This window comes from Streptomyces marokkonensis, assembly GCF_008312835.1.
Taxonomy (GTDB): Bacteria; Actinomycetota; Actinomycetes; order Streptomycetales; family Streptomycetaceae; genus Streptomyces; species Streptomyces marokkonensis_A.
Genome location: NZ_VSKS01000002.1, coordinates 57335 through 112735 on the forward strand (window position 1 = coordinate 57335; position 55401 = coordinate 112735).

Here is a 55401-nt window from a genome sequence, read left to right on the forward strand (position 1 = left end):
CCCTCCGGCCGGAGCGGCGGTCAACGATTCGGTGACCGCCGTCGAGCTCGCCGGGATCACCAAGCGCTTCCCCGGCGTCGTCGCCAACCACGACATCCACCTCACGGTCCGCAAGGGCACCGTCCACGCCCTCGTCGGGGAGAACGGTGCCGGCAAGTCGACCCTGATGAAGATCCTCTACGGCATGCAGAAGCCGGACGAGGGCACCATCGCGGTCGGCGGCGAGAAGGTGAGCTTCTCGTCCCCCGCCGACGCCATCGCGCGCGGCATCGGCATGGTGCACCAGCACTTCATGCTCGCCGACAACCTCACCGTCCTCGAGAACGTCGTCCTCGGCAGCGAGAAGCTCCACGGCATCGGCGCCGGGGCCCGCCGCAAGATCAAGGAGCTCTCCGAGCGCTACGGCCTCGGCGTCCGCCCCGACGTCCTGGTCGAGGACCTCGGCGTCGCCGCCCGCCAGCGCGTGGAGATCCTCAAGGTCCTCTACCGCGGCGCCACCACCCTGATCCTCGACGAGCCCACCGCGGTCCTCGTGCCGCAGGAGGTCGACGCGCTCTTCGACAACCTGCGCGAGCTCAAGGCCGAGGGCCTGTCGGTCATCTTCATCTCCCACAAGCTGGGCGAGGTCCTCTCGGTGGCCGACGACATCACCGTCATCCGTCGCGGCACGACCGTCGGCACCGCCGTCCCCGCCGAGACCACCGCGCGCCAGCTCGCCGAGATGATGGTCGGCAGCGAACTGCCCACCCCCGAGACGGCCGAGTCCACGGTCACCGACCGCCCCGTCATCACCGTCGACAAGCTGCGGCTGACGGCCGCCGGCGGCAAGGTCCTGCTCGACGACATCACCTTCACCATCCACGAGGGCGAGGTCCTCGGCATCGCGGGCGTCGAGGGCAACGGCCAGACCGAACTGGTCGACGCCCTCATCGGCCTGAAGTCCGCCGACTCCGGCGTCATCCGGCTGGCCGACGAGGAGATCACCGCCTGGCCCACCCGCAGGCGCCGCGAGCAGGGCATCGGCTACATCCCCGAGGACCGGCACCGCCACGGCCTGCTCCTGGAGTCCCCCCTCTGGGAGAACCGCATCCTCGGCCACGTCACCGAACGGCCCAACGCCAAGGGCGTCTGGCTGGACCCGAAGGCCGCCCAGGAGGACACCCGCCGGATCGTCGAGGAGTACGACGTCCGCACCCCCGGCATCGACGTCACCGCGGCCTCCCTCTCCGGCGGCAACCAGCAGAAGCTGATCGTCGGCCGCGAGATGACCCACAAGCCGCGCTTCCTGATCGCCGCCCACCCCACCCGCGGCGTGGACGTCGGCGCCCAGGCCGCCATCTGGGACCACATCCGCGAGGCCCGCCGCGAGGGCCTGGCCGTGCTGCTGATCTCCGCCGACCTGGACGAGCTGATCGGCCTGTCCGACACCCTCCGGGTGATCTACGACGGGAAGCTGGTCGCGGACGCCGACCCGGCCACCATCACCCCCGAGGCACTGGGCACCGCCATGACCGGCGCCGTCTCCGGACACCTCGAACAGGAAGAGACCCCCGAGACCTCGGCCGGCGCGTCCCGGTCCCCCGAGTCCGAGGAAGACGAGGCCCGCTGATGAAGAAGTTCGACAAGGAGCGCGTGCTCCTCGCGGTGGCCGGACCGGTCATCGCGCTCGCCGTGGCCTTCGTGCTGAGCGCCGTCGTGCTGCTCGCCTCCGGCAAGAACCCGGTCGAGCCGTTCGCCCTGATGTTCGAGCAGGCCGGTTTCGCCGACATCCAGGTGCTGATCATCAACCAGGCCTCGATGTACTACATCGCGGCCCTCGCGGTGGCCATCGGCTTCCGGATGAACCTGTTCAACATCGGCGTCGACGGCCAGTACCAGCTCGGCGCCATGATGGCCGCCAGCGTCGGCGCCCACATGAACCTGCCGGCCGTCCTGCAGATCCCGCTGCTGCTCCTCACCGCCGTGTTCACCGGCGCCTTCTGGGCCGGCGTCGCCGGTGTCCTCAAGGTCACCCGGGGGGTCAGCGAGGTCGTCGCGACGATCATGCTCAACGCGATCGCGACCTCCGTCATCGGCTACATGTGGCTGCCCACCGTCTTCGGCGTCAAGGTCGGCAACAACAACACCACCGGCGAGATGTACGAGTCCGGCTGGATCCCCGGCATCGACATGGGCGCGGCCGGCGAGATCTACGGCCTGGTGATCCTCGCCGTCCTGCTCGGCATCGGCTACTGGATCGTCCTCAACCGCACCCGCTTCGGCTTCGACCTGCGCGCCTCCGGCGCCTCGGAGTCCGCCGCCGCGGCCAGCGGCGTCGACCCCAAGCGCATGGTGCTCACCGCCATGCTGCTCTCCGGCGCCATCGCCGGTCTCGCGGGCCTGCCGATCCTGCTCGGCGACGCGCACACCTACAACCTCAGCTTCCCCACCGGCATCGGCTTCCTCGGCATCGGCATCGCCCTGCTCGGCCGCAACAGCCCGGTCGGCATCGCCTTCGCCGCCCTCCTGTGGGCCTGGCTCGACAAGGCCTCGCCCGAGCTGGACTTCCACGGCTACGACAAGGAGATCGCGGTCATCATGCAGGGCCTGATCGTCCTCTCCGTCGTGGTCTCCTACGAGGCCGTCCGCGAATGGGGCCTGCGCCGCCAGCAGCGCCGGGTCGGCGCGGAACTCGCCGCGGGCCATGTTCTCGGGGGCCCGGACGCCGACAACAACACCACGAAGGAGGTGGCCGGCCGATGACCGCACCGACCACAGCGACCGACGTCAACCAGCCGTCGCTGGAGCACGCACCGAAGGCCGGCCGCCGTCTGTCCTGGCCCGTCCTGCTCCTGGTCATCGCCGGAGCCCTGGCCCTGACCTCGATCGTGCGCCTGATCACGGGCGCCGACGGCATCACCAACGTCAGCCAGATGTCCACCGCGCTCCAGCTCGCCGTCCCGATCGGCCTCGCCGGTCTCGGCGGCCTGTGGGCCGAGCGCGCGGGCGTCGTCAACATCGGCCTCGAAGGCATGATGATCCTGGGCACCTGGTTCGGCGCCTGGGCCGGATTCCAGTGGGGCCCGTGGACCGGCGTCCTGGTCGGCCTCCTCGGCGGCGCGCTCGGCGGCCTGCTGCACGCGATCGTCACCGTCACCTTCAACGTCAACCACATCGTCTCCGGTGTGGCGATCAACATCCTCGCCCTCGGCGCCACCCGCTACCTCGCCCCGCTGGCCTTCGTGGGCCACCAGGGCGGCTCCGCCAAGCAGTCCCCGGCGGTCGAGTCCCTCGGCAACTTCACCGTGCCCGGACTGTCCGACGGACTGAGGGACCTCAACGACAAGGGCTGGTTCTTCGTCTCCGACATCGCGGGCCTGCTCGGCGGACTGGTCACCAACGTCTCCTGGCTGACCCTGATCGCCGTCGCGCTCGTCCCCGCCACCTGGTGGATCCTGTGGCGCACGCCGTTCGGCCTGCGGCTGCGCTCCTGCGGCGAGAACCCGATCGCCGCCGAGTCCCTCGGCGTGAACGTCTACAAGTACAAGTACCTCGCCGTGATCATCTCCGGCGGCCTGGCCGGCCTCGGCGGTGTCTTCCTCTCCATCGTGGCCAACCCCTTCTACCTGGAGGGCCAGGTCAGCGGACGCGGCTTCATCGGCCTCGCCGCGATGATCTTCGGCAACTGGATGCCGGGCGGTCTCGCCATCGGCGCCGGCCTCTTCGGCTACACCGACAGCCTCAACCTGCGCGGCGGCTCCGCCAACGTGCACGCCCTGCTGCTGCTCGGCGCGCTGCTGCTGCTCATCGGCGCGATCTACCTGGTCATCCGCAAGAAGTACGTCCACGCGGCGATCACCCTGGTCGTCGGCGCCCTCGTCTTCGCCTGGTACGCCGGCACCAACGAGGTCCCCAACCAGGTCGTCGCCGCCACGCCGTACGTCATCACCCTCGTCGTCCTCGCCCTCTCCGCCCAGCGGCTGCGCATGCCCAGGGCCAACGGCATGCCCTACCGGAAGGGGCAGGGCAAGTGACCGCGGCCGACGTCGACTGGGAGGCGCTGCGCGCCGTCGCCCGGGAGGCCATGACCCACGCCTACGTCCCCTACTCGGGGTACCCGGTCGGCGTCGCGGCCCTGGTCGACGACGGGCGCACGGTCTCCGGCTGCAACGTCGAGAACGCGTCGTACGGTCTCGGCCTGTGCGCCGAGTGCGGCATGGTCTCGGAGCTGCACCGCACCGGAGGCGGCCGCCTCACCCACTTCACCTGTGTGGACGGCCGGGGCGAGATCCTCGTCCCGTGCGGCCGCTGCCGCCAGCTGCTGTACGAGTTCGGCGGGTCCGGACTGCTCCTCGAGACCCCGGCGGGAATCCTGCCGCTGTCGGAGATGCTGCCCCAGGCCTTCGGCCCGCAGCACCTCACCAAGTAACTCCCGTGCGGCCCCTCCGGACGACCGACGGCACCGTCGGCGGTCGTCGACCGGAGGGGCCGCGCCCTTCGCACCCCGGAAGGAACCCCGGCCATGGCCATGGACGCCATCTCCGTCATCCGCACCAAGCGGGACCGCGGCGAACTCAGCGACGAGCAGATCGACTGGGTGATCGACGCGTACACCCGCGGGGAGGTGGCCGACGAGCAGATGTCGGCCCTCGCCATGGCGATCCTGCTCAACGGCATGAACCGGAGCGAGATCGCCCGCTGGACGGCCGCGATGATCGCCTCCGGTGAGCGCATGGACTTCTCGTCCCTGTCCCGCCCGACCGCCGACAAGCACTCCACCGGAGGCGTCGGCGACAAGATCACCCTCCCGCTGGCCCCCCTCGTCGCGGCCTGCGGCGCGGCTGTCCCGCAGCTGTCCGGCCGCGGCCTCGGCCACACCGGCGGCACGCTCGACAAGCTGGAGTCCATCCCCGGCTGGCGCGCCCTGCTCTCCAACGAGGAGATGCTGTCCGTGCTGGACGGCACCGGCGCGGTGATCTGCGCGGCCGGCGACGGGCTGGCCCCCGCCGACAAGAAGCTCTACGCGCTCCGCGACGTGACCGGCACGGTCGAGGCGATCCCGCTGATCGCCTCCTCGATCATGTCGAAGAAGATCGCGGAGGGCACCGGCTCCCTGGTGCTGGACGTGAAGGTCGGCACGGGCGCCTTCATGAAGACGCTCGACGACGCCCGCGAACTGGCCCGCACCATGGTCGGCCTGGGCACCGACTCGGGCGTGCGGACGGTCGCCCTCCTGACCGACATGTCCACCCCGCTCGGCCTGACCGCGGGCAACGCGCTCGAGGTCCGCGAGTCCGTCGAGGTCCTGGCCGGCGGCGGCCCGGCGGACGTCGTCGAGCTGACCCTCGCCCTCGCCCGCGAGATGCTCGACGCGGCCGGCCTGAAGGACGCCGACCCGGCCAAGGCCCTCGCCGACGGCTCCGCGATGGACGTCTGGCGCCGCATGATCGCGGCCCAGGGCGGCGACCCGGACGCGGAGCTGCCGGTGGCCCGTGAGCGGCACGTGGTGAACGCCCCGGCCTCGGGCGTCCTGACCCGCCTCGACGCCTACGGCATCGGCGTCGCCGCCTGGCGCCTCGGCGCGGGCCGCGCCCGCAAGGAGGACCCGGTGCAGGCGGGCGCGGGCGTCGAACTCCACGCCAGGCCCGGCGACCGGGTGACCGAGGGCCAGCCCCTCCTCACCCTCCACACGGACACCCCGGACCGCTTCGACTACGCCCTCCAGGCGGTCGAGGGCTCGTACGACGTCGCCCCGGAGGGCACGGAGTTCACGGCGACCCCCGTGGTACTGGAACGCATCGCCTGACAGGCCGTCCGGGTGGGACCGGCGGCCCGCCGCCGGTCCCACCCGCCGTCACCCCAGCAGGGCCGCCACGGCCACCAGCACCGGCACCGACAGCACCGTCGACACCAGGATCGCCTCCCGGGCCAGCCGCTCGCCCACGCGATAGCTGCTCGCATAGGTGAACAGGTTCTGCGCGGCCGGGAGGGCCGAGGTCACCACCACGTCCAGCAGATGCGCCCCGCGCAGCCCGAAGACACCCACCGCCAGCGCCCAGGCGACCAGCGGCTGGCCCACCGCCTTCAGCGCCACGGCGAGGAGGACGGCACCCCGGTCCCCGCCCCGCAGCGGCAGCGTGCTGCCGCGCAGCGAGATGCCGAACGCGAGCAGCACGGCCGGAACCGCCATGTTGCCTATCAGGACCACCGGGTCCAGGACCGGCCCGGGTATCTCCACACCGGCCGCCGACACCGCCACCCCCGCCAGCGACCCCAGCGCGATCGGGTTCCGCAGCGGCGTGAGCAGCCGCCGCCACAACGCCTGCTTCTCGCCCGCCGTCGACAGGTCCAGGATTGTCAGCGCCACCGGCGTGACCCCGACCAGCTGGAACAGCAGCACCGGCGCCACGAGCGAGGCGTCGCCCAGGACGTATACGGCGATCGGAATGCCGAGGTTGCCGGAGTTGACGTAGCTGGAGCACAGGGCGCCGATGGTGGTGCGGCCGACACCCCAGCCGCGTACGGCACCCACCGCGACGAAGACGCCCGCCACCGCCGCCGTGCTCAGCGCGGTGACCAGCAGCCGGTCCGAGAAGACCACCGACAGGTCGGCCCCGGCCAGGGTGGTGAACAGCAGGGCCGGCGACGCCACGTGGAACGCCAGCCTCGTCAGGACGTCGCGGCCCTGAGCGCCGAGGTGCCCCCGGCGGCCGATGACATAGCCGACGCCGATGACGACGGCGATCACCAGGAACCCGCTCAGCACCCCCTGCACGGCGGCTCCTCGCGGCGGTGGGCGGCACCGGACACCAGGGGCTGAGCGGATCTGCGGCACATGCGGCCAACCCTCCGGGGCAGGTCGCGCCCGGGTCAATGTGATCCTCGCGGCGCCCCGCGCGATGAATTACGCGACCCCGGCCGGTCTACCGGTTGTGGACGCCATGACACCGCCCGTACTCGTGATCAGCGGCCCTCTCACCCGGGACGAGGTGAGCGGGCCGTGCGACGCGCTGCGGGCACTCCTGGACGGCGGCGGGACGGGCGGGGTCGTCGTCTGCGACGTCGGCGGACTGGGGCCACCCGGGCTCGCCGCCGTGAACCTGCTCGCGCGGCTCCAGCTCACGGCCCGCCGCGCCGGGGGCCGGATACGGCTGCGCGACCCCTCCGCGGCGCTATGCGCCCTGCTCGACCTCGTCGGCCTCCGCTTCGAGATGGAGGGGCAGCCCGAACAGCGGGAACCACCGCTTGGTGTCCAGGAAGCAGTGGAACCCGGTGATCCGGCCGTCTGAGATCTCCAGCACCTGCACCGCCCACGGCGTGAACCCGCCGGCCTCCGGGTCGGGCTTGTACTGCGCGAACCCCGGCAGCCCGTTGACCTCCACCGGCACCAGCCGGGAGTTCGCGCAGGGGGAGCCGAGCGTCGTCATGAAACCCGTGATGTCGTCGGCGCCGGTCAGCCACAGGTCGAACGGCGGCATCGTCATGATGGCGTCCTCGTGGAGCAGCGCGGTCAGCGCCGACATGTCGTACCCCTCGAACGCCGCCACGTAGCGCTCGAGCAGTTTCCGCTGCTCCTCGTCGAGCGGGTCGGACACCGACGCCTCGGCGCCGGGCTGACGCCGCTCGGCGAGCGTCGCCCGGGCCCGCTGGAGCGCGCTGTTGACCGACGCGACCGACGTGCCCAGCAGCTCGGCGACCTCGCTCGCCTTCCAGGCCAGCACCTCGCGCAGGATGAGCACCGCACGCTGCTTGGCCGGCAGCTGCTGGAGCGCGGCCATGAAGGCGAGCCGCACCGACTCCTTGGCGACCGCGGCCTCCGCCGGGTCGGCGGGCGTGGGCAGCACCCGGGAGTCGGGCATCGGCTCCAGCCACGTGTTGTCCGGGCGGGGCGCCAGCGCGGCCCGCGCCAGCGGTGTGGACTCGGTGAGATCCATCGGCCGGGCCCGCTTGTTGCCCGCCGTCAGCATGTCCAGGCACACGTTGGTCGCGATGCGGTACAGCCAGGAGCGCAGGCTGGAGCGGCCCTCGAACCTGTCGTAGCTGCGCCAGGCGCGGATCATGGTGTCCTGCACCGCGTCCTCCGCCTCGAAGGACGAGCCGAGCATCCGGTAGCAGTACCCGGTCAGTTCGACCCGGTACTCCTCCAGCCTGGCGTCCAGGTCGGTCGTCGTCGCCGTGCCGTTCGTCATCGTCCACCCACCCCATGTGGCGTCTTCGTGGCGCACTATCGCACCCACCACTCCGGAAGCTACCGCAGCCCACTGACAACGGCCCCTCGAGCGGGCGAACGCCCAGGTCAGCACGGTGGGGCAGGAGTTCTTCCGCCCCGCCGCCCCTTCCCGTCCCGGCCCTGGAGGCTGCGCCCCCAGACCCCCCTTCCGGCCCTCGACGGGCCTCGTCCTCAAGCGCAGGACGGGCTGGTTGCAAGCCCCTCCGGCGTTCGAGGAGCGGGGGTCCGGGGGCACGCCCCCGGGGTCGGGAAGGGGCGGCGGGGCGCGGGACGTCAGGCCGGCCGGACCACGGCCGCCCGCGCCGCCGCGCGCGTACCGGCCAGGGTGATCGCCGCGACCCCGGCCACGGCCACCAGGCCGACCCCCACCGTCCCGGCCCACCCACCGGCGTGGAAGGCCAGCGCACCCACCGTGCTCCCCGCGCTGGAGCCGACGTAGTAGGCGGACTGGTAGAGCGCGGCCGCCTGCGCCCGACCCACGTCCGCGGTCTTCCCCACCGCCGACGACGCCACCGCGTGCCCCGCGAAGAACCCCGCGGTGATCAGCACCAGCCCCAGCAGCACCAGCGGCAGCGACTCCGCCAGCGACAGCAGCAGGCCCGCCGCCGTGGTCCCGCCGCCCGCGTACAGCGCCCCCCGGCGTCCCAGCCGGCCCACCAGCCGCCCCGCCGCCGAAGCCGAGACCGTGCCCACCAGATAGACCAGGAAGACCGAGCCGGCGATGCCCTGCGGCAGCGAGAACGGCGCCTCTGTCAGCCGGTACCCGACGACCGTGTACACACCGCCGAACACCGTCATGAACAGCGCGCCGATCGCGAACAGCCGCCGCAGCAGGGGGTTCGCCAGATGGCCCCGGACCGTGCCGGCCAGCACGCGCGGCCGCAGCGAACCCGGCCGGAAGTGCTTCGGCGCCGGCAGCAGCAGCCGGAAGGCCACCGCGCACGCGACCGCGATCACCCCGATCACCCCGACGGCGACCCGCCAGCCCCACTCCTGCGCCACCCAGCCGGTGATCACCCGGCCGCTCATCCCGCCGACGCTGTTGCCGGCCACGAACAGCCCGATCGCCGTCACCAGCGCCTTGGGCGTGACCTCCTCCGCGAGATACGCCGTCGCCGAGGCGGGCAGTCCGGCCAGCGCCGCGCCCTGCAGCGCCCGCAGCGCCACCAGCACGCCCAGCGACGGGGCGAAGGGCACCAGCAGCCCCACCGTCACGGCGACAGCCAGGGAGACCGTCATGACCGTGCGCCGTCCGTAGCGCTCCGACAACGCGCTCATCGGCAGCACGAACAGCGCCAGGCCACCGGTCGCCGCCGACACCGTCCAGCTCGCGTCGCTCGCGCTCACCGCGAAGTCACCGGAGACCAGCGGCAGCAGGGCCTGGGTGGAGTACAGCAGCGCGAACGTCGCGACACCCGCGAGGAACAGGGCGAGACTCATCCGGCGGTAACCGGGCCCGCCCGGGGACATCCGGGACCCGGAGACGGGCGGCTGGGCGGAGGGAACGGATGCGACGGCGCCCACGCTGGTGGACGCCCCGGTACTGGCGGGATTCATGCCTCGAAGGTAGGGACGGCCCCGCTCATCCGTCCAATGCACGGAATCGCCATAATCGTTCCCATGGAGCATCAGCGGAGGTCACGGAACCGGCTGTCACAGAGCAGTGACACACGAGACACGGACGACATGTCGAGACTGCTCGCCCCCCGCCTCGCGCACTTCGCCGGCGTCGCCCGCACCGAGCACGTCACGCGCGCCGCCCAGGAGATGCAGGTACCGCAGTCCACCCTCTCCCGCGCGATGGTCCGCCTGGAACAGGACCTGGGCGTCGAGCTGTTCGCCCGCCACGGCCGCACGGTCTCCCTGACCCCCGCCGGCCGCACCTTCCTCACCTCCGTCGAACGCGCCCTCGCCGAGATCGGACGCGCCGCGGAGGAGGTGCGCGCCGACGCCGACCCCGCCACCGGCAAGGTCGCCTTCGGCTTCCTGCACACCATGGGCGCCGAGACCGTGCCCGGCCTGCTGCACGCCTTCCGTGCCGACCACCCGCGCATCCGGTTCAGCCTCGTCCAGAACTACGGTGAGGCCATGCTGGAGGGCCTCCGCGCGGGCGAACTCGACCTGTGCCTGACCTCCCCGGTGCCCGACGCCCCCGACCTCGTCGCCCGCCGCCTCGACGAGCAGAAGCTGCGCCTGGTCGTCCCCGTCGACCACCGCCTCGCCGGCCGCCGCCGCATCCGCCTGGCCGAGGCCGCCGACGAGACGTTCGTGACCCTGGAACCCGGCTACGGCCTGCGCCGCATCACCGACGACCTCTGCGCCCAGGCGGGCTTCAAACCGCGTATCGCCTTCGAGGGCGAGGAGGCCGAGACCCTGCGCGGACTGGTCGCCGCGGGCCTGGGCGTGGCCCTCCTTCCCCCGCCCCCGTTCCCCCGCCCCGGGGTGGTGGAGCTGACGGTGACGGCTCCCAGGGCGGCACGAGAGATCGGTGTGGCCTGGCTCGCCGGCCGTCCGGACACACCCCCGGTGGCCGCCTTCAAGAAGTTCCTGCTCAGTAAGAGGGGCACCTTGCTGCCGACTTGAGAGGGCATGACCGGCTGCCGGCGCAGGGGCCGGCGCCCCAGGGGCGCGGGGCCGTATCGATGCCCGGCTCCGCCGCGTGGGCGCGGCCGGCCACCGACGACCCGCGCAGTCGCAGGCCGGCAAACCACCCCAACGGCGCTACCGCCGCCGCAGTGACCTGCCGAACCCCGCCGCGAGCGGCATCCGCAACCCCAGCGGCGGAGGCGCCGCCAGGGCGTCCTGCACGGGACGCGAGAACGCCCGCCCGAACAGCGCCCCCATCACGAAGTCCTCGGCCAGCGCCATCACTTCGTCCCGGTACTGGCTCAATCCGTGCCCGTCCGAATGGACCTCGAACCGGCACACGTCCCGGTTCGCCTTCTTCGCCCGCGCCGCCAGCCGGAACGACAGCTCGGGGTCGGTCCGCGCGTCATTGGTGCCGTGCACGATCAGCACGCGCCGGCCGGCGAGCTGTTTCACCGGTTCGGGTGGTGCCGCCACGTCCTCCTCCGGCAGCCAGGGTGCCAGCGCCAGCACGGAGTTGACGGCCTCGTGGCCCCCCGCGCGGAGCGCGGCCCTGCCGCCCATGCCGAGGCCGACCAGGCAGACGGGGACGTCCCCGTAGCGTCGTACGGCCTCGTCGGCGGCCCAGGTGGCGTCGTGCGCGAGATGCGCCTCGCTGCCGTTCCAGCCCCGCCAGCGGTAGTGGACGACGTGGGCGGCGAGGCTCTGCTCCCTTCCCGCGCGGGTGAGACGGCGGCCGAGGCCCCGTACGGAGGCGGCCGCCCACAGGGGGGACGGCCGGCGGCTGGAGACCTCCTCGCCGCCCGGGAGCAGCAGCACCACACCGCTCACCGCCGTCGGCTCCGGGCCGAGCGCCCTCCCCAGCCGGGCCGTGCGAACCGGCGTCGCTTGCTGTGCCATGACAGAACATTCTCAGAAGCGTCGGTGTACGCGACCCGTCCGTGCGGTCACCGTTACGTATCGACGGATTCGCGCACCGAGTGATCTACGCGCGTAGGAGTTAGAGTGCGGAGATGACGAGCCAGACCATCGCGAACACCCCGACCGCGGACCAGATCCGCCGGGCGCCCAAGGTTCTGCTGCACGACCACCTCGACGGCGGGCTGCGCCCCGGCACCGTCGTCGACCTGGCCCGTGAGACCGGCTACACCGGTCTCCCCGACACCGACCCCGACAAGCTCGCCCTCTGGTTCCACCAGGCCGCCGACTCGGGTTCCCTGGAGCGGTACCTGGAGACGTTCTCGCACACCGTCGGCGTCATGCAGACCCGCGACGCGCTCGTCCGGGTCGCCGCCGAGTGCGCCGAGGACCTCGCAGGGGACGGCGTCGTCTATGCCGAGGTGCGCTACGCCCCCGAACAGCACCTCGAAGGCGGGCTGAGCCTCGAGGAGGTCGTCGAGGCGGTCAACGAGGGGTTCCGGCAGGGGGAGCGGCGCGCGAAGGAGAACGGCCACCGCATCCGGGTCGGTGCCCTGCTCACCGCGATGCGGCACGCCGCCCGCGCCCTGGAGATCGCCGAACTCGCCAACCGCTACCGGGACCTGGGCGTCGTCGGCTTCGACATCGCGGGCGCCGAGGCCGGCTACCCGCCCACCCGGCACCTCGACGCCTTCGAGTACCTGAAGCGGGAGAACAACCACTTCACCATCCACGCCGGTGAGGCGTTCGGGCTGCCGTCCATCTGGCAGGCCCTCCAGTGGTGCGGCGCCGACCGGCTCGGGCACGGGGTGCGCATCATCGACGACATCCAGGTCCACGACGACGGCACCGTCGAGCTCGGCCGGCTCGCCTCCTACGTCCGGGACAAGCGCATCCCGCTGGAGCTGTGCCCGAGCTCCAACCTCCAGACCGGGGCCGCCGCCTCGTACGCCGAGCACCCCATCGGTCTGCTGCGCCGGCTGCACTTCCGGGCCACCGTGAACACCGACAACCGCCTCATGTCCCACACGAGCATGAGCCGGGAATTCGAGCACCTGGTCGGGGCCTTCGGTTACACGCTCGACGACATGCAGTGGTTCTCCGTCAATGCGATGAAATCAGCGTTCATTCCTTTCGATGAACGACTGGCCATGATCAATGACGTCATCAAGCCCGGATACGCCGAGCTGAAATCCGAATGGCTGTTCCGGCAAACCGCCTCCACCAGCGGTTCCGTGGCCACGGAGGGCTGAACGCGGCCTTCTCGGGAAACGAGGAAACCAGCGGTGTTCACAATCCGTCCGCATTTCGATGTTTGCGGCGGGTGGTGCCGCGTGTTTACGGTCACAGCACCGCTCACATCCCCGTATCCCATTTCGAGGACACATTTTCATGAAGCAGTCTGCTGCCAAGACCCTCGGTGCCGCCGCTCTCGGTGCCGCCTTCGCCGTCGCCGGTGCGGGCGTCGCCAACGCGGCCCCGGCCGTCCCGGACGCCGTTCCGTCGCTGGACACCGTCACCCAGGCCGTTCCGGCCGAGCGGCTGTCCGGTGCGGTGCCGGGCCCGTCCGGGGCGCTGGCGACGGGGCAGGAGCTGGCCGGCACCGGCATGGCGACCGTGCAGCCCGTGGCCGAGAAGGCGGGCCCCCAGGTTCCGGGCGCCGGTCTGCTCGGCGGTCTGCCGCTGCACGCGGTGCCCGCCCAGGGCCTCAACGTCAACGGCGTTCCGCTCGGCGGCTGACCGCCAGGCGCACACGGCCGATGGGGCGCACCCCGATGTCGGGGTGCGCCCCATCGGCGTACTCGCGGGGAGATGGTTCCGGGGGGCGGTTACCAGGCCGTCCGTGCCTTGTCCTCCGAGGGCAACAGGATCCACAGGGCGATGTACAGCAGGAACTGCGGGCCCGGCAGCAGGCACGACGCCAGGAAAATCACCCGCATCGTGTTCGCGGAGGTGCCGAAGCGCCGGGCCAGCGCGGCGCACACTCCGCCGATCATCCGGTCGTTGGTGGGGCGGGCGAGGCGGCTCATGACGACTCCTTCGTGAGCGGTGGGAGGCCTCCCGACCGGCTGCCTCCATGCACTCCACGTTACGGAGACGAAGGGGGCAAAGCGTCGCTCCACGGGGCGATCCCGACCCTGGGAATCGTCGGGGTCCTACCCTGAGCCGGCTCCTCCGGAAGAGGGGCTCCGGCGGGCAGCCACGCCGTCCTGCGGCGCAGCCAGGCACGGCCCGCGGGCACCACGGCCGCGTGCGCGAGCGCCGCGCCCGCCGTGTTCAGCAGCAGCGAGTCGACGTCCACGACCTGCCCCGGCACCGCCGTCTGCAGCATCTCCACGGCCAGCGAGACCAGCGCGGTCGCGGTCATGGTGCGGATCAGCGAACCCAGCCGTGACACGGCCAGGCGCCCACCGGCCATCGGGAGCAGCACGCCCAGCGGCGCCAGCAGCGCCATCGCCTCAGCGGCCCGGCGGACCCCCGTCACCCACCCCAGCGCGAAATCCGCCCGGATGCCGTCGAACGGCCGCAGATTCGCGGGCATCACCCAGGGGACGTCCAGCGGGCGCAGCGTGTACCAGGCGACGAACGCGAGATGCGCGGCCAGGAGGAGTCCTCCTGTCACCCGGATGCGGAATGCGGCGGTGCCGCCGATGAAGCCTTGACGCTGCACGACCCCCTAGACGCGGCGTTCGGCACGATCGGTTCCGGGATGTCACCCGTTCACCGGGTGAGGCCTGCGCCACAGTCCGCGGAGACGCCCGGCCCGCCCCGCGGATCAGCCCTCCGTGACCTCCGAGGAGGGCGGCTCCTCGTCGGCCGGACGGGACCGGACCTCGCCGGTGCACTTGTAGCGGCGCGGCCGGCTGTCCTCCGGTCCGCCCAGGATCACCGAGCCGTCGCCCTCGGCCGCCGCCGAGTCGGAGAAGGTGCACACGACCTGCGCCAGCGCGGAGGAGGGCAGGCTCCCCGGCGCGGTGCTCAGCCGCAGCGTGTCCTCCGGGTCGCCCGGCCGCGGACCGCTCACGGTCGTCCCGCGCCGCACGCGCGTGGTGTACCCGGCCTCCCGCTCGGCGTCCGACGGCTCCTCGGACAGCTCGTCCAGCAGCCCCTGCGCCACCAGCACCCGCCGCGCGTCCGCCGCCCCGTCCGGCACCCGTACCGTCCGGTCCACCGCCACCAGGGACGACCCGCACAGCAGGAACACCTGCACCGGCAGCCCGCGCACGGCCTGCGTCGACACCTCAGGCTCGGCCAGCGAGCAGCGCACCCGTGAGGGCGCCGGACCGAAGTCGGTCGGCACCTCCGTGGCCCGGATCCCGCACCCCGTCAGCAGCGCCCCGAGCGCCCCGACGGCCAGCAGCCCCCGTGCGCCCCGTACGGCCGCACGCCGCACCGCCATCCGTCGTCCGTCCATCAGGCGTCCTCCCCGGCGCCTTCGTCCCCGGCGTCACCGGCCTTCTCCGAGGAGCCGCGCGCGGAGACGTCCCGCGGCAGCCGCAGCGTGAAGACGGCGCCGCCCTCGGGAGAGTTGGCCGCGGTGATCTCGCCGCCGTGGATGTGGGCGTTCTCCAGCGCGATGGACAGCCCCAGGCCACTGCCCTCGGAACGCGGCCGGGAGGCACTCGCCTTGTAGAAACGGTCGAAGACGTGCGGCAGGACCTCCTCCGGGATGCCCGGCCCGTGGTCGCGCACCTCGATGACCACCGTGCCCCCGTCCCCGGCGTCCTCCGCGCCCTCCGCCACGGACTCCCGCACCGCCACCCGCACCGGCGAACCGCCGTGCTTGAGCGCGTTGCCGACGAGATTGGCCAGGATCACGTCCAGCCGGCGCGGATCGATCCGCGCGTGGATGCCGCGCTCGGCGTCCAGGTCGACCGCGTCCAGCCAGGCACGCGCGTCGATGCAGGCGGTGATCTGGTCGGCGACGTCGACGTCGTCGAGGACCAGACGGGCGGTGCCCGCGTCGAAGCGGGTCACCTCCATCAGGTTCTCCACCAGGTCGTTCAGCCGCCGGGTCTCGCTCACCACCAGCCGGACGGCGGGCTCGATCATCGGGTCGATGCCGCCGCCCTCGAACTCGAGCTCCTCCTCAAGGACCTCGGTCACCGCCGTGATCGCGGTCAGCGGCGTACGCAGCTCATGGCTCATGTCCGCCACGAACCGGCGTGACGCCTCGTCCCGCGCGGCCATGTCGGCCACCCGCTTCTCCAGCGCCTCGGCCGCCTTGTTGAACGTACGGGAGAGATCGGCGAGTTCATCGGTGCCCGACACCCTGAGCCGGGTGTCCAGCTTCCCCTCGCCGAGCCGCCGCGCGGCCACTCCCAGCCGCTGCACCGGCTTCAGCACCGTCGTCGCGGCGGCGTGCGCGAGCAGCGCGGAACCGATCAGCGCGAGGGCCGTGGCGATCCCCAGCGACCAGGCCAGCGAGTTGAGGTCCTTGGCCTCCGGCTCCAGCGACTTCAGCATGTAGCCCGTCGGCCCGCCGCCGATCACCCGCGTCCCCGCCACCAGGTACGGCGTGTCGTCGTCCACGGTCCGCTGCCAGTACAGACGGTGCGGGTACTTGTTACCGGACGTGATCTCCTGCCGCTCGGTGACCGCGTCCCGCAGCGAGCGCGGCACGTCCTTCAGTGAGAAGCCGTTCAGCCCGCCCGAACTGCCGTACACCGTCCGCCCGTCCGGGTCCTCCGCGACCAGCAGCACGGTGAAGCGCTGACTGCTGGTCGCCATCTGTCCCGCGGTGCGCTGCAGTTCGTCCTGCGTCGGGTGCTCGGGCAGCGCGCCCGCCCGGTTCTGCATCTCCCGCTCGAAGTCGCGCAGCACCGCGTCCTGGGTGCGGGTCAGCACGGACTCGCGGTTCAGCCAGTAGGCGATGCCGGACGCGGACACCGCGGCGGTGAGCGCGACCAGCCCGAACACCACGACCAGCCGCAGCCGCAGGCTGGTGAACCGCAGCCGTGACCAGACTCCCCTGCGCGCCGCGGACCAGCCGCGAGGCCCCCCTTGGTGCTCGTGTGTCACTGAGGCGGATCCAGCCGGTAGCCGACACCGCGCACGGTACGGATCAGCGTCGGGGACGACGGCACGTCCTCGACCTTGGCACGCAGCCGCTGGACACAGGCGTCCACCAGACGCGAGTCGCCCAGGTAGTCGTGCTCCCACACCAGCCGCAGCAACTGCTGCCGGGACAGCGCCTGGCCCGGCCGCCGGCTCAGCTCGAGCAGCAGCCGCAGCTCGGTCGGCGTCAGCTGGAGGTCCTCGCCGTTCTTCGTCACCGTCATCGCCGAACGGTCGATGACCAGGCTGCCGAAGGTCGCCGAGTCGCTGGACTCCCGCTCCCCGCGCCGCAGCACCGCCCGGATACGGGCGTCCAGCACCCGGCCCTGCACGGGCTTGACGACGTAGTCGTCGGCGCCGGACTCCAGCCCGACCACCACGTCGATGTCGTCGTTGCGCGCGGTCAGCAGGATGATCGGCAACTGGTCCGTGCGCCGGATGCGACGGCACACCTCGAACCCGTCGATGCCGGGCAGCATCACGTCCAGCACGATCAGATCCGGGCGCTGCTCACGCAGCAGCTTCAGACCGTCCTCACCACTGGCAGCGGTCGCGACCCGGTGGCCCTGGCGCGTCAGGGAGAGCTCCAGGGCCGTGCGGATGGCGTCGTCGTCCTCGATCAGCAACAGGGAAGGCACGGGCTCATTCTGGCCCATGGAGGGCTTCCTGTTCGACCCGTGGGCGGCAGATGCCCATTGGGCCCGCATACGTGCCGCTACGTGCACGGACATCTGTGAAGGATCTGTGGTCCCGCCGTGGCCGACCCCTGTGACACGTCTGTGACAGTCGGCTGACACGGCCATGAAGGTCCCCCGGCAAGCTTCTCGGCACAAGCACAACAGCAGGACGAAACACCGGAAGTCCACGACGGGGGGCGCGAGATGAACACGCTGCACGGCACCAGCTCCAGCGCAGTGATCACGCGTCTGCACGACGTGCACCGGGGTTCCGAGAAGTCCGGTGCGGCGGGCATGCGGGGGTGCGCTCGCGGCACCGGACGTCAGCACACCGCGATCATGACGGTGGTTGACGCGTCCACGGGGGACACCAGCGGGGGGAACGCGTACGGGGAGGCCTCGGGGGAGCGGCGTACTCCGGAGCGGACGGCGGACGCCGAAGCGGCGTTCACCGCCTACGTCCAGGAGCGCCGCGCCTCCCTGTACGCCACCGCCTACCACCTGACCGGCGACCGTTTCGAGGCCGAGGACCTGCTGCAGAGCGCGCTGTTCTCGACCTACCGGGCGTGGGACCGGATCAGCGACAAGGCGGCGGTCGGCGGATACCTCCGCCGCACCATGACCAACCTGCACATCAGCGCGTGGCGCCGCCGCAAGCTGAACGAATACCCGACCGAGGAACTGCCGGAGACGGCCGGTGACACGGACGCGATGCGCGGCACCGAGCTGCGCGCCGTCCTGTGGCAGGCGTTGGCCCGGCTGCCGGAACTCCAGCGCACCATGCTGGTCCTGCGCTACTACGAGGGCCGCACGGACCCGGAGATCGCGGACATCCTCGGCATCAGCGTCGGCACGGTGAAGTCCAGCATCTGGCGGTCGCTCCGCCGGCTGCGCGAGGACGAGGTCCTCAGCTTCGGCCGTGACGAGGAGGACACCTTCGGGGAGCTCGTCGCCTGAAGGCAGGGGGAACGGGGGAACCGCGGGGACGCCGGGGGACGTCGTCGCGGCAAGGGGGATCGGGGGATCCGGGGGAACAAGAGGGGGAAGCACAAGGGGGTCACGGGGGACCCCTGGGATCCGGGGGGATCACGGGGGATCACGGGGGAGTGCGAAACAGCGGGACTGGAGGGGCCGGGGGGCCCGCCCAGTCCCGCCTTTCGTGTGCGTGTGGCTCGTGCGCGCGGGTCACCGCGTACGCGCCTCCCGCTAGGCCGGCGCGCCGGTGCTGGTGCTCGTACCCGACGTCGCACCGGCACCCGTCGCCGTACGTCCGGAGACCGCCGCGGCGGCGAGGCGGCCCAGTGCTTCGTCCCGGTCGCACGCGTACGCGCCCAGCGCCGTCTGGCGGGCGACGATCGCCCGCTCCAGCCGCATCAGCCGCCAGCCGCGGCGCAGCAGGAACGGCACCGACTTGCGGCCCTCCCTGAGGTCCCGCAGGAAGCGCCGCCGGAACGTCCGCACCGGACCGCGGCTCAGGCACAGCGCGTCGGCCAGCAGCCCTCGTTCGCGGCAGCGGTCGACGATCTCCGCGGCGAAGATCCCCTCCGCGATGAACAGCGGGGTCCCGCCGATGTCGACGGTCCCCTCGCCCGTACGGGCGCTCAGTGAGATGTCGTAGACGGGGACCTGGGTACGACGCGTCCGGCACAGCCGCTCGATCGCGGCGACGGCGGTGTCCGCGTCCCAGGAGCCGGGGTCGTCCCAGTCGATGTCCGAGGTGCCCGCGACGAGGGGGAGGGTCGGGTCGTCGCCCTCCTTGTAGAAGTCGTCGAGACGCAGCACCGGGAGGCCGGAGCGGGCCGCGAGAAGGGACTTGCCGGAGCCGGAGGGGCCGCAGAGCAGCACGACTCGCGCGGATATGGGCGACTGGGAACTCACGGGACACCAGTGTGAGGCATCGTTCGGGTGGCCCACGACCCCGAGGTGCGGCTTTGAAGCGCGCGTCACATCTCAACTACGCTTCGCGTCGACCCGATCACTCAGCGAAGCAAGAGGTGGCACAGCGATGGCCCGACACAAGGCACCCACGACGCCGACCGCCCGACGCGTCCTGGCGGCCCTCGCGACCGCGGGCGTGGCCCTCGGCGCCGGCGCGGCCACGGCGGCGGCCGCGGACTCCGAGGCGCCCCTCGGCGATGCCGGCCAGGTCGTGGGTACGGTCGCGGACCTCAAGCCCAACCCGCTCGCCGGCACGGGCGTCGACCCGCTCGACAACGGCGTCAGCACGCAGGTCGCCGACTTCCGGGCGGTGGACTCCCGGGAGGTGACCGGTCCGGTCGCCCAGGCGCCGTCGGTCGACAGCATCCCGGGGGCCGGACAGGCGACGGACCTGCTGAGGAGCTGACCGGGCGGGTGCGCGGCGCCGGAGCGCCGTGCCCCTCCCGGACGGAGGAGGGACACGGCGCTCCGGCTGTGGGTGGGGCGCCGCTCAGTAGGCGGAGCCCGACGCGCCCAGGGAACCCGTCGGGTGCCACACCGTCTTGGTCTCCAGGAACGCCGTCATGCGCTCGGTGCCGGGAGTCGCCGACCAGTCGTCCACAGGCTGTGGACGGAGAACCCGCTTGAGGTTGTCCGCGGCCGCGATCTCCAGCTCCTTCGCCAGCGCCTCGTCGGCGCCCGCCAGGTCGATCGCGTTGACGTCCTGGTGGGCGGCCAGCGGGGCGGCGATCTCCGCCGTACGGCCGGAGAGGATGTTGACCACGCCGCCCGGCAGGTCGGAGGTGGCCAGCACCTCGCCGAGGGACAGGGCGGGGAGGGGGGACCGCTCGGACGCCACCACGACCGCCGTGTTGCCCGTCGCGATCACCGGGGCGACCACCGAGACCAGGCCCAGGAAGGACGACTCCTGCGGGGCCAGCACGGCGACCACGCCCGTCGGTTCGGGCGAGGACAGGTTGAAGAACGGGCCCGCCACCGGGTTGCCGCCGCCGACCACCTGGGCGATCTTGTCGGTCCAGCCCGCGTACCAGACCCAGCGGTCGATCGCCGCGTCCACCTGGAGGCCCGCCTTGGACTTCGACAGCCCCTCGGCGCCGGCGACCTCCGCGACGTACTGGTCACGGCGGCCTTCGAGCATCTCCGCGATCCGGTAGAGGATCTGGCCGCGGTTGTACGCCGTCGCGCCGGACCAGCCGCCGAACGCCTTCCGTGCGGCGACGACCGCGTCACGGGCGTCCTTGCGGGACGAGAGCGGGGCGTTGGCCAGCCAGTTGTTCTTGGAGTCCGTCACCTCGTACACCCGGCCGCTCTCGGAACGCGGGAACTTCCCGCCGACGTACAGCTTGTAGGTCTTCAGTACGGAAAGTCGTGCGTCAGACATCGAGGTACGCCTCCAGGCCGTGGCGGCCGCCCTCGCGGCCGAAGCCCGACTCCTTGTAGCCGCCGAACGGCGACGTCGGGTCGAACTTGTTGAACGTGTTGGACCAGATCACGCCCGCGCGGAGCTTGTTCGCGACCGCCAGGATGCGCGAACCCTTCTCCGTCCAGATGCCCGCCGACAGGCCGTACGGGGTGTTGTTGGCCTTGGCGACCGCCTCGTCGGGGGTACGGAAGGTCAGCACCGACAGCACCGGGCCGAAGATCTCGTCACGGGCGACCGTGTGCGCCTGGGTGACCTTCGTGAACAGCGTCGGCGCGAACCAGTAGCCGTTCTCCGGGAGTTCGCAGGCCGGGGACCAGCGCTCGGCGCCCTCCGCCTCGCCCCGGTCGGCCAGCGCGGTGATCCGGGCCAGCTGCTCGGCGGAGTTGATCGCGCCGATGTCGGTGTTCTTGTCCAGCGGGTCGCCGAGGCGGAGGGTGGTGAGGCGCCGCTTGAGGGAGTCGAGGAGTTCGTCGTGGATCGACTCCTGGACCAGGAGGCGGCTGCCCGCGCAGCAGACCTGGCCCTGGTTGAAGAAGATGCCGTTGACGATGCCCTCGACGGCCTGGTCGATCGGGGCGTCGTCGAAGACGATGTTGGCGCCCTTGCCGCCCAGTTCGAGGGTGACCTTCTTGCGGGTGCCCGCGACCGTGCGCGCGATCTGCTTGCCGACGGCGGTCGAACCGGTGAAGGCGACCTTGTTGACGTCCGGGTGGGCGATCAGCGCGGCTCCGGCGCGGCCGTCGCCGGTGAGGATGTTGACGACGCCCTTGGGCAGGCCCGCCTGACGGCAGATGTCCGCGAAGAACAGCGCGGAGAGCGGGGTCGTCTCGGCGGGCTTCAGGACGACCGTGTTGCCGGTCGCGAGCGCCGGGGCGATCTTCCACGCCAGCATCAGGAGCGGGAAGTTCCAGGGGATGACCTGGCCCGCCACACCGAGGGGGCACGGGTTCGCGCCGTAGCCGGCGTGGTCGAGCTTGTCCGCCCAGCCCGCGTAGTAGAAGAAGTGCGCGGCGACCAGGGGGAGGTCCGCGTCACGGGTCTCCTTGATCGGCTTGCCGTTGTCGAGGGTTTCCAGGACGGCGAGCTCGCGGCTGCGCTCCTGGATGATCCGGGCGATGCGGAACAGGTACTTCGCGCGCTCGGAGCCCGGAAGCGCCGACCACTTCTCGAACGCCTTGCGGGCGGCCTTCACCGCGCGGTCGACGTCCGCCTCCCCGGCCTCGGCGACCTCGGAGAGGACCTCCTCGGTGGAGGGGGAGACGGTCTTGAAGACCTTGCCGTCGGCGGCCTCGGTGAACTCGCCGTCGATGAACAGGCCGTACGACGGGGCGATGTCGACGACCGAGCGGGACTCGGGCGCCGGTGCGTACTCGAATGCGGATGACCGCTTGTCCATGGTCTTTTCCGTGGTCATGGGGATCAGTCCACCGTCACGTAGTCGGGGCCGGAGTAGCGGCCGGTGGCCAGCTTCTGGCGCTGCATCAGCAGGTCGTTCAGCAGCGAGGAGGCGCCGAAGCGGAACCAGTGGTTGTCCAGCCAGTCCTCGCCCACGGTCTCGTTGACCAGGACCAGGAACTTGATGGCGTCCTTCGACGTGCGGATGCCGCCGGCCGGCTTCACACCGACCTGGACGCCCGTCTGGGCGCGGAAGTCGCGGACCGCCTCCAGCATGAGGAGGGTGTTCGCGGGGGTCGCGTTGACGGCGACCTTGCCGGTCGAGGTCTTGATGAAGTCGGCCCCGGCCAGCATGCCGAGCCAGCTCGCCCGGCGGATGTTGTCGTACGTCGAGAGCTCGCCGGTCTCGAAGATGACCTTGAGGCGGGCGTTCGTCCCGCAGGCCTCCTTCACGGCGGTGATCTCGTCGTACACCTTCATGTAGTGCCCCGCGAGGAACGCCCCGCGGTCGATGACCATGTCGATCTCGTCCGCACCGGCGGCGACGGCCTCGCGGACGTCCGCCAGCTTGACGGCGATCGGGGCGCGGCCGGCCGGGAAGGCGGTGGCGACGGAGGCGACCTTGACGTCGGAGCCGGCGACGGCCTCCTTCGCCGTGGCCACCATGTCGGGGTACACGCAGACCGCCGCCGTGGAGGGGGTGGTGCGGTCGGTCGGGTCGGGACGGACCGCCTTCGCGCCGAGTGCCCGGACCTTGCCCGGGGTGTCCGCGCCTTCCAGCGTCGTCAGGTCGACCATCGAGATGGCGAGGTCGATGGCGTACGCCTTCGCGGTCGTCTTGATCGAGCGGGTGCCGAGGGAAGCGGCACGCGCCTCCAGGCCGACCGCGTCGACGCCGGGCAGCCCGTGGAGGAAGCGGCGCAGTGTGCTGTCGGACGCGGTGACGTCGCTGAGAGCGTTCGGTGCAGTGGTGGGCATGGTCACCAGACGAGCATATCTACGCGCGTAGCGGCTGTACAGCCCCGGGAGGCATCTCGTGGGCCCGCGGCCGCTCGCGGTGCGCGGTCTCCACCGCGTACGAGGTCTCCGGGGGCGTCGTGCAGAATCGGGAGCATGACGACCCCCGAGCACCAGTCGCCTGACCCGGAGCCCTCGAAGCCCTCCGGGCCCGCGGCGCCCCAGTACCAGGACCGCATCTACCGCTCGCCCGCGGGCATCGTCGGCGGTGTGCTGCTGCTCGCCATCATCGGCTGGCTCGGCATCGACGCCGTGGTCGCCGGAGAGGGCCGCACCCCCTGGCTCGCCCTCGCCACGATGCTCCTGCTCGTCCCGCTGGTCGTCGCCTACACCGTGCGCCCCGCCGTCTACGTGAACGACGACCGGCTGCGCGTCCGCAACCCGTTCCGCGTGATCGTGCTGCCCTGGGGGCAGGTCGCCTCGCTGCGGTCCGGGTTCTCCAACGAGGTCGTCGACGACTCCGGCACCAAGTACCAGCTGTGGGCCCTGCCGGTCTCCCTGCGGGCCCGCAGCAAGGCGGCCCGGCACGAGGCGCGGGTGGCGGCGCAGGCCGCTCGTGGTGACGGCGGGAGGGCCGGGGCCGGGGGCGGCAGCCGCGGGGGTCGCGGGGGCGGCCGCGGGTTCGGTCCCGGGGGCGTTCCCGCGGCGCCTCGGCAGGCCGAGAGCGACCGGGCCATGGCCGAGATGCGCGAGCTGCACGAGCGGCGGCAGGAGGCCGAGGCGGCGCAGGGCGAGGTGACCGTGCGATGGGCCTACGAGATCGCCGGGCCGGCCGTGGCCGGGGCTGTGTTGCTGGCGGTTCTGCTGGCCGTGGGGTGAGTGAGGCGGCGGGGGCCGGGTGACGCGGGAGTGGGCCACGCGGGGCGGGTGCGCCCCGCGTGGGTTCTGCTCAGATGCCGGCTGCCTCGGACAGGTCCTGCTTGATCCTCCCGAGGAGCGCCGTCGCCCGCGTGCGGGCCTCGGGGAGGCCGGCCCTGGCCGCGACCGGGACCACCACCTCGAGGTAGCACTTCAGCTTCGGTTCCGTGCCGCTGGGGCGGACGATGACCCGCGCGCCTTCCAGGGTGTAGCGGAGGCCGTCCGTGGGCGGGAGCTTCTCCGTGCCCTCGGTGAGGTCCTCGGCCCTGGTGACGCGCAGGCCGGCCAGCTCCGTGGGCGGCTGTTCGCGCAGGCGGCGCATCGCGGAGGCGATGAGGCCGAGGTCCTTCACCCGGACCGAGAGCTGGTCGGTGGCGTGCAGGCCGTGCTCCACGGCGAGGTCGTCGAGCAGGTCGAGGAGGGTACGGCCGTCCTCCTTGAGCTCGGAGGCCAGTTCCGTGAGGAGCAGCGCCGCCGTGATGCCGTCCTTGTCGCGTACGCCGTCCGGGTCGACGCAGTAGCCGAGGGCCTCCTCGTAGCCGTAGCGCAGGCCCTCGACCCTCGCGATCCACTTGAATCCGGTCAGGGTCTCCTCGTAGGGGAGGCCGGCCTTCTCGGCGATGCGGCCGAGGAGGCTCGACGACACGATCGACTCCGCGAACGTGCCGGTCGCTCCGCGGCGGACCAGGTGGGCGGCGAGCAGGGCGCCGACCTCGTCGCCGCGCAGCATGCGCCAGTCGGCACCGTCCCAGACGGCGGCGGCACAGCGGTCGGCGTCGGGGTCGTTGGCGATGACCAGGTCGGGGCCCGTCTCGCGGGCCTTCGCGAAGGCGAGGTCCATCGCGCCGGGTTCCTCCGGGTTGGGGAACGCGACGGTCGGGAACTCCGGGTCCGGGTCCGCCTGCTCGGTGACCAGGGCCGGGGCGGGGAAGCCGGCCCGTTCGAAGGCGGCGAGGAGGGTGTCCTTGCCGACGCCGTGCATGGCCGTGTAGACGGTGCGGGCCGTGCGGGGGGAGTTCTCCGCCAGGACGTGCGTGGTGCGGGCGAGGTAGGCGTCCAGGACGGTGTCGTCGAGGGTCTCCCAGCCTTCCGTGGGGCGGGGGACCGTGGTGAGCGAGGCCACGGCGTCGATCTCGGCGGCGATCTCCGCGTCGGCCGGGGGGACGATCTGTGAGCCGTCGCCGAGGTACACCTTGTAGCCGTTGTCGCGGGGCGGGTTGTGGCTGGCGGTGACCTCCACGCCGGCGACCGCGCCGAGGTGCCTTATGGCGAAGGCGAGGACGGGGGTGGGGAGGGGGCGGTTCAGTACGGCCGCCCTGAGGCCGGCGCCGGTCATGACGGCGGCGGTGTCCTGCGCGAACGTCTGCGACTTGTGGCGGGCGTCGTAGCCGATGACGACGAGGCCGTCGGTGTGGCCCTGCTTCTTGAGGTACGCGGCGAGGCCGGCGGCGGCGCGGATGACCACGGAGCGGTTCATGCGCAGGGGGCCGGCGCCGAGTTCGCCGCGGAGGCCGGCGGTGCCGAACTGGAGGGTGCCGCTGAAGCGTGCGGTGAGCTCGGCGTGGTCGCCGGCGTCGATGAGGCGGGCGAGTTCCTCGCGGGTGTCCGGGTCGGGGTCCTCGGCGAGCCACGCCTGGGCCTGTGCGATGAGGGCGTCGTCTTGCACGGTCGGTCAGCCTCTCGTTGAGTCGGGTGGGGGTCGTATGCCTGCGGCGCAGCGGTCTGTGGGGTGGGGTGCGCGTAGCGCCCGGGGGTGGTGGGTGGGTCGGGGCCGGGTCGGGGGTGTCCGTCCTCGGACTGGCGCGACTGCGTTTGCTGAAGAGGCGGGGGCGCGGACGCGCCAGCCACTGCGGGCGGACACCCCCGCCCCGTCCCCTTTCCGCCGTACGCGCCCGCGCCACGCCCACCACCACACATGCCACACACCACGCGCGGCTGCCGGTCGCCACACGTGCGGATGCCGGTCGCCATGCGCGCGGCTGCCGGTAGCCACACGTGCGGATGCCGGTGGCCACGCACGCCACGCGCTGCACGCGCCTGGCCGGTCGCCATGTGCCGCGGCACGGGTGGGCGCGACGGCACCCACGCCGGGTGCCCGGGGTGCCGGGCGGGCGGATGCGGTCCCCGGCCGGCAACGGCACCGGTACGGGTGGGACAGCCGTCCACGTTCGGCTGGCCGCCTAGAGGCGACCGAGCACCCGCGCCAGCAGCGAACCCATCCGCGTAGCGGAGTCACGGCCCGCCTGGAGGACTTCCTCGTGGTTGAGCGGCTCGCCCGTCATGCCCGCGGCGAGGTTCGTGACCAGCGAGATCCCCAGCACCTCGGCTCCCGCCTCCCGCGCGGCGATCGCCTCGAGAACCGTCGACATGCCGACCAGGTCCGCCCCGATCACCCGAGCCATCCGGATCTCCGCCGGAGTCTCGTAGTGCGGCCCGGGGAACTGCGCGTAGACGCCCTCCTCCAGGCTCGCGTCGATCTCCTTGCACAGCGCCCGCAGACGCGGCGAGTAGAGGTCGGTGAGGTCGACGAAGTTGGCGCCGACGATCGGCGACGTGGCCGTGAGGTTGATGTGGTCGCTGATCAGGACCGGCTGCCCGGGGCGCATGCCCTCGCGCAGGCCGCCGCAGCCGTTGGTCAGGACGATGGTCTTGGCGCCCGCGGCCACCGCCGTACGGACGCCGTGGGCGACGGCCGCGACACCCCGGCCCTCGTAGTAGTGCGTACGGCCCAGGAAGACCAGGGCGCGCTTCGCGCCGACGCGGTACGAGCGGATCTTGCCTCCGTGGCCCTCGACCGCCGGCGGCGGGAAGCCGGGCAGCTCGGTGACCTGGAACTCGGCCTCGGGGGTGCCGAGGGCGTCCACGGCCGGGGCCCAGCCGGAGCCCATCACGAGGGCGACGTCGTGGGTCTCGGCGCCCGTGAGTTCGCGCAGGCGCACGGCTGCGGCGTCGGCTGCGGCGTACGGGTCGCCCTGGATGTCGTCCGGAAGAAGAGAAGCGTTCACGCCGTTGAGGGTAGCCGGTCTTCGCCTACGCGCGTAGATGTCTGAGGGGACGGGATGGCGATCGTTGTCTTGTCGTTTCCGGCGGGGTGCCCTCAGCAGGGGCGTTTGCGCAGCTCCATCACGTAGTCGTGGGGCGCGCCCGCGGACTCGGCGGCGTCGGCGATTTCGCCCAGGTAGCGGGCCGAGGGGAGGCCGCCCTCGTAGCTGTTCAGGACGTACGTCCAGGCGGGCTCCTCGCCGTCCAGGGTGTGGGCGCGGACCCGCGTGCGCCGGTAGAGGTCCAGGCCGCCCGCCCCTTCCCAGCGGTCGAGGGACTCCTCGTCCATCGGGGCGATGTCGTAGAGGGACACGAAGACCTGGGAGATCGGGTCCTCGACGAGGGTCGCGAGCGCGCCCTCCCAGCCCATGTGCTCGCCCCCGAACGTCAGCCGCCACCCGTTCAGCCAGCCGGTGGCGCGCAGCGGCGAGTGCGGTGCGCGGCGGGACATCAGCCGCGCGTCGAGGTTGCCGGCGTACGCGGCGTAGAGCGACATGGGGGAAGGGTACGGCAGCCGGAACGTGCGCCCCTCCGGTAACAGCGGGGCCACGGCCCGGCCCCCCGGGCGGTCGCACGGTGAAGTGTGCGGGACAATGGAGTACGTGACTCGGATCGTGATCATCGGTGGCGGACCCGGCGGATACGAAGCGGCGCTGGTCGCCGCGCAGCTCGGCGCGGAGGTGACCGTCGTCGACTGCGACGGCCTGGGCGGGGCGTCGGTGCTGACCGACTGCGTGCCGTCCAAGACCCTGATCGCCACGGCCGAGGTGATGACCACCTTCGACTCGTCGTACGAGGAACTGGGGATCATCGTCGCCGACGACACCCCGCCCCTGGAGCAGGCCGCCCGGGTGGTCGGCGTGGACCTGGGGAAGGTCAACCGGCGTGTGAAGCGCCTCGCCCTCGCCCAGTCGCACGACATCACCGCCTCGGTGACCCGGGCCGGCGCGCGGGTGCTCCGCGGGCGCGGCCGGCTGGAGGGCATGCAGGCGCTCGACGGGTCGCGCAAGGTCGTGGTCCGCGCCGCCGACGGGAGCGAGGAGACGCTCACCGCGGACGCCGTGCTCATCGCGACCGGCGGCCACCCGCGCGAACTCCCGGATGCCCGGCCGGACGGCGAGCGGATCCTGAACTGGACCCAGGTGTACGACCTGAACGAGCTCCCCGAGGAGCTCATCGTGGTCGGATCGGGTGTCACGGGCGCCGAGTTCGCCGGTGCCTACCAGGCCCTGGGATCCAAGGTGACGCTCGTGTCCTCGCGCGACCGGGTGCTGCCGGGCGAGGACCCGGACGCGGCCGCCGTGCTGGAGGACGTCTTCCGCCGCCGCGGCATGAACGTCATGGCGCGCTCCCGAGCCCAGTCCGCGAAGCGGGTCGGGGACCGGGTCGAGGTGACCCTCGACGACGGGCGGGTCATCACCGGGTCGCACTGTCTGATGGCCGTGGGCGCCATCCCGAACTCCGCGGGCATGGGCCTGGACGAGGCAGGGGTCAGGCTCCGGGAGTCGGGCCACATCTGGACCGACAAGGTCTCGCGGACCACGGCCCCCGGCGTGTACGCCGCCGGTGACGTGACGGGCGTCTTCGCGCTCGCCTCGGTGGCGGCGATGCAGGGCCGCATCGCCATGTACCACTTCCTGGGCGACGCGGTGGCACCGCTGAACCTCAAGACCGTCTCGTCGAACGTCTTCACCGACCCCGAGATCGCCACCGTCGGCTACTCCCAGGCCGATGTCGACGGCGGCAAGATCGACGCACGGGTGGTGAAGCTGCCGCTGCTGCGCAACCCGCGCGCGAAGATGCAGGGCATCCGCGACGGTTTCGTCAAGATCTTCTGCCGGCCGGGCACCGGCATCGTGGTCGGCGGTGTGGTCGTGGCGCCGCGCGCGTCGGAACTCATCCACCCCATCTCGATCGCGGTCGACAACAATCTGACCGTCGAGCAGATCGCCAACGCCTTCACGGTGTACCCCTCGCTGTCGGGCTCGATCGCCGAGGTGGCACGGCAGTTGCACACGCGGAAGGCAGGCGCGGAGGCCTGACGGCCCCAGGTCCTATACCACTTGGTAAGGGGCTGTGCGAACAACTTCTGCTATTCAGCGCAAACTGCTGAAACCAGACGGTCGCTGGCGTTACTGTCAGTTTCGTGTTCGCTGCAGAACGTCGCCAATTGATCCTCGAAATGGTGCGAGCCAACGGGGCCGTGTCGCTCCGTGAGCTCGCCCGCGTCGTCCAGACCTCCGAAGTGACCGTACGGCGGGACGTGCGCGCGCTGGAGGCAGAAGGACTCCTCGACCGCCGGCACGGCGGTGCGGTACTTCCGGGCGGTTTCACGCGAGAGTCCGGTTTTCCGCAGAAGTCTCATCTCGCGACCGCCGAGAAGACCGCCATCGCCGACCTCGCCGCGAACTTCGTGGAAGAGGGCGAGGCCATCGTGGTCGGCGCGGGTACCACCACGCAGGAGCTGGCCCGCCGGCTCGCCCGGGTGCCCGGGTTGACGGTCGTCACCAACTCCCTGCTGGTGGCCCAGGCATTGGCCCACGCCAACCGGGTGGAGGTCGTGATGACCGGCGGTACGCTCCGCGGTTCGAACTACGCCCTCGTCGGCAGTGGTGCCGAACAGTCCCTCCAGGGCCTGCGGGTGTCCAGGGCCTTCCTCTCCGGCAGCGGCCTGACCGCCGAGCGGGGGCTGTCCACGTCCAACATGCTGTCGGCGTCCGTCGACCGGGCGCTGGTGCAGGCCGCGGCGGAGGTGGTGGTCCTCGCGGACCACACGAAGCTCGGGACGGACACCATGTTCCAGACGGTGCCGACGGATCTGATCACGCGGCTGGTGACGGACGAGCCGCCCGCGCACGACGACCGTGCGGGGACGGAGTTGCAGGCGCTGGCGGACCAGGGCGTGCAGATCGCTGTCGCGGGGGCGCCGGGAGGTTCCGCGGGCGCGGGGGGTGAAGGGCCGCCGTCGGCCCGCCAGCGCCGGGATGTGCCGCTTCCCGGGCCTCGGCGGCAGGGGCCCGGACTGCGTACGGCTGTGGCGCTGGGGGCGGCGGAGCCGACGGCCGAGCGGGCACGGGTCGCCGACCTGCGGAGACGCTGAGCACCGCCGGTGGGGTGGGCCGGGCGAGTTTGCGCAGCTCGGCGCCAACGGGGTGCCGTCACGCCCACCCTCCCCCACTCTCGGCTCCTCCCCCACTCTCGACTTCGCTCGAGCGGGGGGACCCCCATCGCCCGTAGGGGCACCTCCCAGGCCCTCAAGGCACTGGGGGAGGCACGACTCCCGCGGAAGCGGCGGCGGTGGCGCCCTGCAGCCGCGTATGGCGCGTGCCGCGTGTGGCGGTGGGCGGCGCGCAGGCGCGTACGGCGAGGAGGGGACGGGGCGGGGGTGTGCGCCCGCAGCGGCTGGTGCGAGTCAGCGCCCCGCACCTCCACCAGGCAACCCGGTCGCGCCAGTCCGAGGACGTACACCCCCGACCCGGCCCCGACCCACCCACCACCCGTAGGCGCTACGCCCACCCCCACCGGAGGTGCAGCGGCGCCGCAGGCACCCCCCATACACACCCGCGCCCGGCCGGGCCCCGTGAGGGACCCCGGCCGGGCGCCAGGAACGTCGCAGGACTCCGGTCAGTCCTTGATCTCGCAGATCGCCGCGCCGGACGTGACCGACGCCCCCACCTCCGCGCTCAGGCCCTTGACCGTGCCCGACCGGTGCGCGTTGATGGGCTGCTCCATCTTCATGGCCTCCAGGACGACGACCAGGTCGCCCTCCTTGACCTCCTGCCCCTCCTCCACGGCGATCTTCACGATCGTGCCCTGCATCGGAGAGGCCAGGGTGTCGCCCGAAGCGACCGGACCGGACTTCTTCGCCGCCCGCCGCTTCGGCTTGGCGCCCGCCGCCAGACCCGTACGGGCCAGGGACATGCCCAGCGACGCCGGAAGCGAGACCTCCAGCCGCTTGCCGCCGACCTCGACGACCACCGTCTCGCGGCCCGCGTCCTCCTCGGCCTCCACGTCCACCGCGGCGGCGAAGGGCTTGATCTCGTTGACGAACTCCGTCTCGATCCACCGGGTGTGCACCGTGAACGGATCGGCCGAACCGGTGAGCTCGGGAGCGAACGCCGGATCCTTCACCACCGCACGGTGGAACGGGATCGCCGTGGCCATGCCCTCGACCTGGAACTCCTCCAGCGCACGGGCGGCCCGCTCGAGCGCCTCCTTACGGGTGCGGCCGGTGACGATCAGCTTCGCCAGCAGCGAGTCCCACGCCGGACCGATCACCGAGCCGGACTCGACACCCGCGTCCAGCCGCACACCGGGACCCGACGGCGGGGCGAACGTCGTGACCGTGCCGGGAGCGGGCAGGAAGTTGCGCCCCGGGTCCTCACCGTTGATGCGGAACTCGAACGAGTGACCCCGCAGCACCGGGTCGTCGTACCCCAGCTCCTCACCGTCCGCGATGCGGAACATCTCCCGCACCAGGTCGATACCGGCGACCTCCTCGGTCACCGGGTGCTCCACCTGAAGACGCGTGTTGACCTCGAGGAACGAGATCGTCCCGTCGAGACCGACCAGGAACTCCACGGTGCCGGCACCGACGTAACCGGCCTCCTTGAGGATGGCCTTGGACGCCGAGTACAGCTCGGCGACCTGCGCGTCGGACAGGAACGGCGCCGGAGCCTCCTCGACCAGCTTCTGGTGCCGGCGCTGGAGCGAGCAGTCACGGGTGGACACGACGACCACGTTCCCGTGACGGTCCGCCAGACACTGCGTCTCGACGTGCCGCGGCTTGTCCAGGTAGCGCTCGACGAAGCACTCGCCCCGCCCGAACGCCGCCACGGCCTCACGCACGGCCGAGTCGTACAGCTCCGGCACTTCCTCCAGCGTCCGGGCGACCTTCAGACCACGCCCGCCGCCACCGAACGCCGCCTTGATGGCGATCGGCAGCCCGTGCTCCTCGGCGAAGGCGACGACCTCGTCCGCGCCGCTCACCGGATCGGGTGTACCCGCGACCAGCGGCGCACCCGCGCGCTGGGCGATGTGCCGGGCGGCGACCTTGTCGCCGAGGTCGCGGATGGCCTGCGGCGGCGGGCCGATCCAGATCAGGCCCGCGTCCAGCACCGCCTGGGCGAACTCGGCGTTCTCCGAGAGGAAGCCGTAGCCCGGGTGGACGGCGTCGGCACCCGACTCACGCGCGGCCTTCAGCACCTTGTCGATGTCGAGGTAACTGGTGGCCGGAGTGTCACCGCCCAGGGCGAACGCCTCATCCGCGGCGCGGACATGCAGAGCGTCCCGGTCCGGGTCGGCGTAGACGGCAACGCTCGCGATTCCGGCATCCCGGCAGGCCCGGGCAACGCGGACAGCGATTTCGCCACGGTTGGCGATGAGCACCTTGCGCACGATTGAGGCTCCCTCCTTGAAACAAGCCGAGTTTAGGGACTGCCGACACGGCACTTCGACCCGTCCCCTGAGGTGAGCTTGCCCACACGGAGCGTGATACGAGGCTCGCTCGACCCGCGAAATCCCTTGTCGCACCGCGATACGCAGGACTCCTCCCGGAAACCCTAGCCGTCCTGTGTGGTCAAGGTCTCTGTAAGGGCGTGCTGCGGCCCACTCTGTTTCTTTGTGGAGTCCCTACGAATGGCCCAATGATTCTTTGCCCTTCACGGAACCCTTGTACCGACGTTTACCCGTTAGTAGCCTTCGCGTCGGCCCCGAACATACCTGGGGTAACCGCAGTCGTGCTCGAAAGTGGGTGGGGGCCGGTGGTGCGCAGACCGGTGGCGTGGGTCGTGGCGCTCGTGCTGTTCGCCGAGGCGCTCGGCATCGCGGCGGTGAACTGGTTCCTGGGCGTCGTCGTCGACCGGCAGGACATGTCGCTCGCCGGTCTCGACCCGCACATGATGTCGGTGTCCTCGAAGATCGGCGGGGTCGTCTTCGGGCTCTACTTCGCGCTGTGCGGCCTGGTGGCCCTGCTGGTCGCGCTGCGTGACCGGGCTCCGGCCGGCCTCGGCCGGGTGCTGCTGATCAGCGCCGCGGTGGTGCACGGGCTGCTGGGCGCGTTCGCGTGGGGGCTGATCGGCTGGACCGCGTTCCTGACCATGGTGGTCGCACTCGGACTCATCGTGTTGCTCCTGATGACGTACGACGGCCGTTCAGGCGAGTCCGCCGGCACCGCTCCCGAGGGCGGCACCGGCGGCACGGACGGTCAGGACCGCACGGACGGTCACACGGACGGACCTGGCCGCACGGACGGCCCGAGCGGCACCGGAAGCGGCCGCTCCCCGGTCACCCCTCCGGCGGCGCCCACAGTTCCGTGATGCCGACGCCCAGATCCGCCAGCAGACGGCGTACCAGGGGCAGGCTGATGCCGATCACATTGCCGTGGTCGCCGTCGATGCCGTCGATGAACGGCGCCGACCGGCCGTCCAGGGTGAACGCCCCGGCGACGTGGAGCGGCTCGCCGGAGGCGACGTAGGCGGCGATCTCCTCGTCGGTGGGGTCACCGAAGCGGACGACGGTGGAGGCGGTGGCGGAGGCGTACCTTCCGCTGAGGGTGTCGTAGACGCAGTGGCCGGTCTGGAGGGTGCCCGCGCGGCCCCGCATGGCCTTCCAGCGCGCGGTGGCCTCCTCGGTGTCCGCGGGCTTGCCGAGGGCGTGGCCGTCCAGCTCCAGGACCGAGTCGCAGCCGATCACCAGCGCACCCTTGACCTCCGGCTTCGCGGCGACGACGGAGGCCTTGGCCTCGGCCAGGGCGAGCGCCAGTTCGGCGGGGGTGGGGGCGGTGACGGCGTCCTCGTCGACCCCGCTGACGATCACCTCGGGGGCCAGTCCGGCCTGGCGGAGCAGTCCGAGCCGGGCGGGGGACTGGGAGGCGAGCACGAGGCGGCGGCGCGGCTGATCTGTCATGCGGTCAGCGTATCGACGTCGCCCGGATGCCTCACCTCACGCCGATCACGAGCATCGCGAGCACCATGGCCAGCGCCATGAGAACGCCCAGCCGCCGCAGCATGTCCTGCGTGTCCCGCAGTTCCTTCGGCGGCTCGTTCTCGGGGTCGGACCACAGCATGCCACCAGCGTGGCGCTGAGCTGGGGGAAAGCGCCTGAGTACGCGTACTCAACTTGGCCGGCGCGCGGGAGCCCCGCGAGGGCCGCGGGGTCCCGTGAAGGCCCGGGAGGGTTCGCGAAGGCCTGGGCTCGCGAGGGCTCGCGAGGGCCGCGGCGGTCCCGCGAAGGCCCGGTAGGGCTCGCGCGGAGTGGCGGGCGACGGGCCGCACCCGGGGGTACGGCCCGTCGTCGTCACGCGCCCGGCCAGTACGTCCGCGACCACGACGCCGGCCCCGGCTGGGGCAGGCGGTGGGCGGCGATGCGGGACGGGTCGGACCAGGAGTCGCGGGGTGCGGGCGCGCCGGACGGCACGGCGGACGCCGCCGCGGCGCGGGCCCGGACCACCGCCAGTGCGGCGGCCAGCTCCTCCGGGGTCGGGTTGCCCCGTACGACCTTGATCACAGCGGCTCCTTACAGGGGGATGTTGCCGTGCTTCTTCGGGGGCAGGCTCTCGCGCTTGGTGCGCAGCTGGCGCAGACCGCGGACGATGTGGCGGCGAGTGTCGGACGGCATGATCACCGCGTCGACGTATCCGCGCTCGGCCGCGACGTAGGGGTTGAGGAGGGCATCCTCGTACTCCCGCATCAGCCGGGCACGGGCCTCGTCGGGATCCCCCGACTCGGCGATGGTGCGGCGGTGCAGGATGTTGACGGCGCCCTGCGCGCCCATCACCGCGATCTGGGCCGTCGGCCAGGCCAGGTTGAGGTCGGCGCCCAGGTGCTTGGAGCCCATGACGTCGTACGCGCCGCCGAACGCCTTGCGGGTGATCACGGTGATCAGCGGGACGGTGGCCTCGGCGTACGCGAAGATCAGCTTGGCGCCGCGGCGGATGATGCCGTCGTGCTCCTGGTCCACGCCCGGCAGGAAGCCGGGGACGTCGACGAACGTGATGACCGGGATGTTGAAGGCGTCGCAGGTCCGCACGAAGCGGGCCGCCTTCTCGGACGCGGTGATGTCCAGGCAGCCGGCGAACTGCATCGGCTGGTTGGCGACGATGCCGACGGGGTGGCCCTCGACCCGGCCGTACCCCGTGAGGATGTTCGGCGCGTACAGCGGCTGCGTCTCGAAGAACTCGCCGTCGTCGAGGACGTGCTCGATGACGGTGTGCATGTCGTAGGGCTGGTTCGCCGAGTCCGGGACGATCGTGTCGAGTTCGCGGTCCTCGTCGGTGATCGTCAGGTCCGCCTCCTCCGGGAAGGCCGGGGGGTCGGAGAGGTTGTTGGACGGGAGGTAGGAGAGGAGCTGCTTGACGTACTCGATCGCGTCCTTCTCGTCGCCGGCCATGTGGTGGGCCACGCCGGAGGTCGCGTTGTGGGTGCGGGCGCCGCCCAGTTCCTCGAAGCCGACGTCCTCGCCGGTGACCGTCTTGATGACGTCGGGGCCGGTGATGAACATGTGGCTGGTCTGGTCGACCATGATCGTGAAGTCGGTGATCGCGGGGGAGTACACCGCGCCGCCCGCGCACGGGCCGACGACCAGGCTGATCTGCGGGATCACGCCGGAGGCGTGGGTGTTGCGGCGGAAGATCTCGCCGTACGCGCCGAGGGAGGCGACGCCCTCCTGGATGCGGGCGCCGCCGGAGTCGTTGATGCCGATGACCGGGCAGCCGGTCTTCAGCGCGAAGTCCATGACCTTGACGATCTTCTGGCCGTAGACCTCGCCGAGGGCTCCGCCGAAGACGGTGAAGTCCTGGGAGAACACGGCGACCGGGCGGCCGTCGACGGTGCCGTAGCCCGTGACGACGCCGTCGCCGTAGGGGCGGTTGGCGTCGAGGCCGAAGTTGGTGGAGCGGTGCCGGGCGAACTCGTCCAGTTCGACGAAGGAACCCTCGTCGAGCAGGAGGTCGATCCGCTCACGGGCCGTCAGCTTGCCCTTGGCATGCTGCTTTTCGACGGCGCGTGCGGAGCCGGCGTGCGTCGCCTCTTCGATACGACGCTGAAGATCCGCGAGCTTGCCCGCGGTGGTGTGGATGTCAGGCTGCTGCTCTTCCGGCTCGGACATCGGGATGCGGCTCCCTGCCTGCTCAAAAGGGGGGACGGTTACTCATCCGTAGCGTAGTGGGGGGCCTTCGCTTCGGCAGTGCGGCGTTTACCACACCTAGGGTGGCTTGCATGACGCCGCGAGATGCTTCAGAGCCGTACCGGAACCGTTGGTCCGACCTGGACCGGCCGCCGCTCAACGTGGGCGCGTTGAGGCGCGGGCTGGTGCGGGAGGGGGCGCTGTGGTCGCGGGTGGACGTGGTGCAGCGGACGGGGTCGACGAATTCCGATCTGGTGGCGCGGGCGGCGGCCGGGGAGGCGGGGGAGGGAGCCGTGCTCGTCGCCGAGGAGCAGACCGCCGGGCGGGGGCGGCTGGACCGGCAGTGGAGTGCGCCGGCCCGGTCCGGGCTGTTCTTCTCCGTGCTGCTCACGCCGCGGGAGGTGCCGGTGGACCGGTGGGGGTGGCTGCCGCTGCTGACGGGGGTCGCGGTGGCCACGGGGCTGTCGCGGGCGGCGGGGGTCGATACGGCGCTGAAGTGGCCGAACGACGTGCTGGTGACGGTGGGGGGAGCCGAGCGCAAGGCCGGGGGGATCCTGGCGGAGGGCGCCGGGGAGGGTGGCGTGGTGGTCGGGGTCGGGATCAACGTCAGCCTGCGGGCGGATGAGCTGCCGGTGCCGACGGCGGGGTCGTTGGCGTTGGCGGGGGCGGTGAGCACGGACCGGGATCCGCTGTTGCGGGGGATGCTGCGGTCGCTGGAGGAGTGGTACGGGCGGTGGCGGGCCGCGGGTGGGGACGCGGGTGCGTGCGGCTTGCAGGAGACGTACGCGGCGGGGTGCGCGACGCTCGGGCGGATGGTGCGGGCGGAGCTGCCGGGGGACCGGGCACTGGTGGGGGAGGCCGTCGCGGTGGACGGTGACGGGCGGCTGGTGCTGGCCACGGAGTCGGGGGTGCGGGAGCCGGTGGGCGCGGGTGACATCGTCCACCTGCGGCCGGCCACGTGACGGGATGCCTGCGGCGCAGCTTTCGGTCCGGTGGGGGTGGGCGTGGCGCCTACGGGTTGTGGGTGGGTCGGGGCCGGGTCGGGAGTGTACGTCCTCGGACTGGCGCGACCGGGTTGCCCGGTGGAGGTGCGGGGCGCTGACTCGCACCAGCCGCTGCGGGCGCACACCCCCGCCCCGTCCCCTCCGCGCCGTACGCGCCTGCGCGCCGCCCACCGCCACACGCGGCACGCGCCACACGCGGCACGCGCCATACGCGGCTGCAGGCCGCCACCGCCACCGCTTCCGCGGGCAGTCGCGCCGCCCCGTACCCCTCTGCGTGCCGCCGCTCTCCGCGGGCAGTCGCGCCGCCCCGTACCCCTCTGCGTGCCGCCTCTCCGCGGGCAGTCGTGCCGCTGGGGCGGCACGGGTGGGCGCGACGGCACCCCGTTGGCGCCGGGCTGCGCAAACTCGCCCGGACCACATCGACGCGGAGCACCCTGCAGGCGCCGGGCTGCGCGGACACCCCCCGGCCGGCACCCGCACGGGGCACCCTGCAAGCACCGGGCTGCGGTCCCACCCCTCGGCTCAACCTAACGGAGTGAGCTGGCGCACACCTGCCGTAGAGTTGAGCCCGGTCGAAACATGGCCATGGCAGATCGGAAGGGCAGCAACGCGTGACCGTCGACGACTCGGGTTCCGGAACGGACGCGCAGGGCGCCGGCGAGGATCCGCTTGCTCTGCGCCTCGAGCAGCTCATTCTGGGCGCCGAGCGCCGCTACACGCCGTTCCAGGCCGCCCGCAGCGCCGGCGTCACCATGGAGCTGGCCACCCGCTTCTGGCGGGCCATGGGTTTCGCCGACGTGGGACAGGCCAAGGCCCTCACCGAGGCGGACGTACTCGCGCTGCGCCGGCTCGCCGGTCTGGTGGAGGCGGGGCTGCTCAGCGAGGCCATGGCGGTGCAGGTGGCACGGTCCACCGGGCAGACCACCGCACGGCTGGCCGAATGGCAGATCGATTCGTTCCTGGAGGGGCTGACCGAGCCGCCCGAACCGGGAATGACCCGTACCGAGGTCACCTATCCGATCGTCGAACTGCTCCTCCCCGAGCTGGAGGAGTTCCTGGTGTACGTCTGGCGGCGGCAGCTCGCCGCCTCGGCGGGGCGGGTCGTGCAGGGGGCCGACGACGAGGAGATGGTCGACCGGCGGCTGGCCGTCGCCTTCGCGGACCTCGTGGGGTTCACCCGGCTGACCCGGCGGATGGAGGAGGAGGAGCTCGGCGAGCTCGTCGAGGCCTTCGAGACCACGGCCGCCGATCTGGTCGCGGCGCGGGGCGGGCGGCTCATCAAGACGCTGGGTGACGAGGTGCTGTACGCCGCCGACGACGCGGGTACCGCCGCCGAGATCGCGATGCGGCTGATCGAGACCATGGCGAACGACGAGACCATGCCTGAGCTGCGGGTCGGCATGGCGTTCGGCACGGTGACCACCCGGATGGGTGATGTGTTCGGTACGACCGTGAACCTGGCCTCCCGGCTCACCTCCATAGCTCCCCGTGACGCCGTGCTCGTCGACACCGCGTTCGCCGAGGAACTGATCCGTACCGGTGACGCGCCCGCCTCCGAGGCCGCGGCGGCCGAGGCGGTGGCCGCGGCGGAGAAGGAGGGCGAGGAGCCGCCGACGTACCGGTTCGCGCTCCAGCCGATGTGGCAGCGGCCGGTGCGCGGGCTCGGTGTGGTGGAGCCCTGGCTGCTCACCCGCCGGAACGGGGCTCCGTCCTCTTTCTAGTCGGGTGATCCGCCGCCCACGCACAGGCCGATGACCGGTACGCACAGGCCCGGGTCGGGCTCGGGTGTGGGTTCTGGTGTGGGGGCGGGTTTCTCCGGTCGGTGCGGGGGCGGCTCCCGGTGCTCCGGTGGTGGGGGGCCGGGGGCGCGGGGTGTGCCGGGTGGGCCGCTCGTCGAGGGCGCGGGCGGGGTGGGGCTTGTCGTACGCGTCGTTTCCGGGACGGCCGTGGGGGTTCGGGGCGCGGACGACGGCTCGGGCGGGGCGAGGGGTGTCTCGTTCTTGCCGCCCAGGGCCTTGGGGGAGGACGGGCTGGCCTCGGGGGCCGTCGTGTTCGGAGGGGGTGTGCCGGAGCGTGTGGTGCCCGCGGGCGGGGTGGGGTGCGGGCCTGCCTCCACGCCGATGTCCCCTCCGCCGTCGGGCGCCGAGGTCAGGCGGACCAGGCTCACGGCGCCCGCGGCCAGGGCCAGGCCGCCCGCGGCCAGCAGCACCTTGCGGGGGCGGGGCTTGCGGTGACGGCCCCTGATACGGGGGAGGAAACCCGTGCGGGCGGGCGGCTCGGCGGTGTGCGGCGCGGACTGCGCCGGCGGTCTCTTCGGTGTCATCGCTTCCTCCCCTGCCACGCGCCCCCGACGCGCCGCGGTGTGCGCACGCTACGCGCTGCCGTGGGGAGCGGGGCCCGGAGTCGCCGGATGTCACTCGAACGGGTGGGCGGGAGGTGACGGGGGAACCCGGGCGTGCGCCCTTTTCCGGGCGGGCGCCGGCTGCGATGATCGGGGCGAGTGATGTTAACCCGCGTTAACCGGAGGGTGTCATGAGTGAGGAACGGTTCGGGGAGTTCGTGCTGGTGCGCCGGCACGAGCGGGGACATGTCGCGGAGCTCGTCCTCGACCGGCCCAAGGCCATGAACGCCGTGTCGACCGGGATGGCCCGGTCCATCGCCGGGGCCTGTGCGGCGCTGGGGGAGGACCGCGCGGTGCGGGCCGTCGTGCTGACCTCGTCGCACGAGCGGGCGTTCTGCGTGGGTGCCGATCTGAAGGAGCGCAATTCCTTCAGCGACGCCGACCTGGTGCGCCAGCGTCCCGTGGCGCGCGGGGCGTACACCGGGGTGCTCGAACTGCCGGTGCCGACGGTGGCGGCCGTTCACGGGTTCGCCCTGGGGGGCGGGTTCGAGCTGGCCCTGTCGTGCGATGTGATCGTCGCCGACCGCACGGCGGTCATGGGGCTGCCCGAGGTGTCCGTCGGGGTGATCCCGGGCGGGGGCGGTACGCAGTTGCTGCCCCGGCGGGTGGGGGCGGCCCGGGCCGCCGAGCTGATCTTCACGGCGCGTCGGGTGGAGGCCGGGGAGGCCCGGGAGCTGGGTCTGGTCGACGAGCTGGTGGAGGAGGGGCGGGACCGGGAGGAGGCCCTCGCCATGGCGTCCCGGATCGCCGCGAACTCCCCGGTGGGGCTGCGCGCGGCCAAGCGGGCGTTGCGGCTGGGGCACGGGCTTGATCTGTCCGCCGGGCTCGAGGTCGAGGATGCCGCCTGGCGCTCGGTGGCGTTCTCGGGGGACCGGGCGGAGGGGGTCGCCGCGTTCAACGAGAAGCGCAGGCCTCAGTGGCCCGGGGAGTAGCCGGGTGCCGCCTCGTTCACATCCTTGATGTCCCGGTTGGTCACGAATCTCCCTAGTCTGGGGGAATGGGTGAGGAGAGCCGGCTGGCGGCCGTCGTGGCGCTGGCTCAGGGCATGGCCGCCGCGCACAGTTCGCGGGAGTCCTGGTGGGCCGCGGCCGGCGGGGCCTGCCGGGCGCTGGGCGGGAGCTTCGCCGCGCTGTCGGTGTGGGAGCGGGAGCTCGGGCGGCTGCGGGTGCTGGTGAACGTCGGGGAGCTGGCCGAGGGCGAGGAGGAGTTCCCCGACGACGAGTCCTATCCGGTGCACCAGTTCGCCGAGATCACCGAATTCCTGCACGAGCGGTGGGCGGGGGGCGGTGAGCCCGACGCGTGGGTGGAGACCGCCGAGGGCACCTCGACGGGGCGGTCCGGGTACTGCCACCAGCGGGTCGCGGCGCTCAGGCGGCGGGGGCGCGGCTGCTGTGTGGTCGCGCCGATCGTGCTGCACGGGCGGGCGTGGGGCGAGCTGTACGTGGCCCGGCCGGCGGGTGTGCCCGTCTTCGGGCGGGGTGACGCGGACTTCGCGACGGTCCTGGCCGCCGTGGTGGCCGCCGGGCTCGCGCAGACCGAGCGGCTGGAGGAGGCGCGGCGGCTGGCCTTCACGGACGCGCTGACCGGGCTGGCCAACCGGCGTGCCGTGGATGCCCGGCTCGACGAGGCGATCGAGCGGCACCGGCGGGACGGGGTCGTCGTCAGTCTGGTGGTGTGCGATCTGAACGGGCTGAAGCGGGTCAACGACACGCTGGGGCACGCCGTGGGGGACCGGCTGCTGGAGCGCTTCGGGACTGTGCTGTCGCTGTGCGGGGCCATGCTGCCCGGCGCCCTGGCGGCGCGGCTGGGCGGGGACGAGTTCTGTCTGCTGGCGGTGGGGCCGTCGGCCGACGAGGTCGTCAAGGCGGCCGACGAGGTGTGCCGGCGGGCCGTGGAGCTGGGCATCGGGGACGGGGTCGCCTGCGGGGTGGCGTCCACCGAGGACCCCATCGGGCCGGTGCACTCCGCCAGGCGGCTGTTCCGGCTGGCCGACGCGGCGCAGTACCGCGCCAAGGCCGAGCGGGCCGGTCATCCCGTGGTGGCCGGGCGGGCCGGACCGGAGGATCCGGTCGTACGGCTCGCGGACGAGCCGTCGCGGGCGGCGGACGGGGAGCGGCGCCGGTTCCGTGGGCGGCACTCCCCGTAGGGGGCGCCTGTGACGCACGGGTAAGGGGTGAGGGCCCTGTCCGGGGGTGACATCAACGAATTCACTGCGTACGCTCCTGAATATGACTATGCACACTGTGGTGGTGGGGACGTCCGGCGTGACCGCGTCCGACGTGCTCGCCGTGGCGCGCGCCGGTGCCCGCGTCGAACTGTCCGCGGAGGCGGTGGCCGCCCTCACCGCGTCCCGCGAGATCGTGGACGCCCTGGCCGCCAAGCCGGACCCCGTCTACGGGGTGAGCACCGGCTTCGGCGCCCTGGCGACCCGGCACATCAGCCCGGAGCTGCGCGCTCAGCTGCAGCGCAACATCGTCCGCTCGCACGCCGCCGGCATGGGCCCCCGCGTGGAGCGGGAAGTGGTCCGGGCCCTGATGTTCCTCCGGCTGAAGACCGTCTGCTCCGGGCGCACCGGGGTCCGGCCCGAGGTCGCGCGGACGATGGCCGACGTACTGAACGCCGGGATCACCCCGGTGGTCCACGAGTACGGCTCCCTCGGCTGCTCCGGCGACCTCGCCCCGCTGTCCCACTGCGCCCTCACCCTGATGGGCGAGGGGGAGGCGGAGGGTCCCGACGGGACCGTGGGTCCTGCCGGTGACCTCCTCGCCGAGCACGGCATCCGGCCCGTCGAACTGCGCGAGAAGGAAGGGCTCGCCCTCCTCAACGGCACCGACGGCATGCTCGGCATGCTGGTCATGGCCCTCGCCGACCTGGACCTCCTCTACAAGTCCGCCGACGTCACGGCCGCCCTCAGCCTGGAGGCGCTCCTCGGCACCGCCAAGGTGCTCGCCCCCGAGCTGCACGCCATCCGCCCGCACCCGGGCCAGGCCGCCAGCGCCGCCAACATGCTCGCGGTACTGAAGGATTCGGGGCTGACGGGGCATCACCAGGACGACGCCCCCCGGGTGCAGGACGCCTACTCGGTGCGCTGCGCCCCGCAGGTCGCCGGCGCCGGACGGGACACCCTGGACCACGCCCGGCTGGTCGCCGAACGCGAACTCGCCGCCGCCGTCGACAATCCCGTGGTGCTCCCGGACGGACGGGTGGAGTCCAACGGCAACTTCCACGGTGCGCCGGTCGCCTACGTACTGGACTTCCTCGCCATCGCCGTGGCCGACCTCGCCTCCATCGCCGAGCGCCGCACCGACCGGCTGCTCGACAAGAACCGCAGCCACGGACTGCCGCCGTTCCTCGCCGACGACGCCGGCGTCGACTCCGGGCTGATGATCGCTCAGTACACGCAGGCCGCCCTGGTCAGCGAGTTGAAGCGGCTCGCCGTACCCGCGTCGGCGGACTCGATCCCGTCCTCCGCGATGCAGGAGGACCACGTCTCCATGGGCTGGTCGGCGGCGCGCAAACTGCGGACCGCCGTCGACAACCTCACCCGGGTCGTCGCCGTGGAGCTGTACGCCGCGACGCGGGCCGTCGAACTGCGCGAGGGCCTGACCCCGGCGCCGGCGACGCGGGCCGTCATCGAGGCCGCACGGGAAGCGGGCGTGGGCGGCCCCGGACCGGACCGCTACCTGGCGCCCGACCTCGAGGCGGCGGACGCGTTCGTGCGGGACGGGCGGCTGGTCGCAGCCGTGGAGAGGGTCACCGGGCCGCTGCGCTGACCCGGCCGGGCCCCGCGGGCAGGCCGCCGCGGGGCCTCGGCGTGCGCCGGTCTCGTCAGAAGTCCAGCCGCTCCCGGCGTACCGAATAGACGACGAAGCCGGCGCCGAGGGCGAGGGAGGCCGTGCCGCCGATGATGTACGGGGTGCTGTCGAAGCTGCCGGTGTCCGCGAGGCGGACCTCCTGGCCGGTGCTCTCCAGCGACGCCGACGTGGTGCCGGACACGGCTCTCGCCTGCTCGGTGACCTGGGCGGACGGGCTCGCCGAAGGCGCGTCCCCCGCCGGGGTGTCCGACGACGCGTTCGCGGACGGGACGAACCACAGGGCGCACAGCAGGGTGCCCGCGGCGGTGGCGGTCAGCAACGGACGGAGCGCGGATGACACGGAATATCGATCCCCTTGTGGCGCTGGCGAATTGGCCGTGTGGGGCGATGGTAGTGAATGGCGCGGGTCACGGGAAAGTCACGGGAGCCCGTAGCCGTAGGCTCCATGGATGAGCACTCCAGAGACATCACGGTTTGTACGGCTTCGCGTCGAGCTCGTCCTCGAGGTCGACGACGAGGACGCGTTGACCAAGGCCGCGCTGCGCAGGATCACGGACGAGGGCGATATGCCCGCCGAGGAGCGGGTACACGCCGAGAGCGTTGTGACGGAGGACACCGCGGAGGCGCTCGCGTATCTCGTGGACCCGGTCGGCCTGGTCGGCGGGGTACCGGGAGTCGATCTCCTGCAGGCCTCCTGGAGCAGTGAACAGATCGACTACGACCCGGACTCGCCGGAGTGGGACCTCGACGAGGAGGACGGCGAGGAGTCCTACGACGCGGCCGACGAGGACGAAGCGGGCCGGGCGGGCTGAGGCGTCTTGGGGAAATCGTGACCCCGGGCGGCAACCGCCGCCCGGTTCACGACGTCTCAAGTGGCGCACGGGCCGCCGTTTTCACCGTCCGCCCCGGCGGACGTGGTGAGCCCCACACCCCCGGGCCGTGGGGAACCGGATCACCCGGTCGTAGCGTTGAAGATTGTGGACGAGGTCTCTCGGCTGCGTGCCGGGGACTCGTGGGGTTGGGATTCGGCAACGATGGAGAAGCGTGTGATGACGGACGGTAAGCGGCGCAGGGGTCTGGCGGCCGCGTCCGCTCTGCTCGGCGGAGTGCTGGTGCTCTCGGCGTGTTCCGGCGGTGACGACAGCGGCTCGGGCGGCGACGGCAAGGACACCTCCCAGGCCCAGGTGGACGAGGCGGCGGCCAAGAAGTCGTCCGAGGCGCAGATCAAGATCACGCCCAAGGACGGCTCCACCAACGCCTCCATCAACAACTCCGCCGCCGTGACCGTGAGCAAGGGCACGCTCACCGAGGTGAAGATGACCACCGCCGACGGCACCGCCGTCGCGGGTGAGATATCGGCCGACAAGAAGAGCTGGAAGCCCAGCACCCAGTTGGAGCGCGCCACCACCTACAAGGTGACGGCCACCGCCGAGGACTCCGAGGGCCTCGCCGCCCACGAGAACGCGTCGTTCACCACGGTCTCCCAGGCCAACAGCTTCATCGGCAACTTCACCCCGGACGACGGCACCACGGTCGGCGTCGGCATGCCGGTGTCGATCAACTTCGACAAGGCGATCACCAACAAGGCCGCCGTCCAGAAGGGCGTCACCGTCTCCACCACCAGTGGCCAGGAGGTCGCCTGCCACTGGTTCAACGCCAACCGCATGGACTGCCGGCCCGACGAGTACTGGCAGGAGGGCGCCACCGTCACCCTGAAGCTGGCGCTCGACGGTGTCGAGGGCGCCGAGGGTGTCTACGGCGTCCAGCAGAAGACGGTCACCTTCAAGATCGGCCGCAACCAGGTCTCCTACGTCGACGCCAAGACCAAGCAGATGAAGGTCACGCAGGACGGCAAGACCGTCCGCACGATCCCGATCTCCGCCGGGGCGCCCGAGAACAAGACGTACGAGGGCCAGATGGTGATCTCCGAGAAGTTCAAGGAGACCCGGATGAACGGCGCGACCGTCGGCTTCACCGACGACGACGGCAAGGGCGAGTACGACATCAAGGACGTGCCGCACGCCATGCGCCTGAGCACCTCCGGCACCTTCATCCACGGCAACTACTGGGGCGCCAAGTCCATCTTCGGCAGCGTCAACACCAGCCACGGCTGCGTCGGCCTGGCCGACGCCAAGGGCGCCGGCGACCCGAACACGCCCGGTTCCTGGTTCTACGACAACTCGATCGTCGGTGACGTGGTCGTCGTCCAGAACACCGGCGACAAGACCATCGCCCCGGACAACGGCCTCAACGGCTGGAACATGAGCTGGGAGCAGTGGAAGGCGGGTTCGGCCGTCTGACGCCACCCTCCGGACACGGAGCGACCACACCCCACGTGACCGATGCCCTCGTCCCCTCCTCCGGGAGGGGCGAGGGCATCGGCCGTCCCCCGCGGCACCCGCGCCCCGAACGGGCGGCGGACGCCTGAGCGGTGTCAACCCGGCGGTTTCGTAACGGAGTTACGGCGGTGGCGTTACAGTCACCCGGCGACTTCGGTACCCCGCCCGTACTGGTTGAGGCGCTTGATCACCCCCCGGCATACTGCGTGACCCGGGGGGTGCGCGCATGCGTACGAGACCACCCCCGGCCGGGTGACCCTTTCCTCGCCCGGCGACTTCGCTAGGGGGAACCTTGCGCAGACAAGTCAAGAGAGCGTGCGCGGCCACGATCGCCACGGCGACCGCCGTGGCGCTCGCGGCGGGCATGGCCGGCCCGGCGTCGGCGAACGGGGAGCGCGCGGCCGCCGGCTCCTCGGCGGGGGTGTCCTCGCCGAAGGCCAAGCACCGGATCACTCTGATCACGGGTGACCGGGTCGCGGTCGACGCCAAGGGCCGCGTGGTCGGGCTGGAGCCGGCCGAGGGCCGGGAGCACATACCCGTCCAGATCCGCAGAACCGGCGGGCACACCCTCGTGCTGCCGGTGGACGCCGCCCGGATGATCGCGAGCGGCAAACTGGACCAGCGGCTCTTCGACGTCACCGAGTTGAACAAGTCCGTGACCCGCGGCTCCCAGAAGCGGGGCCTGAAGGTCATCGTCGGCTACCGGGGCGGCGCGAAGGCCGCCAAGGCCGACGTCCGTGACGCGGGCACGGTCCGCCGGACGCTGAAGTCCCTGAACGCGGACGCGGTGCAGACCCCGCACGAGGACGCGTCCGAGCTGTGGGACGCCGTCACCAACGGCGAGAAGACCGCCTCCGGTGTCGCCCACGTGTGGCTGGACGGGGTCCGCAAGGCCTCTCTCGACACGTCCGTGGCGCAGATCGGCACCCCCAAGGCCTGGGCGGCCGGCTACGACGGCAAGGGCGTCAGGATCGCCGTCCTGGACACCGGCGTCGACGCCACGCACCCGGACCTCAAGGGCCAGGTGACCGCGTCCAAGAACTTCACCTCCGCGGCCACCGCCGGCGACAAGGTCGGCCACGGCACCCACGTCGCGTCCATCGCTGCCGGTACGGGAGCCAAGTCCAAGGGCAAGTACAAGGGTGTCGCGCCCGGGGCCAAGGTCCTCAACGGCAAGGTCCTCGACGACTCCGGCTTCGGGGACGACTCCGGCATCCTCGCCGGGATGGAGTGGGCGGCCGCGCAGGGCGCCGACGTCATCAACATGAGCCTGGGCGGCATGGACACGCCCGAGGTCGACCCGCTGGAGGCGGCGGTCAACAAGCTCTCCGCCGAGAAGGGCGTCCTGTTCGCCATCGCGGCCGGCAACGAGGGCCCGCAGTCGATCGGTTCGCCCGGCAGCGCGGACGCCGCCCTCACCGTCGGCGCCGTCGACGGCAAGGACGCGCTCGCCGACTTCTCCTCCACCGGTCCCCGCACCGGTGACGGCGCCATCAAGCCGGACGTCACCGCGCCCGGCGTCGACATCACGGCCGCCTCGGCGAAGGGCAACGACATCGCCAAGGAGGTCGGCGAGAAGCCGGCCGGGTACATGACCATCTCCGGTACGTCGATGGCGACCCCGCACGTCGCGGGCGCGGCCGCGCTGCTGAAGCAGCAGCACCCGGAATGGACCCACGCGGAGCTGAAGGGCGCGCTCACCGGCTCCACCAAGGGCGGCAAGTACACCCCGTTCCAGCAGGGTTCGGGCCGCGTCCAGGTCGACAAGGCCGTCAAGCAGACCGTCATCGCCGAACCGGTGTCGCTGAGCTTCGGCGTCCAGCAGTGGCCGCACACCGACGACAAGCCGGTCACCGAGGCGCTCACCTACCGCAACCTCGGTACCGAGGACGTCACCCTGAAGCTGACGTCGACCGCCACGAACCCCAAGGGCAAGGCGGCCCCGGCCGGCTTCTTCGAGCTGGGCGCCACCACGGTCACGGTCCCGGCGGGCGGCAAGGCCTCCGTGGACGTCACCGTCGACACCCGGCTCGGCGGCACGGTCGACGGCGCCTACTCGGCGTACGTGGTCGCGACGGGCGGCGGGCAGACCGTGCGCACGGGCGCCGCGGTGCAGCGCGAGGTCGAGTCGTACGACGTGACGCTGAAGTTCCTCGACCGCGCGGGCAAGCCGGCCGGCAACTACGTCGCCGGTCTGACCGGCATGTCCGGCCTGGGTGCCGGCCAGTGGTACCAGCCCTACGACGCCGACGGCACCGTCACCGTCCGCGTACCCAAGGGCGGCTACGTCCTGGACACCGGCGTCCTCGTCGGCTCCGACCCGGAGAAGTACGAGGGCGCCGACTGGCTCGCCCAGCCGAAGCTGGACGTCAACAAGAGCACGACGATCACGCTGGACGCCCGCAAGGCCAAGCCGGTGAACATCACCGTGCCGGACAAGGGCGCCAAGCCCGAGTTCGCCTCGGCCGACTACACCGTCGAGACCAAGGACAGCATCCACGCCTTCGGCTGGTGGCTGGAGTCGTACGACAACTTCCGCTCCGCCCACCTCGGGCCGCAGATCACCGACGGCTCGCTGTTCCAGCAGTGGGACGCCCACTTCAGCAAGGGCACCAAGGAGCAGTACAACACCGTCACCGGCGCCAAGGTGAAGAAGCTCGCCACCGGCTACACCCGGCACCACAAGGCGGGCGACCTCGCCACGGTGAAGGTGGGCATGGGCGCGGCGGCGAGCGGCAAGAAGGGCGTCGTCAGTGCCTTCGGCATGCTGCCCCAGAGCGGCGGCGCCTCCTCGTTCGGCTACGCGCAGAGCCTGCCCGGCACCCGCACGCTGCACCTGTCCGCCACGGGCGGGGTGAAGTGGGACCTCGACTTCGAGCAGCAGAGCGGTGTCGACGCCGAGGGCTGGCCGGTCTCCGACGCCGGGTACCTCATCGGCTACGGAAAGGCCTACAAGGCCGGCAGGACGTACAAGGAGACCGTGAACACGGCCGTCTTCGGGCCGCGCCTCACCTCCGAGTACGGCCTCTTCCGGGACGGCAACACCATCTCCGGGATGGTTCCGCTGTTCGCCGACGGCAAGGGCCACGCCGGCTCGTCGCTGTTCACCTCGGTCACCACCAGCCTCCACCGCAACGGCAAGAAGGTCGGCTCGAACGACGACCCGCTGTTCGGTGACGGGGAGTTCAAGGTTCCGTCCGCCGACGCCTCCTACAAGCTGACCACCTCGGTCAAGCGGAGCGCCAAGGTCGCCGCCGCGTCGACGCGGATCGACGCGAGCTGGACCTTCCGCTCCAAGAAGACCGCCGACCTCAAGCAGCTGCCGGCCTCCACGGTCCGCTTCCTCGCGGCCACGGGTCTGGACAGCAAGGTGACGGCCGGCAAGAAGGTCGGCGTCCCGGTCTCCGTGGAGGGCGCCGCCAAGGGCAAGAACCTCAAGTCCCTGTCGGTGTACGTGTCCTACGACTACGGCAAGACCTGGAAGAAGACCACGGTCAAGAAGGGGAAGATCACCGTCAAGAACCCGGCGAAGGGGAAGGCCATCTCCTTCCACGCCAAGATCGCCGACAAGAAGGGCAACAAGTCGACGATCTCGATCTACAACGCCTACTACGGCAAGTAGACCGTGAGCGGACGGCCCGCCGGAAGCAGTGCTTCCGGCGGGCCGTCCCGTCGTCCGGGAACCTTCCCTCTCACGGAGTCGCGGCGTCCGCCTCCGACCGCCTCGCGTCCGCGCCCCAGCTGGCCAGCAGCCGCAGCGCCTCCGCCGACGGGGAACCCGGCTCCGCGAAGTAGGTGACCAAAGACTGCTCGGTCTCGCCGGCCGGGCGGAACGACTCCCACAGCAGCGTCAGCTCACCGACCAGCGGATGCCTCACCCGCTTGACGCCGTGGCTCTTCTCCTTCACGTCGTGCGCGGCCCACAGCCTCCTGAACTGCTCGCTTTTGACGGAGAGCTCACCGACCAGCGCGGACAGCTGAGGGTCGTCCGGATGGCAGCCCGCGTCCATGCGCAGATAGGCGACCATGTCGGACGCCTTCTGGTCCCACTCCACGAACAGCTCCCGGTAGTCCGGGTTCAGGAACACCAGCCTGGCCCAGTTCCGCTCCTGCGCCGGCATCCGGCCCCAGTCGCCGAAGAGCGCCGCGGCCATCCGGTTCCAGGCGAGGATCTCCGAGCGCCGGCCCACCACGTACGCCGGGACCGTGTCCATCGAGTCCAGCAGCTGCCGCAGCGCCGCGCGCGTCTGCTGGGTACGGGGCGCCTGCTTCCTCCTGTGCCGCTTCGGCTTCGCCAGATGCGTCAGGTGGGCGCGCTCGGCGTCGGTGAGGCGCAGGGCGCGCGCGATCGAGTCCAGCACCTCCGCCGACACGTTCCGCCCGTTGCCCTGCTCCAGCCGCGTGTAGTACGCCACGGACACCCCGGCGAGCTGCGCCAGCTCCTCGCGGCGCAGGCCCGGGACCCGGCGGTGGCGGCCGAAGTCCGGCAGGCCGACGTCCTCCGGCTTCAGCCGGGCCCGCCGGGTCCGCAGGAACTCGCTGAGTCCCGCGCGCGGGTCGAGGCCGCCGCTCGCGGGGCCGGCCGGGTCGGTGTACTGCTCGTCCATGTGTCCAGTATTCCCGGTCGTACGCACACCATCCTGTCCCCGCCAGTAGTACGCACAGCCAACGTAGGAAAAGCCGTGGGCTGGGTACGCCACGGCCGTTGCCGCAGGCTGGAGGCCGTGCCCGGCCGGACCGAAGGCAGCCGGGCGCACGACCTCACGAGGAGAACCCCGGCATGACCACTGTTGCTGCGTACGCCGCGCCCGCCGCCAAGGCTCCGCTGGAGCGGACCACCGTCGAGCGGCGCGAGGTGGGCGAGCACGACGTCCTGATCGACATCAAGTTCGCCGGAATCTGCCATTCCGACATCCACCAGGTCCGTGAGGGCTGGGGCGAGGCGATCTTCCCGATGGTCCCCGGCCACGAGATCGCCGGTGTGGTGTCCGAGGTCGGCCCCGGCGTCACGAAGTACGCGGTCGGTGACCGCGTCGGCGTCGGCTGCATGGTCGACTCCTGCCGCGAGTGCGACAACTGCAGGGCCGGCCGGGAGCAGTACTGCACCGGCGGCATGGTCGGCACCTACAACGCCCTCGACAAGAACGGCGAGCCCACCTACGGCGGCTACGCGCAGACGATCGTCGTCGACGAGAACTACGTCGTCCGCATCCCCGACGGCCTGGCCCTCGACGTCGCCGCGCCCCTGCTGTGCGCCGGCATCACCACCTACTCCCCGCTGAAGCGCTGGGGCGCCGGCCCCGGCAAGAAGGTCGCGATCCTCGGCATGGGCGGCCTCGGCCACATGGGCGTCAAGATCGCGCACGCGCTGGGTGCGGAGGTGACGGTGCTGTCGCAGTCCCTGCGCAAGAAGGACGACGGCCTGAAGCTGGGCGCCGACCACTACCACGCCACCGCCGACCCGAAGACCTTCGAGGCCTTGCGGGGCACCTTCGACCTGATCGTGTCGACCGTGTCGGCCCCGCTGGACCTGGACGCCTACCTGTCCCTGCTGAGGACGGAGGGCACGCTGGCGAACGTCGGTGCTCCCGAGGAGCCCGTCTCCCTCAACCTCTTCTCGGTGATCGGCGGCGGCAGGACCCTCGCCGGTTCCATGATCGGCGGCATCGCCGAGACCCAGGAGATGCTGGACTTCTGCGCCGAACACGGCATCGGCGCGGAGATCGAACTGATCGGCGCCGCCGAGATCAACGAGGCGTACGAGCGCGTCCTGGCCAGCGACGTCCGCTACCGCTTCGTGATCGACACGTCGACGATCTGACCACGGGCGGCGCGTCCCGGCCGCCGACGCCCTCCGCCCGTGGCCGGGGACCCGTACGCGGCGGTCAGTGCGGCAGCGTGGCCGGGCTGCCGCCGTTGGCCTCGTAGCCGGCGACCGCCAGGGCGCGGTAGACCGCGAACTCGCCGGCGGGATCGGCGGACAGGGTCCAGGGCACCGCGCCCACGTGGCCGTCGATGTGTATCAGCTGGCTCATGGCCTCCGCCCAGCGCTCCGCGCGGACCAGGAAGAAGACCAGCAGATGCCGCACGTGCGCCAGCATCGGGTCGTCGGGACGGGCCGAGTGCACCGCGTGCAGCGCGCCGTGGATCGCCTTGCTGACGACCTCGCTCTGGTAGAAACCGGCGACCAGGGTCACCTCGGGGAGATGCTCGAACACCGCGAAGAGCGGCATCGCGGCGAGGAGGGACCCCTGGGGTGCCCGCGCCGCCGCGGCCTCCGCGAAGGAGTACGCCTGCTGCCGCGAGCCGTGCCACTTCTCGCACCAGTAGTGCAGCGCGGCCAGATGCGCGCCCATGTGGGCCGGGGCGCGGTCCAGGATCTTCAGCCAGACCTGCTCGAAGTCCTGCTGGGAGTAGCCGAGTCCACGGGCCACCGAGAGTTCCACGATGTACGGGACCGGGTCACCCGGAGCCAGCAGCGCCGCCTCGCCGCACGCCGCCTTCGCCTCCTCCATGATGATCCGGAACTCGTCCGTCCCGGGCGCGGCCGTCCGCCATGCCTGCTGGACCAGGAACTCGGCGTACACCGCGGCGCCGCCCGCGTCCTTGGGCGCCTCGGTCCGCCACACGCGCAGCCACTGCCCGCCCGGCGTCCCGCCCACCCCGCCGGGCCGCTGGGCCAGCTCCAGTGAGGCCGCGCCCGCGAAGGCCTGGACGCGCTGCCAGCGCAGTTCGCCCTCGGCGCCGGTGCCGGCCAGCAACTGCAGCGCCGCGCGGTAGTCCTGGGTGCGCTGCACCAGGTCCAGCACGTCCATCAGGTCCCCGTCGGGGCCGGGCATGCGGATGTCCAGCTCCTCCTCGCGGGCGAAGCCGTAGGTGGCCGGGTCCGCCGCGTCCGGGTGGCCGGGCGGGACCAGTCCCACCGCGCCGCGCCGGCGCCTGAGGAACGGCAGCACCACGAAGCCGAGCATGACGAGCGCGATCAGGACCCAGAGAATCTCCATGTCACAAGCGAACCAGACCGCGCCGACAATTGGCCAACCCTGTGCCCTGCCCCTGTGGAAAACTCCCCGGCAGCCGTCCCACGAGGCCCGCGCGGCCGCCCGCGCCCGTCATCCGCCCCGCCCGCGCACTACGCTCGGTGCCCATGAGTGACAGGCATATCAGTCAGCACTTCGAGACACTCGCGATTCACGCGGGCAACACCGCCGACCCCCTGACGGGCGCGGTCGTCCCGCCGATCTATCAGGTGTCCACCTACAAGCAGGACGGCGTCGGCGGCCTGCGCGGCGGCTACGAGTACAGCCGCAGCGCCAATCCGACCAGGACCGCGCTGGAGGAGAACCTCGCCGCCCTGGAGGGCGGCCGCCGCGGCCTCGCGTTCGCGTCCGGACTGGCGGCCGAGGACTGCCTGTTGCGTACGCTGCTCAGCCCCGGTGACCACGTGGTGATCCCGAACGACGCGTACGGCGGCACGTTCCGTCTCTTCGCCAAGGTCGTCGCCCGCTGGGGCGTGGAGTGGTCGGTGGCCGACACCTCCGACCCGGCCGCGGTGCGGGCCGCCCTCACCCCGAAGACCAAGGTCGTCTGGGTGGAGACCCCCTCCAACCCGCTGCTCGGCATCACCGACATCGCCGCCGTCGCCCAGGTCGCCGGGGACGCCGGCGCCCGGCTGGTCGTCGACAACACCTTCGCCACTCCGTACCTCCAGCAGCCGCTCGCGCTCGGCGCGGACGTCGTCGTGCACTCCCTGACCAAGTACATGGGCGGCCACTCGGACGTCGTCGGCGGCGCCCTGATCACCGGTGACGCGGACCTGGGCGAGGAGCTGGCGTACCACCAGAACGCGATGGGCGCGGTCGCCGGCCCCTTCGACTCCTGGCTGGTGCTGCGCGGCACCAAGACGCTCTCGGTGCGCATGGACCGGCACAGCGAGAACGCGACGAAGATCGCCGACATGCTCAGCCGCCACGCGCGCGTGACGAGCGTCCTGTACCCGGGACTGCCGGAGCACCCGGGGCACGAGGTCGCCGCCAAGCAGATGCGTGCCTTCGGCGGGATGGTCTCCTTCCGCGTGGAGGGCGGTGAGGAGGCGGCCGTCGAGGTCTGCGACCGGGCCCGGGTGTTCACGCTCGGCGAGTCGCTGGGCGGCGTCGAGTCCCTGATCGAGCACCCGGGGCGGATGACGCACGCGTCGGCGGCCGGTTCCGCGCTCGAGGTCCCCGCCGACCTGGTGCGCCTGTCCGTGGGCATCGAGAACGTCGACGACCTGCTCGAGGACCTCCAGCAGGCGCTCGGCCGGTAGATCCGTTCACCAGCCCGTCAGGGGTGGGGTCGTCTCCGAGGGCGGCTCCACCCAGGGGCGGGAGGTCAGCGCCCACACCGTGAACGCCACGGTCGTCGCCAGCAGCAGCAGCCACAGCACGCGGCGGGCGAGCGTCCTGCGCCGCAGGATGCGGGCCCCGCGCCGCACGGCGTCCGCGTGCAGGTCGGGCGGCACGGGCGGCGGCGACTGCTCCAGCAGCCGCCGTACGGTCGCCTCACGTCTCATCGCCGCCATACCGGCTCCCGTCTCATGACGGCACCGCCCGGGCGCCTCCCACCGCGGGCGCGGGGGGCCCGGGTGGGCGCAGCACGGTCGCCATCGCGCGGTTGAAGACGGCTCGCACGCGCTCCGCGGGCAGACCGAGCAGCGCCGCCGTCTGTTCCTCGGCGATGCCCTCGCGGAGCCGCAGCACCAGGACCAGACGTTCCTGCGGGCTCAGTCCGGCGAGCGGACCGCCGGGGCGGGGGCGGGAGCGGAGGAGTCCGCCGTGCTGGTGCCACGCGCCGCGCGCGAACCGGGTCGCCAGGTGCTGGCGGGTGTGGTCGTAGGGGTCCTCGCCGTGCAGGCGGTCCCAGCACGCGTACGTGTGGGCCAGTGACAGGGCCAGCAGGCGCCGCGCGCGCGGGTTGGCGTCCCGCGGCTCCGCGGTGAGCAGGGTCGCGGTGTGCAGCAGCCGTCCGCCCGCGCCCGCGACGTACGCCTCGAACTCGCGGGCGCGGAGGGCGTTCTCGGACGCGTGCCGTGGTCGCAACCGCACCTCCCCGTCGGGGCTTCTCCCTCATATCAGGTCAGTGCGCACCCCGCGGTCAAGAGTCGCGCACGCCCGACGGCGAGTTGTTCCGCCCCCGCCGGCCCTTCTCAGACGCCAGAGGGGCTGAATGAGCCCGTCCGGCGTTGGAGGACGAGGCCGTCCAGGGCCGAAGGGGGGCCGGGGGCGCAGCCCCCGGAGGTCAGGAGTCCGTACGGTCCTGAACGGACATCCGAGAGGACAGCGCACCGTTGAAGCGCGTGAGGAGCGCACAGAACGCCTCCCGCTCCTCCGGCGCCCAGTCCTGTGTCAGCTCGGCCATCAACTGACGCCGCGAGGAGCGCACTTCCTCCAGCCGCGCCTGCCCGCGCGGGGACAGCTGGAGCACGACCGCACGGCCGTCCTCGGGGTGCGAGGTCCGCTTGACCAGTCCGGTGTCCACGAGCGGGGCCACCTGACGGGTGACCGTCGAGGAGTCGATGCCCATGCTCCCGGCGAGCGCCTTGACGCCCATCGGGCCTTCC

The 55401-nt window shown here is 72.1% G+C and carries 53 protein-coding genes (1 of these 53 running past the window's edge); 25 read left to right on the forward strand and 28 right to left on the reverse strand.

Going from position 1 to position 55401, the window contains the following annotated elements:
- The first annotated feature begins 31 nt into the window (after positions 1 to 31).
- The 5 genes from F1615_RS03035 (at position 32) to F1615_RS03055 (ending at position 5785) form a co-directional block, all read left to right on the forward strand.
- Positions 32 to 1609, forward strand: a complete 1578-nt coding sequence (locus F1615_RS03035; protein WP_149547294.1) for an ABC transporter ATP-binding protein — start codon at positions 32 to 34, stop codon at positions 1607 to 1609.
- Entirely contained in the window at positions 1609 to 2742 is a 1134-nt protein-coding gene (locus tag F1615_RS03040; RefSeq protein WP_149547295.1) for an ABC transporter permease, read from the forward strand. The genes F1615_RS03035 and F1615_RS03040 overlap by 1 nt, the downstream gene beginning before the upstream one ends.
- A complete protein-coding gene (locus F1615_RS03045) occupies positions 2739 to 4013 on the forward strand; it encodes an ABC transporter permease (protein ID WP_149547296.1) in 1275 nt (424 codons plus the stop codon). Before F1615_RS03040 ends, F1615_RS03045 begins: the two co-directional genes overlap by 4 nt.
- The gene (locus tag F1615_RS03050; RefSeq protein ID WP_149547297.1) at positions 4010 to 4408 is read left to right on the forward strand and encodes a cytidine deaminase; all 399 of its coding nucleotides are present in this window, start codon (positions 4010 to 4012) and stop codon (positions 4406 to 4408) included. The genes F1615_RS03045 and F1615_RS03050 overlap by 4 nt, the downstream gene beginning before the upstream one ends.
- A gap of 99 nt (positions 4409 to 4507) precedes the next feature.
- Positions 4508 to 5785, forward strand: a complete 1278-nt coding sequence (locus F1615_RS03055; protein WP_208818255.1) for a thymidine phosphorylase — start codon at positions 4508 to 4510, stop codon at positions 5783 to 5785.
- 48 nt (positions 5786 to 5833) lie between these two features.
- On the opposite strand, the gene F1615_RS03060 is transcribed toward F1615_RS03055, so the two are convergent.
- The gene (locus F1615_RS03060) at positions 5834 to 6754 is read right to left on the reverse strand and encodes an AEC family transporter (RefSeq protein WP_149547299.1); all 921 of its coding nucleotides are present in this window, start codon (positions 6752 to 6754) and stop codon (positions 5834 to 5836) included.
- A 166-nt stretch (positions 6755 to 6920) separates the two neighbouring features.
- On the opposite strand from F1615_RS03060, the gene F1615_RS03065 reads away from it, so the two are divergent.
- Positions 6921 to 7268, forward strand: a complete 348-nt coding sequence (locus F1615_RS03065) for an STAS domain-containing protein (protein ID WP_244328625.1) — start codon at positions 6921 to 6923, stop codon at positions 7266 to 7268.
- Here the strand turns inward: F1615_RS03065 and F1615_RS03070 are convergent.
- Together F1615_RS03070 and F1615_RS03075 are read right to left on the reverse strand one after the other, a co-directional pair.
- Complete coding sequence (locus tag F1615_RS03070; RefSeq protein WP_149547301.1) at positions 7152 to 8168, reverse strand: sigma-70 family RNA polymerase sigma factor; 1017 nt, start codon at positions 8166 to 8168, stop codon at positions 7152 to 7154. The genes F1615_RS03065 and F1615_RS03070 overlap by 117 nt on opposite strands.
- Positions 8169 to 8482: 314 nt before the next feature.
- A complete protein-coding gene (locus F1615_RS03075) occupies positions 8483 to 9766 on the reverse strand; it encodes an MFS transporter (protein ID WP_149547302.1) in 1284 nt (427 codons plus the stop codon).
- A 63-nt stretch (positions 9767 to 9829) separates the two neighbouring features.
- Between F1615_RS03075 and F1615_RS03080 the strand changes: the two genes are divergently transcribed.
- Positions 9830 to 10792: a LysR family transcriptional regulator gene (locus F1615_RS03080; RefSeq protein ID WP_149547303.1), complete on the forward strand. Its 963-nt coding sequence runs from the start codon at positions 9830 to 9832 to the stop codon at positions 10790 to 10792.
- 138 nt (positions 10793 to 10930) lie between these two features.
- On the opposite strand, the gene F1615_RS03085 is transcribed toward F1615_RS03080, so the two are convergent.
- On the reverse strand, positions 10931 to 11695 hold the full coding sequence (locus F1615_RS03085) for an alpha/beta hydrolase (protein ID WP_149547304.1): 765 nt from the start codon (positions 11693 to 11695) through the stop codon (positions 10931 to 10933).
- A 113-nt stretch (positions 11696 to 11808) separates the two neighbouring features.
- Here F1615_RS03085 and F1615_RS03090 point away from each other — a divergent pair, with 113 nt between their 5' ends.
- On the forward strand, positions 11809 to 12966 hold the full coding sequence (locus tag F1615_RS03090; protein WP_149547305.1) for an adenosine deaminase: 1158 nt from the start codon (positions 11809 to 11811) through the stop codon (positions 12964 to 12966).
- A 139-nt stretch (positions 12967 to 13105) separates the two neighbouring features.
- Positions 13106 to 13453, forward strand: a complete 348-nt coding sequence (locus F1615_RS03095) for an ATP-binding protein (RefSeq protein WP_149547306.1) — start codon at positions 13106 to 13108, stop codon at positions 13451 to 13453.
- 89 nt (positions 13454 to 13542) lie between these two features.
- On the opposite strand, the gene F1615_RS03100 is transcribed toward F1615_RS03095, so the two are convergent.
- The 5 genes from F1615_RS03100 to afsQ1 all read right to left on the reverse strand — a co-directional run bounded on the left by F1615_RS03100 (position 13543) and on the right by afsQ1 (position 17409).
- Positions 13543 to 13743 carry a PspC domain-containing protein gene (locus F1615_RS03100; RefSeq protein WP_149547307.1) on the reverse strand — a complete coding sequence of 67 codons (201 nt, stop codon included), beginning with the start codon at positions 13741 to 13743 and terminating at the stop codon, positions 13543 to 13545.
- Positions 13744 to 13802: 59 nt separating this feature from the next.
- On the reverse strand, positions 13803 to 14384 hold the full coding sequence (locus F1615_RS03105; protein WP_149547308.1) for a VanZ family protein: 582 nt from the start codon (positions 14382 to 14384) through the stop codon (positions 13803 to 13805).
- Between the two features lie 105 nt (positions 14385 to 14489).
- The gene (locus F1615_RS03110; protein ID WP_149547309.1) at positions 14490 to 15128 is read right to left on the reverse strand and encodes a hypothetical protein; all 639 of its coding nucleotides are present in this window, start codon (positions 15126 to 15128) and stop codon (positions 14490 to 14492) included.
- The gene (locus tag F1615_RS03115; RefSeq protein ID WP_149547310.1) at positions 15128 to 16735 is read right to left on the reverse strand and encodes a sensor histidine kinase; all 1608 of its coding nucleotides are present in this window, start codon (positions 16733 to 16735) and stop codon (positions 15128 to 15130) included. The genes F1615_RS03110 and F1615_RS03115 overlap by 1 nt, the downstream gene beginning before the upstream one ends.
- Positions 16732 to 17409 (reverse strand): two-component system response regulator AfsQ1, encoded by a 678-nt coding sequence (gene afsQ1 / locus F1615_RS03120; protein WP_024883374.1) that lies wholly within the window; start codon positions 17407 to 17409, stop codon positions 16732 to 16734. Before afsQ1 ends, F1615_RS03115 begins: the two co-directional genes overlap by 4 nt.
- Positions 17410 to 17652: 243 nt before the next feature.
- On the opposite strand from afsQ1, the gene F1615_RS03125 reads away from it, so the two are divergent.
- The gene (locus F1615_RS03125) at positions 17653 to 18405 is read left to right on the forward strand and encodes a SigE family RNA polymerase sigma factor (protein ID WP_149547311.1); all 753 of its coding nucleotides are present in this window, start codon (positions 17653 to 17655) and stop codon (positions 18403 to 18405) included.
- A gap of 249 nt (positions 18406 to 18654) precedes the next feature.
- Here the strand turns inward: F1615_RS03125 and F1615_RS03130 are convergent, their stop codons facing one another.
- Positions 18655 to 19326 (reverse strand): uridine kinase family protein, encoded by a 672-nt coding sequence (locus F1615_RS03130; protein WP_244328626.1) that lies wholly within the window; start codon positions 19324 to 19326, stop codon positions 18655 to 18657.
- A gap of 127 nt (positions 19327 to 19453) precedes the next feature.
- Here F1615_RS03130 and F1615_RS03135 point away from each other — a divergent pair, with 127 nt between their 5' ends.
- Positions 19454 to 19792: a hypothetical protein gene (locus F1615_RS03135; RefSeq protein WP_149547313.1), complete on the forward strand. Its 339-nt coding sequence runs from the start codon at positions 19454 to 19456 to the stop codon at positions 19790 to 19792.
- An 84-nt stretch (positions 19793 to 19876) separates the two neighbouring features.
- Here the strand turns inward: F1615_RS03135 and F1615_RS03140 are convergent, their stop codons facing one another.
- The 3 genes from F1615_RS03140 to deoC are packed head-to-tail and all read right to left on the reverse strand — an operon-like array spanning position 19877 to position 23182.
- Positions 19877 to 20767: an aldehyde dehydrogenase family protein gene (locus tag F1615_RS03140; RefSeq protein WP_149547314.1), complete on the reverse strand. Its 891-nt coding sequence runs from the start codon at positions 20765 to 20767 to the stop codon at positions 19877 to 19879.
- A complete protein-coding gene (locus F1615_RS03145; RefSeq protein ID WP_149547735.1) occupies positions 20760 to 22205 on the reverse strand; it encodes an aldehyde dehydrogenase family protein in 1446 nt (481 codons plus the stop codon). The genes F1615_RS03140 and F1615_RS03145 overlap by 8 nt, the downstream gene beginning before the upstream one ends.
- A gap of 23 nt (positions 22206 to 22228) precedes the next feature.
- Positions 22229 to 23182, reverse strand: a complete 954-nt coding sequence (gene deoC, locus F1615_RS03150) for a deoxyribose-phosphate aldolase (RefSeq protein ID WP_149547736.1) — start codon at positions 23180 to 23182, stop codon at positions 22229 to 22231.
- A gap of 135 nt (positions 23183 to 23317) precedes the next feature.
- Between deoC and F1615_RS03155 the strand changes: the two genes are divergently transcribed.
- Positions 23318 to 24040 carry a PH domain-containing protein gene (locus F1615_RS03155; protein WP_149547315.1) on the forward strand — a complete coding sequence of 241 codons (723 nt, stop codon included), beginning with the start codon at positions 23318 to 23320 and terminating at the stop codon, positions 24038 to 24040.
- A 70-nt stretch (positions 24041 to 24110) separates the two neighbouring features.
- Here the strand turns inward: F1615_RS03155 and F1615_RS03160 are convergent, their stop codons facing one another.
- The 3 genes from F1615_RS03160 to F1615_RS03170 all read right to left on the reverse strand — a co-directional run bounded on the left by F1615_RS03160 (position 24111) and on the right by F1615_RS03170 (position 27617).
- A complete protein-coding gene (locus F1615_RS03160) occupies positions 24111 to 25745 on the reverse strand; it encodes a phospho-sugar mutase (protein WP_149547316.1) in 1635 nt (544 codons plus the stop codon).
- Between the two features lie 514 nt (positions 25746 to 26259).
- Positions 26260 to 27084 (reverse strand): purine-nucleoside phosphorylase, encoded by an 825-nt coding sequence (locus F1615_RS03165; RefSeq protein ID WP_149547317.1) that lies wholly within the window; start codon positions 27082 to 27084, stop codon positions 26260 to 26262.
- A gap of 92 nt (positions 27085 to 27176) precedes the next feature.
- Complete coding sequence (locus F1615_RS03170) at positions 27177 to 27617, reverse strand: gamma-glutamylcyclotransferase (RefSeq protein ID WP_149547318.1); 441 nt, start codon at positions 27615 to 27617, stop codon at positions 27177 to 27179.
- Positions 27618 to 27714: 97 nt separating this feature from the next.
- On the opposite strand from F1615_RS03170, the gene F1615_RS03175 reads away from it, so the two are divergent.
- The gene (locus F1615_RS03175; RefSeq protein ID WP_149547319.1) at positions 27715 to 29163 is read left to right on the forward strand and encodes an NAD(P)H-quinone dehydrogenase; all 1449 of its coding nucleotides are present in this window, start codon (positions 27715 to 27717) and stop codon (positions 29161 to 29163) included.
- Between the two features lie 104 nt (positions 29164 to 29267).
- Complete coding sequence (locus F1615_RS03180) at positions 29268 to 30221, forward strand: DeoR/GlpR family DNA-binding transcription regulator (RefSeq protein WP_149547320.1); 954 nt, start codon at positions 29268 to 29270, stop codon at positions 30219 to 30221.
- 524 nt (positions 30222 to 30745) lie between these two features.
- On the opposite strand, the gene F1615_RS03185 is transcribed toward F1615_RS03180, so the two are convergent.
- Complete coding sequence (locus F1615_RS03185; RefSeq protein ID WP_149547321.1) at positions 30746 to 32518, reverse strand: acetyl/propionyl/methylcrotonyl-CoA carboxylase subunit alpha; 1773 nt, start codon at positions 32516 to 32518, stop codon at positions 30746 to 30748.
- A gap of 365 nt (positions 32519 to 32883) precedes the next feature.
- Between F1615_RS03185 and F1615_RS03190 the strand changes: the two genes are divergently transcribed.
- Positions 32884 to 33438 (forward strand): hypothetical protein, encoded by a 555-nt coding sequence (locus F1615_RS03190; protein WP_149547322.1) that lies wholly within the window; start codon positions 32884 to 32886, stop codon positions 33436 to 33438.
- Here the strand turns inward: F1615_RS03190 and F1615_RS03195 are convergent.
- The 4 genes from F1615_RS03195 to F1615_RS03210 all read right to left on the reverse strand — a co-directional run bounded on the left by F1615_RS03195 (position 33407) and on the right by F1615_RS03210 (position 36226).
- Positions 33407 to 34027 (reverse strand): Maf family protein, encoded by a 621-nt coding sequence (locus tag F1615_RS03195; RefSeq protein ID WP_149547323.1) that lies wholly within the window; start codon positions 34025 to 34027, stop codon positions 33407 to 33409. The genes F1615_RS03190 and F1615_RS03195 overlap by 32 nt on opposite strands.
- Positions 34028 to 34058: 31 nt before the next feature.
- Entirely contained in the window at positions 34059 to 34187 is a 129-nt protein-coding gene (mmpB, locus tag F1615_RS36810) for a morphogenic membrane protein MmpB (protein ID WP_106979509.1), read from the reverse strand.
- A gap of 230 nt (positions 34188 to 34417) precedes the next feature.
- Positions 34418 to 34627 (reverse strand): acyl-CoA carboxylase subunit epsilon, encoded by a 210-nt coding sequence (locus tag F1615_RS03205; protein WP_149547324.1) that lies wholly within the window; start codon positions 34625 to 34627, stop codon positions 34418 to 34420.
- Positions 34628 to 34636: 9 nt separating this feature from the next.
- Positions 34637 to 36226 carry an acyl-CoA carboxylase subunit beta gene (locus F1615_RS03210; RefSeq protein WP_149547325.1) on the reverse strand — a complete coding sequence of 530 codons (1590 nt, stop codon included), beginning with the start codon at positions 36224 to 36226 and terminating at the stop codon, positions 34637 to 34639.
- A gap of 110 nt (positions 36227 to 36336) precedes the next feature.
- On the opposite strand from F1615_RS03210, the gene F1615_RS03215 reads away from it, so the two are divergent.
- Positions 36337 to 37206, forward strand: a complete 870-nt coding sequence (locus F1615_RS03215) for a biotin--[acetyl-CoA-carboxylase] ligase (protein ID WP_149547326.1) — start codon at positions 36337 to 36339, stop codon at positions 37204 to 37206.
- A 653-nt stretch (positions 37207 to 37859) separates the two neighbouring features.
- Positions 37860 to 38969 carry an adenylate/guanylate cyclase domain-containing protein gene (locus F1615_RS03220; RefSeq protein ID WP_149547327.1) on the forward strand — a complete coding sequence of 370 codons (1110 nt, stop codon included), beginning with the start codon at positions 37860 to 37862 and terminating at the stop codon, positions 38967 to 38969.
- On the opposite strand, the gene F1615_RS03225 is transcribed toward F1615_RS03220, so the two are convergent.
- Positions 38966 to 39571, reverse strand: coding sequence for a hypothetical protein (locus F1615_RS03225; RefSeq protein WP_167533647.1), 606 nt, complete (start codon positions 39569 to 39571; stop codon positions 38966 to 38968). The genes F1615_RS03220 and F1615_RS03225 overlap by 4 nt on opposite strands.
- A 209-nt stretch (positions 39572 to 39780) precedes the next feature.
- Here F1615_RS03225 and F1615_RS03230 point away from each other — a divergent pair, with 209 nt between their 5' ends.
- The 3 genes from F1615_RS03230 (at position 39781) to hutH (ending at position 43422) form a co-directional block, all read left to right on the forward strand.
- Complete coding sequence (locus F1615_RS03230; protein WP_149547328.1) at positions 39781 to 40581, forward strand: enoyl-CoA hydratase/isomerase family protein; 801 nt, start codon at positions 39781 to 39783, stop codon at positions 40579 to 40581.
- Positions 40582 to 40646: 65 nt separating this feature from the next.
- The gene (locus F1615_RS03235; protein WP_149547329.1) at positions 40647 to 41795 is read left to right on the forward strand and encodes a GGDEF domain-containing protein; all 1149 of its coding nucleotides are present in this window, start codon (positions 40647 to 40649) and stop codon (positions 41793 to 41795) included.
- An 88-nt stretch (positions 41796 to 41883) separates the two neighbouring features.
- A complete protein-coding gene (gene hutH, locus F1615_RS03240) occupies positions 41884 to 43422 on the forward strand; it encodes a histidine ammonia-lyase (RefSeq protein ID WP_149547738.1) in 1539 nt (512 codons plus the stop codon).
- 55 nt (positions 43423 to 43477) lie between these two features.
- Here the strand turns inward: hutH and F1615_RS03245 are convergent, their stop codons facing one another.
- Positions 43478 to 43804 carry an LPXTG cell wall anchor domain-containing protein gene (locus F1615_RS03245; RefSeq protein ID WP_167533648.1) on the reverse strand — a complete coding sequence of 109 codons (327 nt, stop codon included), beginning with the start codon at positions 43802 to 43804 and terminating at the stop codon, positions 43478 to 43480.
- 109 nt (positions 43805 to 43913) lie between these two features.
- Here F1615_RS03245 and F1615_RS03250 point away from each other — a divergent pair, with 109 nt between their 5' ends.
- From F1615_RS03250 to F1615_RS03260, 3 genes are all read left to right on the forward strand, one after another.
- Positions 43914 to 44276: a hypothetical protein gene (locus F1615_RS03250; RefSeq protein WP_149547330.1), complete on the forward strand. Its 363-nt coding sequence runs from the start codon at positions 43914 to 43916 to the stop codon at positions 44274 to 44276.
- 237 nt (positions 44277 to 44513) lie between these two features.
- Positions 44514 to 45764: a L,D-transpeptidase gene (locus tag F1615_RS03255; protein WP_149547331.1), complete on the forward strand. Its 1251-nt coding sequence runs from the start codon at positions 44514 to 44516 to the stop codon at positions 45762 to 45764.
- 403 nt (positions 45765 to 46167) lie between these two features.
- The gene (locus tag F1615_RS03260) at positions 46168 to 49425 is read left to right on the forward strand and encodes a S8 family peptidase (RefSeq protein ID WP_149547740.1); all 3258 of its coding nucleotides are present in this window, start codon (positions 46168 to 46170) and stop codon (positions 49423 to 49425) included.
- A 70-nt stretch (positions 49426 to 49495) separates the two neighbouring features.
- Here the strand turns inward: F1615_RS03260 and F1615_RS03265 are convergent, their stop codons facing one another.
- Complete coding sequence (locus F1615_RS03265; protein WP_149547332.1) at positions 49496 to 50410, reverse strand: helix-turn-helix domain-containing protein; 915 nt, start codon at positions 50408 to 50410, stop codon at positions 49496 to 49498.
- Between the two features lie 173 nt (positions 50411 to 50583).
- Between F1615_RS03265 and F1615_RS03270 the strand changes: the two genes are divergently transcribed.
- Positions 50584 to 51624, forward strand: coding sequence for an NAD(P)-dependent alcohol dehydrogenase (locus F1615_RS03270; protein WP_149547333.1), 1041 nt, complete (start codon positions 50584 to 50586; stop codon positions 51622 to 51624).
- A 64-nt stretch (positions 51625 to 51688) separates the two neighbouring features.
- On the opposite strand, the gene F1615_RS03275 is transcribed toward F1615_RS03270, so the two are convergent.
- Entirely contained in the window at positions 51689 to 52807 is a 1119-nt protein-coding gene (locus F1615_RS03275; protein ID WP_149547334.1) for a hypothetical protein, read from the reverse strand.
- Between the two features lie 143 nt (positions 52808 to 52950).
- On the opposite strand from F1615_RS03275, the gene F1615_RS03280 reads away from it, so the two are divergent.
- Positions 52951 to 54108, forward strand: a complete 1158-nt coding sequence (locus F1615_RS03280; RefSeq protein ID WP_149547335.1) for a cystathionine gamma-synthase — start codon at positions 52951 to 52953, stop codon at positions 54106 to 54108.
- 6 nt (positions 54109 to 54114) lie between these two features.
- Here F1615_RS03280 and F1615_RS03285 read toward each other — a convergent pair whose 3' ends face one another.
- The 3 genes from F1615_RS03285 to F1615_RS03295 form a co-directional block, all read right to left on the reverse strand.
- A complete protein-coding gene (locus tag F1615_RS03285; protein WP_149547336.1) occupies positions 54115 to 54363 on the reverse strand; it encodes a hypothetical protein in 249 nt (82 codons plus the stop codon).
- A 13-nt stretch (positions 54364 to 54376) separates the two neighbouring features.
- Positions 54377 to 54880 (reverse strand): sigma factor-like helix-turn-helix DNA-binding protein, encoded by a 504-nt coding sequence (locus F1615_RS03290; protein WP_149547337.1) that lies wholly within the window; start codon positions 54878 to 54880, stop codon positions 54377 to 54379.
- Positions 54881 to 55079: 199 nt separating this feature from the next.
- Positions 55080 to 55401, reverse strand: the 3' portion of a protein-coding gene (locus tag F1615_RS03295) for a MarR family winged helix-turn-helix transcriptional regulator (RefSeq protein ID WP_388234674.1). It continues 197 nt past the right edge of the window; 322 of the gene's 519 nt are visible here — the last part of the coding sequence; its start codon lies beyond the right edge, outside the window; it ends in the stop codon at positions 55080 to 55082.

What these genes read in the sequence shown, in the direction of transcription:
- F1615_RS03040 (WP_149547295.1), top strand. Translation starts at nt 1,609, where the DNA reads ATGAAGAAGTTCGACAAGGAGCGCGTGCTCCTCGCGGTGGCCGGACCG.
- F1615_RS03045 (WP_149547296.1), top strand. Translation starts at nt 2,739, where the DNA reads ATGACCGCACCGACCACAGCGACCGACGTCAACCAGCCGTCGCTGGAG.
- F1615_RS03055 (WP_208818255.1), top strand. Translation starts at nt 4,508, where the DNA reads ATGGACGCCATCTCCGTCATCCGCACCAAGCGGGACCGCGGCGAACTC.
- F1615_RS03065 (WP_244328625.1), top strand. Translation starts at nt 6,921, where the DNA reads ATGACACCGCCCGTACTCGTGATCAGCGGCCCTCTCACCCGGGACGAG.
- F1615_RS03070 (WP_149547301.1), bottom strand. Translation starts at nt 8,168, where the DNA reads ATGACGAACGGCACGGCGACGACGACCGACCTGGACGCCAGGCTGGAG.
- F1615_RS03075 (WP_149547302.1), bottom strand. Translation starts at nt 9,766, where the DNA reads ATGAATCCCGCCAGTACCGGGGCGTCCACCAGCGTGGGCGCCGTCGCA.
- F1615_RS03080 (WP_149547303.1), top strand. Translation starts at nt 9,830, where the DNA reads ATGGAGCATCAGCGGAGGTCACGGAACCGGCTGTCACAGAGCAGTGAC.
- F1615_RS03085 (WP_149547304.1), bottom strand. Translation starts at nt 11,695, where the DNA reads ATGGCACAGCAAGCGACGCCGGTTCGCACGGCCCGGCTGGGGAGGGCG.
- F1615_RS03090 (WP_149547305.1), top strand. Translation starts at nt 11,809, where the DNA reads ATGACGAGCCAGACCATCGCGAACACCCCGACCGCGGACCAGATCCGC.
- F1615_RS03095 (WP_149547306.1), top strand. Translation starts at nt 13,106, where the DNA reads ATGAAGCAGTCTGCTGCCAAGACCCTCGGTGCCGCCGCTCTCGGTGCC.
- F1615_RS03100 (WP_149547307.1), bottom strand. Translation starts at nt 13,743, where the DNA reads ATGAGCCGCCTCGCCCGCCCCACCAACGACCGGATGATCGGCGGAGTG.
- F1615_RS03110 (WP_149547309.1), bottom strand. Translation starts at nt 15,128, where the DNA reads ATGGACGGACGACGGATGGCGGTGCGGCGTGCGGCCGTACGGGGCGCA.
- F1615_RS03125 (WP_149547311.1), top strand. Translation starts at nt 17,653, where the DNA reads ATGAACACGCTGCACGGCACCAGCTCCAGCGCAGTGATCACGCGTCTG.
- F1615_RS03135 (WP_149547313.1), top strand. Translation starts at nt 19,454, where the DNA reads ATGGCCCGACACAAGGCACCCACGACGCCGACCGCCCGACGCGTCCTG.
- F1615_RS03140 (WP_149547314.1), bottom strand. Translation starts at nt 20,767, where the DNA reads ATGTCTGACGCACGACTTTCCGTACTGAAGACCTACAAGCTGTACGTC.
- F1615_RS03145 (WP_149547735.1), bottom strand. Translation starts at nt 22,205, where the DNA reads ATGGACAAGCGGTCATCCGCATTCGAGTACGCACCGGCGCCCGAGTCC.
- deoC (WP_149547736.1), bottom strand. Translation starts at nt 23,182, where the DNA reads ATGCCCACCACTGCACCGAACGCTCTCAGCGACGTCACCGCGTCCGAC.
- F1615_RS03155 (WP_149547315.1), top strand. Translation starts at nt 23,318, where the DNA reads ATGACGACCCCCGAGCACCAGTCGCCTGACCCGGAGCCCTCGAAGCCC.
- F1615_RS03170 (WP_149547318.1), bottom strand. Translation starts at nt 27,617, where the DNA reads ATGTCGCTCTACGCCGCGTACGCCGGCAACCTCGACGCGCGGCTGATG.
- F1615_RS03175 (WP_149547319.1), top strand. Translation starts at nt 27,715, where the DNA reads ATGGAGTACGTGACTCGGATCGTGATCATCGGTGGCGGACCCGGCGGA.
- F1615_RS03195 (WP_149547323.1), bottom strand. Translation starts at nt 34,027, where the DNA reads ATGACAGATCAGCCGCGCCGCCGCCTCGTGCTCGCCTCCCAGTCCCCC.
- mmpB (WP_106979509.1), bottom strand. Translation starts at nt 34,187, where the DNA reads ATGCTGTGGTCCGACCCCGAGAACGAGCCGCCGAAGGAACTGCGGGAC.
- F1615_RS03210 (WP_149547325.1), bottom strand. Translation starts at nt 36,226, where the DNA reads ATGTCCGAGCCGGAAGAGCAGCAGCCTGACATCCACACCACCGCGGGC.
- F1615_RS03215 (WP_149547326.1), top strand. Translation starts at nt 36,337, where the DNA reads ATGACGCCGCGAGATGCTTCAGAGCCGTACCGGAACCGTTGGTCCGAC.
- F1615_RS03225 (WP_167533647.1), bottom strand. Translation starts at nt 39,571, where the DNA reads ATGACACCGAAGAGACCGCCGGCGCAGTCCGCGCCGCACACCGCCGAG.
- F1615_RS03230 (WP_149547328.1), top strand. Translation starts at nt 39,781, where the DNA reads ATGAGTGAGGAACGGTTCGGGGAGTTCGTGCTGGTGCGCCGGCACGAG.
- F1615_RS03235 (WP_149547329.1), top strand. Translation starts at nt 40,647, where the DNA reads ATGGGTGAGGAGAGCCGGCTGGCGGCCGTCGTGGCGCTGGCTCAGGGC.
- hutH (WP_149547738.1), top strand. Translation starts at nt 41,884, where the DNA reads ATGCACACTGTGGTGGTGGGGACGTCCGGCGTGACCGCGTCCGACGTG.
- F1615_RS03250 (WP_149547330.1), top strand. Translation starts at nt 43,914, where the DNA reads ATGAGCACTCCAGAGACATCACGGTTTGTACGGCTTCGCGTCGAGCTC.
- F1615_RS03255 (WP_149547331.1), top strand. Translation starts at nt 44,514, where the DNA reads ATGACGGACGGTAAGCGGCGCAGGGGTCTGGCGGCCGCGTCCGCTCTG.
- F1615_RS03260 (WP_149547740.1), top strand. Translation starts at nt 46,168, where the DNA reads ATGGCCGGCCCGGCGTCGGCGAACGGGGAGCGCGCGGCCGCCGGCTCC.
- F1615_RS03265 (WP_149547332.1), bottom strand. Translation starts at nt 50,410, where the DNA reads ATGGACGAGCAGTACACCGACCCGGCCGGCCCCGCGAGCGGCGGCCTC.
- F1615_RS03270 (WP_149547333.1), top strand. Translation starts at nt 50,584, where the DNA reads ATGACCACTGTTGCTGCGTACGCCGCGCCCGCCGCCAAGGCTCCGCTG.
- F1615_RS03275 (WP_149547334.1), bottom strand. Translation starts at nt 52,807, where the DNA reads ATGGAGATTCTCTGGGTCCTGATCGCGCTCGTCATGCTCGGCTTCGTG.
- F1615_RS03280 (WP_149547335.1), top strand. Translation starts at nt 52,951, where the DNA reads ATGAGTGACAGGCATATCAGTCAGCACTTCGAGACACTCGCGATTCAC.
- F1615_RS03285 (WP_149547336.1), bottom strand. Translation starts at nt 54,363, where the DNA reads ATGGCGGCGATGAGACGTGAGGCGACCGTACGGCGGCTGCTGGAGCAG.